Annotated in this window: 47 protein-coding genes (2 of these 47 only partly in view); 33 read left to right on the plus strand and 14 right to left on the minus strand. The window is 61.8% G+C overall.

The annotated features are described in order from the left end of the window. A protein-coding gene (locus ACSEXS_RS00230; protein WP_438431175.1) for an ATP-binding cassette domain-containing protein crosses the window boundary here: on the plus strand, positions 1-227 show its 3' end. 805 nt of this gene lie to the left of the window's left edge; the window shows 227 of its 1,032 coding nt (coding positions 806-1,032); its start codon lies off the left edge, out of view; the stop codon is at positions 225-227. Further along, entirely contained in the window at positions 224-1,036 is an 813-nt protein-coding gene (locus ACSEXS_RS00235) for an ABC transporter permease (protein ID WP_438431176.1), read from the plus strand. Before ACSEXS_RS00230 ends, ACSEXS_RS00235 begins: the two co-directional genes overlap by 4 nt. 233 nt (positions 1,037-1,269) lie before the next feature. On the opposite strand, the gene ACSEXS_RS00240 is transcribed toward ACSEXS_RS00235, so the two are convergent. Beyond that, positions 1,270-2,376: a threonine aldolase family protein gene (locus ACSEXS_RS00240; RefSeq protein ID WP_438431177.1), complete on the minus strand. Its 1,107-nt coding sequence runs from the start codon at positions 2,374-2,376 to the stop codon at positions 1,270-1,272. Between the two features lie 200 nt (positions 2,377-2,576). On the opposite strand from ACSEXS_RS00240, the gene ACSEXS_RS00245 reads away from it, so the two are divergent. From ACSEXS_RS00245 to ACSEXS_RS00255, 3 genes are read left to right on the plus strand one after another with little or no spacing between them, the layout of a single operon-like run. Next, entirely contained in the window at positions 2,577-3,416 is an 840-nt protein-coding gene (locus ACSEXS_RS00245; RefSeq protein ID WP_438431178.1) for a YdcF family protein, read from the plus strand. Between the two features lie 51 nt (positions 3,417-3,467). After that, entirely contained in the window at positions 3,468-4,100 is a 633-nt protein-coding gene (locus tag ACSEXS_RS00250; protein WP_438431179.1) for a guanylate kinase, read from the plus strand. A 39-nt stretch (positions 4,101-4,139) separates the two neighbouring features. Beyond that, positions 4,140-5,483 carry an MFS transporter gene (locus ACSEXS_RS00255; RefSeq protein ID WP_438431180.1) on the plus strand — a complete coding sequence of 448 codons (1,344 nt, stop codon included), beginning with the start codon at positions 4,140-4,142 and terminating at the stop codon, positions 5,481-5,483. Between the two features lie 134 nt (positions 5,484-5,617). On the opposite strand, the gene ACSEXS_RS00260 is transcribed toward ACSEXS_RS00255, so the two are convergent. After that, on the minus strand, positions 5,618-6,406 hold the full coding sequence (locus ACSEXS_RS00260; protein WP_438431181.1) for an AraC family transcriptional regulator: 789 nt from the start codon (positions 6,404-6,406) through the stop codon (positions 5,618-5,620). 132 nt (positions 6,407-6,538) lie between these two features. Here ACSEXS_RS00260 and ACSEXS_RS00265 point away from each other — a divergent pair, with 132 nt between their 5' ends. Further along, positions 6,539-7,885 carry a glycoside hydrolase family 30 protein gene (locus ACSEXS_RS00265; protein ID WP_438431182.1) on the plus strand — a complete coding sequence of 449 codons (1,347 nt, stop codon included), beginning with the start codon at positions 6,539-6,541 and terminating at the stop codon, positions 7,883-7,885. Between the two features lie 311 nt (positions 7,886-8,196). On the opposite strand, the gene ACSEXS_RS00270 is transcribed toward ACSEXS_RS00265, so the two are convergent. Further along, positions 8,197-9,396, minus strand: a complete 1,200-nt coding sequence (locus tag ACSEXS_RS00270; protein ID WP_438431183.1) for an ATP-binding response regulator — start codon at positions 9,394-9,396, stop codon at positions 8,197-8,199. A gap of 24 nt (positions 9,397-9,420) precedes the next feature. Beyond that, positions 9,421-12,900, minus strand: a complete 3,480-nt coding sequence (locus ACSEXS_RS00275; protein WP_438431184.1) for a response regulator — start codon at positions 12,898-12,900, stop codon at positions 9,421-9,423. A gap of 348 nt (positions 12,901-13,248) precedes the next feature. Between ACSEXS_RS00275 and ACSEXS_RS00280 the strand changes: the two genes are divergently transcribed. Beyond that, entirely contained in the window at positions 13,249-15,630 is a 2,382-nt protein-coding gene (locus tag ACSEXS_RS00280) for an ATP-dependent helicase (protein WP_438431185.1), read from the plus strand. Between the two features lie 96 nt (positions 15,631-15,726). Here the strand turns inward: ACSEXS_RS00280 and ACSEXS_RS00285 are convergent, their stop codons facing one another. The 5 genes from ACSEXS_RS00285 to kduI are packed head-to-tail and all read right to left on the minus strand — an operon-like array spanning position 15,727 to position 20,367. Continuing rightward, positions 15,727-16,011 (minus strand): hypothetical protein, encoded by a 285-nt coding sequence (locus tag ACSEXS_RS00285; protein WP_438431186.1) that lies wholly within the window; start codon positions 16,009-16,011, stop codon positions 15,727-15,729. Between the two features lie 4 nt (positions 16,012-16,015). Beyond that, positions 16,016-17,917 carry a heparinase II/III domain-containing protein gene (locus tag ACSEXS_RS00290; RefSeq protein ID WP_438431187.1) on the minus strand — a complete coding sequence of 634 codons (1,902 nt, stop codon included), beginning with the start codon at positions 17,915-17,917 and terminating at the stop codon, positions 16,016-16,018. 32 nt (positions 17,918-17,949) lie between these two features. Further along, positions 17,950-18,705: a 2-dehydro-3-deoxy-D-gluconate 5-dehydrogenase KduD gene (kduD, locus tag ACSEXS_RS00295; RefSeq protein WP_438431188.1), complete on the minus strand. Its 756-nt coding sequence runs from the start codon at positions 18,703-18,705 to the stop codon at positions 17,950-17,952. A 38-nt stretch (positions 18,706-18,743) separates the two neighbouring features. Further along, positions 18,744-19,499: a DeoR/GlpR family DNA-binding transcription regulator gene (locus tag ACSEXS_RS00300; RefSeq protein ID WP_438431189.1), complete on the minus strand. Its 756-nt coding sequence runs from the start codon at positions 19,497-19,499 to the stop codon at positions 18,744-18,746. Positions 19,500-19,533: 34 nt separating this feature from the next. Beyond that, positions 19,534-20,367 carry a 5-dehydro-4-deoxy-D-glucuronate isomerase gene (gene kduI / locus ACSEXS_RS00305; RefSeq protein ID WP_438431190.1) on the minus strand — a complete coding sequence of 278 codons (834 nt, stop codon included), beginning with the start codon at positions 20,365-20,367 and terminating at the stop codon, positions 19,534-19,536. Between the two features lie 127 nt (positions 20,368-20,494). On the opposite strand from kduI, the gene ACSEXS_RS00310 reads away from it, so the two are divergent. Next, positions 20,495-22,318, plus strand: a complete 1,824-nt coding sequence (locus ACSEXS_RS00310) for a hypothetical protein (protein WP_438431191.1) — start codon at positions 20,495-20,497, stop codon at positions 22,316-22,318. Positions 22,319-22,493: 175 nt separating this feature from the next. Next, the gene (locus ACSEXS_RS00315; protein ID WP_438431192.1) at positions 22,494-23,510 is read left to right on the plus strand and encodes a LacI family DNA-binding transcriptional regulator; all 1,017 of its coding nucleotides are present in this window, start codon (positions 22,494-22,496) and stop codon (positions 23,508-23,510) included. Positions 23,511-23,821: 311 nt separating this feature from the next. On the opposite strand, the gene ACSEXS_RS00320 is transcribed toward ACSEXS_RS00315, so the two are convergent. Further along, positions 23,822-24,772, minus strand: coding sequence for a sugar kinase (locus ACSEXS_RS00320; RefSeq protein ID WP_438431193.1), 951 nt, complete (start codon positions 24,770-24,772; stop codon positions 23,822-23,824). A 236-nt stretch (positions 24,773-25,008) separates the two neighbouring features. Here ACSEXS_RS00320 and ACSEXS_RS00325 point away from each other — a divergent pair, with 236 nt between their 5' ends. The 3 genes from ACSEXS_RS00325 (at position 25,009) to ACSEXS_RS00335 (ending at position 27,295) form a co-directional block, all read left to right on the plus strand. Next, positions 25,009-25,647: a bifunctional 2-keto-4-hydroxyglutarate aldolase/2-keto-3-deoxy-6-phosphogluconate aldolase gene (locus ACSEXS_RS00325; protein WP_438431194.1), complete on the plus strand. Its 639-nt coding sequence runs from the start codon at positions 25,009-25,011 to the stop codon at positions 25,645-25,647. A 246-nt stretch (positions 25,648-25,893) separates the two neighbouring features. Next, positions 25,894-26,337 (plus strand): aminoacyl-tRNA deacylase, encoded by a 444-nt coding sequence (locus ACSEXS_RS00330; RefSeq protein WP_438431195.1) that lies wholly within the window; start codon positions 25,894-25,896, stop codon positions 26,335-26,337. Positions 26,338-26,533: 196 nt separating this feature from the next. Beyond that, a complete protein-coding gene (locus ACSEXS_RS00335; RefSeq protein WP_438431196.1) occupies positions 26,534-27,295 on the plus strand; it encodes a MerR family transcriptional regulator in 762 nt (253 codons plus the stop codon). Between the two features lie 202 nt (positions 27,296-27,497). On the opposite strand, the gene ACSEXS_RS00340 is transcribed toward ACSEXS_RS00335, so the two are convergent. Continuing rightward, positions 27,498-27,722, minus strand: a complete 225-nt coding sequence (locus ACSEXS_RS00340; protein ID WP_438431197.1) for a ribbon-helix-helix domain-containing protein — start codon at positions 27,720-27,722, stop codon at positions 27,498-27,500. 323 nt (positions 27,723-28,045) lie between these two features. Here ACSEXS_RS00340 and ACSEXS_RS00345 point away from each other — a divergent pair, with 323 nt between their 5' ends. The 3 genes from ACSEXS_RS00345 (at position 28,046) to ACSEXS_RS00355 (ending at position 30,533) form a co-directional block, all read left to right on the plus strand. Further along, positions 28,046-29,080, plus strand: coding sequence for an NADH:flavin oxidoreductase/NADH oxidase (locus ACSEXS_RS00345; RefSeq protein ID WP_438431198.1), 1,035 nt, complete (start codon positions 28,046-28,048; stop codon positions 29,078-29,080). 1 nt (position 29,081) lies between these two features. Beyond that, positions 29,082-29,552 (plus strand): MarR family winged helix-turn-helix transcriptional regulator, encoded by a 471-nt coding sequence (locus ACSEXS_RS00350; RefSeq protein WP_438431199.1) that lies wholly within the window; start codon positions 29,082-29,084, stop codon positions 29,550-29,552. A gap of 369 nt (positions 29,553-29,921) precedes the next feature. Next, positions 29,922-30,533, plus strand: a complete 612-nt coding sequence (locus ACSEXS_RS00355; protein WP_438431200.1) for a hypothetical protein — start codon at positions 29,922-29,924, stop codon at positions 30,531-30,533. 127 nt (positions 30,534-30,660) lie between these two features. Here ACSEXS_RS00355 and ACSEXS_RS00360 read toward each other — a convergent pair whose 3' ends face one another. Then, positions 30,661-32,043, minus strand: coding sequence for an FAD-dependent oxidoreductase (locus tag ACSEXS_RS00360; RefSeq protein WP_438431201.1), 1,383 nt, complete (start codon positions 32,041-32,043; stop codon positions 30,661-30,663). A 314-nt stretch (positions 32,044-32,357) separates the two neighbouring features. Here ACSEXS_RS00360 and ACSEXS_RS00365 point away from each other — a divergent pair, with 314 nt between their 5' ends. Continuing rightward, positions 32,358-33,056: a futalosine hydrolase gene (locus tag ACSEXS_RS00365; RefSeq protein WP_438431202.1), complete on the plus strand. Its 699-nt coding sequence runs from the start codon at positions 32,358-32,360 to the stop codon at positions 33,054-33,056. After that, positions 33,053-33,883, plus strand: coding sequence for a 1,4-dihydroxy-6-naphtoate synthase (locus ACSEXS_RS00370; RefSeq protein WP_438431203.1), 831 nt, complete (start codon positions 33,053-33,055; stop codon positions 33,881-33,883). The genes ACSEXS_RS00365 and ACSEXS_RS00370 overlap by 4 nt, the downstream gene beginning before the upstream one ends. A gap of 233 nt (positions 33,884-34,116) precedes the next feature. Here ACSEXS_RS00370 and ACSEXS_RS00375 read toward each other — a convergent pair whose 3' ends face one another. After that, positions 34,117-35,007 carry a S8/S53 family peptidase gene (locus ACSEXS_RS00375; RefSeq protein ID WP_438431204.1) on the minus strand — a complete coding sequence of 297 codons (891 nt, stop codon included), beginning with the start codon at positions 35,005-35,007 and terminating at the stop codon, positions 34,117-34,119. Between the two features lie 124 nt (positions 35,008-35,131). On the opposite strand from ACSEXS_RS00375, the gene ACSEXS_RS00380 reads away from it, so the two are divergent. From ACSEXS_RS00380 to ACSEXS_RS00400, 5 genes are all read left to right on the plus strand, one after another. After that, complete coding sequence (locus ACSEXS_RS00380) at positions 35,132-36,190, plus strand: Gfo/Idh/MocA family protein (protein WP_438431205.1); 1,059 nt, start codon at positions 35,132-35,134, stop codon at positions 36,188-36,190. Positions 36,191-36,216: 26 nt separating this feature from the next. After that, positions 36,217-37,074 carry a sugar phosphate isomerase/epimerase family protein gene (locus ACSEXS_RS00385; protein WP_438431206.1) on the plus strand — a complete coding sequence of 286 codons (858 nt, stop codon included), beginning with the start codon at positions 36,217-36,219 and terminating at the stop codon, positions 37,072-37,074. Positions 37,075-37,105: 31 nt separating this feature from the next. Further along, on the plus strand, positions 37,106-37,981 hold the full coding sequence (locus ACSEXS_RS00390) for a sugar phosphate isomerase/epimerase family protein (RefSeq protein ID WP_438431207.1): 876 nt from the start codon (positions 37,106-37,108) through the stop codon (positions 37,979-37,981). Between the two features lie 103 nt (positions 37,982-38,084). After that, positions 38,085-39,017, plus strand: a complete 933-nt coding sequence (locus tag ACSEXS_RS00395; RefSeq protein ID WP_438431208.1) for a manganese-dependent inorganic pyrophosphatase — start codon at positions 38,085-38,087, stop codon at positions 39,015-39,017. Positions 39,018-39,187: 170 nt separating this feature from the next. Next, a complete protein-coding gene (locus ACSEXS_RS00400) occupies positions 39,188-40,216 on the plus strand; it encodes a LacI family DNA-binding transcriptional regulator (protein ID WP_438431209.1) in 1,029 nt (342 codons plus the stop codon). A gap of 87 nt (positions 40,217-40,303) precedes the next feature. Here ACSEXS_RS00400 and ACSEXS_RS00405 read toward each other — a convergent pair whose 3' ends face one another. Continuing rightward, positions 40,304-42,697: an ABC transporter ATP-binding protein/permease gene (locus tag ACSEXS_RS00405; RefSeq protein ID WP_438431210.1), complete on the minus strand. Its 2,394-nt coding sequence runs from the start codon at positions 42,695-42,697 to the stop codon at positions 40,304-40,306. 200 nt (positions 42,698-42,897) lie between these two features. On the opposite strand from ACSEXS_RS00405, the gene ACSEXS_RS00410 reads away from it, so the two are divergent. The 11 genes from ACSEXS_RS00410 to ACSEXS_RS00460 all read left to right on the plus strand — a co-directional run. Then, entirely contained in the window at positions 42,898-43,572 is a 675-nt protein-coding gene (locus ACSEXS_RS00410) for a response regulator transcription factor (protein WP_438431211.1), read from the plus strand. Next, positions 43,569-44,645 (plus strand): HAMP domain-containing sensor histidine kinase, encoded by a 1,077-nt coding sequence (locus ACSEXS_RS00415; RefSeq protein WP_438431212.1) that lies wholly within the window; start codon positions 43,569-43,571, stop codon positions 44,643-44,645. Before ACSEXS_RS00410 ends, ACSEXS_RS00415 begins: the two co-directional genes overlap by 4 nt. A gap of 172 nt (positions 44,646-44,817) precedes the next feature. Next, positions 44,818-45,849: a LacI family DNA-binding transcriptional regulator gene (locus tag ACSEXS_RS00420; RefSeq protein ID WP_438431213.1), complete on the plus strand. Its 1,032-nt coding sequence runs from the start codon at positions 44,818-44,820 to the stop codon at positions 45,847-45,849. A 593-nt stretch (positions 45,850-46,442) separates the two neighbouring features. Then, a complete protein-coding gene (locus tag ACSEXS_RS00425) occupies positions 46,443-47,813 on the plus strand; it encodes an ABC transporter substrate-binding protein (RefSeq protein ID WP_438431214.1) in 1,371 nt (456 codons plus the stop codon). 117 nt (positions 47,814-47,930) lie between these two features. Then, the gene (locus tag ACSEXS_RS00430; RefSeq protein WP_438431215.1) at positions 47,931-50,861 is read left to right on the plus strand and encodes an extracellular solute-binding protein; all 2,931 of its coding nucleotides are present in this window, start codon (positions 47,931-47,933) and stop codon (positions 50,859-50,861) included. Positions 50,862-50,972: 111 nt separating this feature from the next. After that, positions 50,973-51,845 (plus strand): carbohydrate ABC transporter permease, encoded by an 873-nt coding sequence (locus tag ACSEXS_RS00435; protein WP_438433049.1) that lies wholly within the window; start codon positions 50,973-50,975, stop codon positions 51,843-51,845. A gap of 3 nt (positions 51,846-51,848) precedes the next feature. After that, positions 51,849-52,721 carry a carbohydrate ABC transporter permease gene (locus tag ACSEXS_RS00440; RefSeq protein ID WP_438431216.1) on the plus strand — a complete coding sequence of 291 codons (873 nt, stop codon included), beginning with the start codon at positions 51,849-51,851 and terminating at the stop codon, positions 52,719-52,721. 18 nt (positions 52,722-52,739) lie between these two features. Next, positions 52,740-54,188, plus strand: coding sequence for a gluconolactonase (locus ACSEXS_RS00445; protein ID WP_438431217.1), 1,449 nt, complete (start codon positions 52,740-52,742; stop codon positions 54,186-54,188). Further along, positions 54,178-54,798 carry a YIP1 family protein gene (locus tag ACSEXS_RS00450; RefSeq protein ID WP_438431218.1) on the plus strand — a complete coding sequence of 207 codons (621 nt, stop codon included), beginning with the start codon at positions 54,178-54,180 and terminating at the stop codon, positions 54,796-54,798. The genes ACSEXS_RS00445 and ACSEXS_RS00450 overlap by 11 nt, the downstream gene beginning before the upstream one ends. Positions 54,799-54,813: 15 nt before the next feature. Continuing rightward, on the plus strand, positions 54,814-57,387 hold the full coding sequence (locus tag ACSEXS_RS00455) for a DUF5696 domain-containing protein (protein WP_438431219.1): 2,574 nt from the start codon (positions 54,814-54,816) through the stop codon (positions 57,385-57,387). After that, positions 57,384-57,538, plus strand: the start of a protein-coding gene (locus ACSEXS_RS00460; protein ID WP_438431220.1) for a carbohydrate ABC transporter permease. 742 nt of this gene lie beyond the right edge of the window; only the first 155 of its 897 coding nucleotides appear in the window; the start codon lies at positions 57,384-57,386; the stop codon falls past the right edge of the window. The genes ACSEXS_RS00455 and ACSEXS_RS00460 overlap by 4 nt, the downstream gene beginning before the upstream one ends.

Genomic DNA, 57,538 nt, shown 5'->3' on the forward strand with positions numbered 1-57,538 from the left:
CCGCCTTGTCTCCGGAGGCCGGCAGAATCGCCGCCCCGATGGGCGATGCCGATCGGGTCGCCGATCTTCTGATCGCGCTGCGGGAAGCGGGCATCCCGCTCGCCGGACTCAGCGTGCAGAAGCCGACGCTGGATGAGGTGTTCCTGACCCTCACCGGACACGGAGTGAAGGAAGAGGACTCCGAGGATACCGAGGAACCGGCATACCGAGAGGAGGCTGTGCGATGAGCAGCTCGATTCATGCCGCCGCTGCGCGGCCTTTGCGCAACCGTACGACCCTGCGCCAAGCGGTCCGCCACTCGCTGACGATGGCCTGGCGCGGGCTGCTCAAGATCCGCCGCACGCCGGAGCAATTGTTCGATGTCACGCTGCAGCCGATCCTGTTTACGCTGATGTTCACCTATATCTTCGGCGGTGCGATTTCCGGAAACGTCGGCAGTTATCTGCCGGTGATTATCCCCGGGATTCTCGTTCAGACGGTGATTACCACCTCCGTCGTAACAGGCGTTCAACTGCGCGAGGATATGGAAAAGGGCGTCTTCGACCGGTTCAAATCGCTGCCCATCGCGCGGGTGGCTCCTTTGGCCGGAGCCTTGCTCGCGGATACCGTCCGCTATACGATCGCCACGGTGCTCACCTTCGCCATGGGCTATCTCATGGGCTACCGCCCGGACGGCGGCTTGGGGCATGTCGCACTCGCCGCAGCATTGGTCATCGCCTGCTCCTGGGCGATCAGTTGGATCTTCGCTTTCTTCGGCGTCATTGCCCGCACGGCTTCCAGCGTTCAGGGGATCTCGATGATCGTGCTGTTCCCGCTCACTTTTCTCTCGAACGCCTTCGTGCCGGTAAACACCATGCCGCATTGGCTCCAATGGTTCGTGAAGGCCAACCCGATTTCCCACCTGGTCACGGCCGTCCGGGACCTGGTCAATTCCGGAACGGTCGGCAGCGATCTGGCCATCTCGCTGATCGGCGCCGCCGTCATCGTCGCGGTATTCGCTCCCATCACGGTCCGAGCATATATGCGCCGGACTTGAGCGGCCGAACGCTTAACGCCATTTATATAAAAAGCGCGTTTTTCCGAGAAAGGCCGACGCCTTCGCGGAAAACGCGCTTTTGGTTTATCCCGTTAATCATCGCCGGAGTTGGCCGATCCCGCGAACCCCCGTCTGTTCGGCCGCCGGCCGTCCGCGCAAACAGCGCTCAGCCGTCAGCCATCCGCGCAACCGGTGCTCAGCCGTCAGGCATCCGCGCAAACGGCGCTAGACCGTCAGCCGCGCCGGTCCGCAGCTTCCGACAGCCGCGCGTCGAGAACGGCAAACGCTTCGTCCAGGACTTCCCGGGGAACGTTCGCGCAGCGGTCGCCGATGCTGAATTCGAAGGAGCAGCCGGCTTCTCCCGTTTCCTTCAAGTAGGCGGTGAACGCCACGCCCGTCCGCTCCGCCGTCTCGACGAGCGCCGCTTCCGCCTCCGCCTTCGGGAGGCCGAAATGTACATGGAACATATTCGACACCGGCACGGCCGGCAGGGTCCGAACGGCCCGGCAGCCGTTAAAGCGGGCGGCCAGGTCAAGCGCCTCCCGGTAATAGCGTTCCATTCGGCCGATCCGCTCCCGGTAATAATGGCGGGCCGGGATGATGTACGGATAGAGCGCAAAAAGGTCGCCGCCGTGGCGCCGCTTCCAGATCTTCGATTCCTCGGTAAAGTCGGCCGGACCGGCGAGCATCGCTCCGGCGATCGCGCCGATGCCTTTGTAGAAGGAGACGTAGACGCTGTCGAACAGGCGGCATACCTCGGCGGCCGTGCGGCCGTAATACGGCAGCGCCTCAAACAGCCGGGCGCCGTCCAGGTGCAGCTTGATGCCGCGCTCCCGGCAGTGGGCGGAGATGACTTCCAATTCCTCGAACGGAGGAAGCTGCCCGCCGATCTCGCGCTGTGGCAGCTCCAGCAGCAGGCAAGCCACGGGGCCTTCGAGCGACTCAACGTCGGAGAGCGTGATCAGCCGGTCTGCGGAGGCGAGGAGCGTCGGCTCCAGATGGTGCAGCTCCTTTAATCCGTCTTGCTCGTGAATCTCCAAGTGGCAGAGAGGATGATAGGCGACCCGTTTCGTGCCGAGCCGGTCGGACCAGAGGCGCAGCGCAATCTGCTGCGCCATGGTGCCGCTGGGAAAAAACACGGCGGCTTCCTTGCCCAAAGCTTCGGCGATCTCCGTTTGAAAGTCCTCGATGACCGCTCCTTTGCCGTAGTTGTCCGAGAGGAGGCTGTCTTCCGTTTGGGCAAACGCTTCCTTTAACACTCCAATTTCCCGTTTGCCGTGTCCGGGTAGCGGGTAACGTGCGGCGGTAAAGGCATCCGCCAAGGCCGTGGGGGACGTCATCGTATCTCTCCTTTTCGGGTATGGGTCTTGGTGTCATTATAGCACGGGACAAAAGCGAGGGGGCCGATTAAACGGTTGAAAGAGAAGTGTCGGAGGTCCGCCCAAGCCAGGGATGGAAGTCTCCGGCTTGTTCTGGTAAGGTGATACTACTACCCGGTTATTCAAGAGAGATCGAAATAGAGAGATGGGAGATATCAACCATGAACATGAAGCGAGGCGCAAACGGGCGGAGAAGTCCCGGCGGACCCGGTCGGCAGGACGGCGGAAGCGGAAGGGGAAGCCGGATCGCCTTTATCGGCCTGCTGCTCATCGGCTTGCTCGGGATGGGAGATACGATCGTCCTCCTGACCCGTACCAACCTAAATGCGGGAACGCTGCTGCCGGGAGCGGTCGGGCTTGCGCTCGCCGTCTACGCCGTTCTGAAGCTGACGGCGTTTCGGGGCAGTCCGATTCTGGCCCATCGTCCGCTGCGCCGGACGCTAGCGGCCGGGCTCGCGTTGCTTGTGCTGTCGTTCGTTCTGGTGGAGTCGTTCATCCTGATCAATACCCGCTCCCAGGAGGAGGTTCGCACTGATTATGTGATCATCCTCGGAGCGGCGGTGAAGGGGGAGACGGTGTCCCCGCTTCTTCAGAAACGGCTGGATAAAGGCATCGAATACCTGAACCGGTTCCCGGAAGCCAAGGCGGTCGTCACCGGCGGGAAGGGCTTCGGCGAGGACATTACGGAAGCGGAGGCCATGCGAAGGTATCTGGTTTCGGCCGGCATCGGGCCGGAACGGATACTGCTCGAGGACAAGGCGACGAGCACGATGGAGAACTTCCAATTTTCCCGAGCTTTGCTGCCCGATATGGCCGGAGGCGGCAAGCCTCGGGTGATGATCGTCACGAGCGATTTTCATATGCTGCGGGCGAAGATGCTGGCGAGGCGAAACGGACTGACCGCTTACGGGATCACCTGCGGCACGCCGATCACGGTTCGGGTCAACAGCTATGCCCGGGAGTACCTCGCTTGGATCAAGTCCTATCTTCTGGACCGATAAAAGCAGTGATGAGCGGCATGTCCAACCATGGCGGGAAGGAGGGGTTCCGGTGTGAACGAAGCAAATTCGCCGACGATGATCGTCTTTCAGGGGCCGAGCGCCTCGGGAAAGACCACTTTGCAGGCCCGGCTGAACGCCCGCCGGATCGTAACCTGGACCTCGCGCTCGCCCAGGCCCGGAGAGAAGCACGGGGTCGATTATGTCTTCTCCACCCGGACGGAGATGGACGAGATGGAGCGGAGGGGTCTGTTTCTGGAAACCACCCTTTATCGGGGAGAACGTTATGGCACGACGCTCGATGCCATCCGGCAGGCGCTCGAAGCCGGCGAACTCACATCGATTATTCTCGATGCGCCCGGAGCGGCCAAGTTGAAGGCCCTCTATCCCAAACGGGTCCTGCTCGTCGGCGTGTACGCCGAGCGGGAGGATTGCCGCCGAAGGCTGGCGGAGAGAGAACTCGGGGAGGCGGATCGGCAGGCGCGGCTCTCCGGCTATGAGGAAGAAGTTCGAGCGCTGCGCCAGTGCGATCTCGCCGTCAACAATTCGGATGCTTGCGGCGGGTCGGCCTTGGCGCTTGTCGATTGCCTGCGGGCGGGGTTCGGAGCGTCGGCCGCAGGCTTGCGCGCCCGGCCCGGAGCGTCGGAGGCATCAAACGGAATGCCGGAGGCAGCCGAACCGGATTAAACGGCTGGCCCCATTCATTAGGAAAGGAATTCTTCGATTATGGCGTATCCCAAATGGTTTCGGCTGCTGTGGACGGGACAAAGCATTTCCAATCTGGCGGACAGCCTCTATATCTTGACGATCGTCACGGTGGTCTATGGGCTCACGGGGTCGGCGTTGTTCTCCTCGCTGATTCCCCTTGCCCGCGTGGCGGGGCAGCTTAGCTGCGGCCTGCTGGCTCCGCTTCTCCTGGACCGGTTCCGCCTTACCCCGCTGATCAAGCTCTCGCAGCTCTTGCAGGTGATCCTCTTCGGCGGCCTTGCGCTCTTCGCCCGGAATATGACGGAGGCGGGCATTCCCGTCGCGCTTGCGCTGGTTGCCCTGCTGTCGTTCACGGACGGGATCACCACCCCCGTCCGCAATTCGCTGATCCCGCTCTACGCCGGGAAAGAGGCGTTGCTGAAGGCGAACGGCCTGATGTCCACCACCGATCAGACGGTGCTGATGCTGGGCTGGGCCGGCGGCGGCGTAGTTGTCGCCTGGATCGGCAGCCAGGCGGCGATGGCGGGCATTCTCGGCCTGTACGCGATCTCGCTGGTGCTGACGCTGCTGCTCCGCGAGCCGGAGAGGCCGTCCGCCCCAGCCGAAGGCCCGCTCTTGTCCGACTCCCCGGCGACGGACGCTACGATCGTGGCGGCCGGGGACTCGGCGGCGGCGGAGCTTCCGGCGGAAGGGAAGGATGGCGGAACGGCGCGGCCCGCTTCCGGAGGCTGGGCCTCCATCCGCGAGGGCTGGCAAACCATTGCGCAGCATCCCACGCTCCGGCTCATCCTGACGATGGAGATCGTCGAGGGCTTGGTCGGCGCCTCCTGGATCGGCGCGCTCCTGCTCATCTACGTGAAGGAGCAGATCGGACAGGGCACCGAATGGTGGGGCTTCCTGAACGGCGGCTATTTCGCCGGAGCGATCCTCGGCGGCTTGCTGGTCGTGTCCCTGACCAAACGGCTGAACCGCAATCCCGCCGGATGGATCACCCTGGGGGCGGGAGTGATGGGGGTGCTGACCCTGTGCTTTGCCCATACGACCCTTCCTTGGCTGGCGCTCGCCATGACGGTCGTGATGGGACCGTTTCAGCAGGTGCGCGAGGTAACGCAGCGGACCGTCTTTCAGCAGGCTTGTCCGGAGCGGAAGCTGCCCAAGGTGATGAGCGCCGAGAATACGCTCAGCTACACGCTGTTCGGACTATCGGTGCTTCTGCTGTCCTGGCTGACGGACCGGCTGGGCATCGCCTTCGTCTATACGCTTACGGGGCTGTTCAGCCTCGCCGTGTGCCTGCTCGCCGGGCTAAACCGGGATAAGCTGCAGGTCCATCGTGCCGAGGAGAAGCCGCAGGCTCAGAGCTAGCCGCTCCGGAGAGCGCAAGCCAAGCCGTCCGCGGTCGGCTTCATCCCTTCGACCCTCATCCGAACGGTTGTGGGCTTCCCCCTTCCGGCGCGTCCCTCTCGATGCCTTCCTTCCGGTCCACCGCTGCGACGGCTCTACCCCCTCCGCCGATACTGGCCGGGGGCTACGCCGTAATGCTCGCGGAAGACGCGGTGGAAATACGTGTAGCTGCCGAAGCCGCACTCTTCGGCGATGACCTCCAGCGTCAGGTTAGTGCTGTCCATCAGCCGCAGGGCCATCGCCAGGCGGATTTGGCCGGCGTACTGCAGAATCGACAGGCCCTGCTGCTGCTTGAACAGATGGACGGCGCGGGTGACGCTGAGTCCCGCATGGGCGGCCACCTCCTCCAGCCGAAGCGGCCCCGCCGCATGCTCCTCGATGTAGCTCTTCATCCGCAGGGCGAGGAGAGCGGACGGGGAAGCGGAGACGGGCGACTCCGCCATGGCCCGGTCCAGCAGCAGGCAGAGCGCGGTGAACAGCGCCTCCAGAATGGCCGGGCTGCCGCCGTCCAGCCGCCGCTTTTCCAGGATGAGCTGCTGCCAAGCGCTCTGGATTCGGCCGTCGGCGGCGATGCGGGTCTTCTTCGGGCGGGGCTGCCGGTCCCACCAGTCGTCGACGCGGCTGCCCGTGCACATGACGTAATAATCCCCGCTCCGGCCGAGCGGGGATTCTTTTTCCCCGATGCGCAGATCGTAGACCTCTCCCGGACGGAAGAGCAGCAGATCGCCGGGCAGCACGCGGACGAGACGGCCGTCGATCAGAACCTCGGCCTCCCCCTCGGCCTGCAGGCGAATGACATACGTATCGAGCCCGCTGCGGAACAGATGGCGGAACGGCTGAACATGGCGCGAATACTCGCAGAGCTGAATGAAGACCCCTTCCATGGAGAACATCTCCCTTCCTTAAGTAATGGATGACCGGATCGTTGAGGTTTTCAACCATATCGTTTCTACAAGGAAAGCGCTTCTTCCTGCATAATGAGGGGGAAGCAAGAGACGAACAGGAGGCTGATTTCAATGGGCAGGGGCAACGTTCGCGTCATTCAAACTGCACAGGGCACGGAAGACCGGTTGACGGAAAAACCGGCGCTTTCCTTTGGGCCCGATCCCGAAGGGCGGGAGATGCAGGTGATCAACTTGTACGAGGATGTCGAATACCAGCGGATCGAAGGCTTCGGCGGGGCGCTGACGGAAGCCGCAGGCGTGACGCTCGCCAAGCTGGGGGAGGCCAACCGGCGGCGGGTGCTGGAGGCGTATTTTCATCCGGAGCGCGGAATTGGCTACACCTTGTGCCGCTCGCATATGCAAAGCTGCGATTTTTCGTTGGGCAACTACGCCTATGTGGAGGAAGAGGATACCGAACTGAAGAGCTTCTCGATCGCCCGCGACCGGGAGGCGGTTCTGCCGCTTATTCAAGGAGCGAAGGAGCTGGTCGGAAAAGGGTTCCGGCTGTTCTCGTCGCCCTGGAGCCCGCCCGCCTGGATGAAGACCAACGGGGAGATGAACCGCGGCGGCAAGCTAAAGCCGGAATACCGCGAAGCGTGGGCGCAGATGTTCGTGAAGTACATTCAGGCCTATGCCGAGGAGGGCATCGACATTTGGGCCGTCAGCGTCCAGAACGAAGCCAAGGCGGTGCAGACTTGGGATTCCTGCGTGTATACGGCCGAGGAAGAGAAGGATTTCGTCCGCGACCATCTGGGACCGGCGCTGGAGAAGGCGGGCTTCGGACACATCAAGATCCTGATCTGGGACCACAACAAGGAGCGGGTCTACGAGCGGGCGAAGGCCGCGTTCGAAGATTCGGAGGCGTCCAAGTACATCTGGGGCATCTGCTTCCACTGGTATTCGGGGGATCACTTCGAGGCGCTGTCGGCGGTCCAGCACCGTTTTCCGGATAAGGCGCTGTTCTTCAGCGAGGGCTGCCAGGAAGGCGGTGTTCAACTCGGCTCCTGGAAGACCGGCGAACGGTACGGGCACGATCTCCTGGGCAACCTGAACCACGGGACCTCCTGCTGGACCGACTGGAACATCCTGCTCGACGAGCAGGGCGGGCCGAATCACGTCGGCAACTACTGCGACGCTCCGATCATCGGCGATACCCTGCGGGATGAACTGGTATTCGAAAGCTCGTATTATTACATCGGCCATTTCAGCAAATACATCCGTTCCGGCGCGGTTCGCATCGGCAGCTCGCGCTACACGGACCGGCTGGAGGTTACCGCGTTCCGCAACCCCGACGGCACCTTGGCCGTGGTCGTGCTGAACCGCAGCGAGGAAGAACTGCCGTACGCGCTGCGTCTGCGGGGAGAACTGGCGGAGGGCGCCATTCCGGCGCATGCGATCCAGACGCTTCTGATCGGGTAGGCGAATCGGGGTAAAGGTTGAACCATGGGAAAAAGGGAGCCGGCGGCTCCCTTTTTTACGTTGGTGTAGGGTTTCAAGATAGCGGGGAATCGAGCGGACGGCGAACGGTGAACCGGACAGCCGAGAACCGGCAACCCGCAGCCGGCAGGCAATCCGACACCCCGCAACCCGCAATCCGCACAACCCGCAACCGGTAACCCGCAACCGGTAACCCGCAACCGGTAACCCGCAACCGGTAACCCGCAGCCGGACAATCGGCAACCCGGCATTACGCAACCCACCCGCAACCCGCAACCTGTCCGTCTCCGGCTTCACTCCTCCGGGCAGGCCTTCACCTGGATGGAAAAGGTGAACATGGTTCCGTCCTCGGGCTTGGAGGTCGCATGAATCGTACCGCCCATCAGTTCGACCAGCGTCTTGCAGATGGACAGCCCGAGTCCGGTTCCGCCGGTCTTCTTGGTCATGGAGGAATGGATCTGGGTGAAGGGCTGGAACAGATGGCCCATCTTGTCGGCCGGAATGCCGATCCCGGAATCCTCGATGATGAATTCCAGCTTCAAGCCTTCCTCCGATTCGTCCCGCTTGTAGACGTAGACCTTGACGCCCCCCGACTCGGTGAACTTAATGGCGTTGCCGATCAGGTTGTTCAGCACCTGGCGAAGCCGATCCGCGTCTCCGATGAGGCGCCGGGGAACCGTCGGGTCGATGAAGGTATCGAGGCTGAGCCCCCGCTGCCGGGCCAGCGCCCGGAACAGATCGACGGATTCGCCGAGGCAGAGGGGAAGGTCGAAGGGAGCGTGGTCCAGCTCCATTTTCCCGGCCTCCAGCTTGGAATAGTCGAGGATGTGGTTGATGACGGACAGCAGCCCGACGCCGCTCGTATGAATGATATCGGCGGCCTCCCGATTCTCCTCGTCGAGTCCCTCGGCCTCCTTCAGCATCTCCGACATGGCGAGGATGCCGTTCAGCGGCGTACGAATTTCATGCCCCATCATGGCGAGGAAGGAGGTCTTGATGCTGGAAGCGATCTCGGCGGTTTCCTTCAGGTCCTTCAGCACCCGGTTCGTTTCCTCCAGCTCCAGGGTCCGCGCTTCGAGCTGCAGCGTGCGCAGATGCAGATTCTTCTTCGCCTCGTAGAGGCGGACGAACGCTTCGATCTTGCTGCGGAGAATTTCCGGGTGGATCGGCTTGGTCATGTAGTCGATGGCGCCGGCCGAATACGCCATCATGTAATCCTCCAGCTCCGAGGTGAGAGAGGTGAGGAAGATGATCGGGATATCCTGCGATTTCTTGCGCATCTTGATCCGTTTGGCCGTCTCGAAGCCGTTCATATCCGGCATGATGACGTCCATGACAATGAGCGCCACTTCGTTTTCCAGCAGCAGCTTCAGGGCTTCCATGCCGGAGGACGCGCCGATCAGCTCGTAGGTGGTGCCCACGAGAAGTGCCTGAACGGACGTGAATTCGTCCGGCCGGTCGTCCACCAACAAGATTTTGATCGGATATTCCATCTCTTGTTTCCCCGCTCTCTGTGTCTATTTAATGAGCCAGGCCTTCAGCATCATCACCAACTGAGTGGTGTTGATCGGCTTGGGAATGTAATCCGAGGCTCCGGCCTGCAGGCACTTGAGCCGGTCCTCCTCCATGGCGCGGGCGGTCAGGGCGATGATGACCAGATTCTCATATTCCGTCTTGCTGCGGATTTGCCGCATGGTCTCGTATCCGTCCATCTCCGGCATCATGATGTCCATGAAGACCAATTCGACCCCTTCCAGCTCGTCCAGCATCCGCAGCGCTTCCCGGCCGTTCTGGGCGAAGTGGATCTCCATGTTATAGCCTTCCAGCACGCTCGAGAGGGCGAAGATATTGCGCATATCGTCGTCCACGAGCAGAATGCGCCGCCCTTCGAACGCCGCCTCGGGGTTATGCAGCTTCTCGATCAGCTTCTGCTTATCCGGCGGCAGGTCGGCGGTTATGCGGTGCAGGTAGAGGGCCGTCTCGTCGTACAGCCGCTCCATGGAGCGGACGTTCTTGATGACGATGCTCTCGGCGTAATGCTTCAGCCGCTGCTCGTCCTGCTTGCTGAGCTCCTTGCCGGTATAGATTATCACGGGCAGCGTCTGCAGCTTGCGGTTGGTCTTGATCTGCTCCAAGAGATCGAAGCCGGAGATATCGGAGAGGCCGAGGTCCAACACCATGCAGTCAAAATGCTCCAGCGTCAACTGCTCCAGCGCTTCCCGTCCGGTGGCGACGGCGGTGATGTGGACGTCCGGGTGGGCGATGAAGGCGACGAGGCCTTTGCGCAGATCCGGGTTGTCCTCGACGATGAGCAGGCTCTTCGTCTGACGGCGGATGTAGCTCTCGATCTGCAGGAAGGAGGTTTCCAGCTCCTGCGGATCCTTCGGCTTCTTCCAGAAGGAAAGCACGCCGAGCGACAGCGATTGCTGGTTGGTCTCTTCCGCCGAGATGACGTGCACGGGGATGTGGCGCAGCTCGGGCCGACTCTTCAGCCGGTTGATGATCGACCAGCCGTCGAGCACGGGCAGGTCCGTGTCGAGCAGGATGGCATCCGGCTTGTAGGCGTGGGCGAGGGCGAGCCCTTGGTCGCCCTGCAAGGCCACGATCGCCTTGAAGCCGCGGCTGCGGGCGAGCTGCAGCAGGAAGGCGGCAAAGTCCGCGGCCTCCTCGATGATGAGCAGCACCGTGTCTTCCGGGGACAGGCCGGCCCGGTCGTCCTCCATCTCCGAGAATTGCAGCAGCTTCGGATTGGCGATGGAGATGTCCGGCACGAAGGATTCCATGAAGGACGGTTTGTCCTTCGAGGCTTGCTCGGCGGCGGCGATGGAAGTGACGGCCGCCGGTTGCGGCGCGTCCGTCCGGGAAGCGGGCAGGATCAAGTGGAAGACGCTGCCCTGGCCGACGGTAGAATCCGCCTCGATCCGCCCTCCGAGCAGGCCGGCGAGCTCGCGGCTGATGGTGAGGCCGAGCCCGGTACCGCCGTATTTGCGGCTCGTGGTGCCATCCGCCTGCTGGAACGCTTCGAAGATGCTCTCGATCTGAGCGACGGGGATGCCGATTCCCGTATCCGTAACCGAGAAGACGACATCCTCCGCGGTGGCCGCCGTTTGCAGACCGGTCACGCCGTCTCCCCGGCGAATGTCGAGCAGCACGGAACCCCGTTCGGTAAACTTAAGGGCATTCGACAGCAGGTTGCGCAGCACCTGGCGCAGCCGGTGGCCGTCGGTGACCATGGCGTCCGGAACCTTGCGGTCGAGACGGATATCGAAGGCAAGCTCCTTCTTTTGCGCCTGCAGCTCGAAGGTTCGGAACAATTGGTCGGCTACCTCGCGCAGCTCCGTAGACTCGACGACAAACTGCATTTTGCCCGTCTCCAGCTTCGCCAAGTCCAGAATTTCATCAATGAGCTGGAGCAGATCCTTCCCTGCGGAGAAGATGGTGTGCACATACTCGAGCTGCTTGGCTTGCAGATTGCCTTCCTTGTTCTCGGCCAGAATCTGGGACAAGATCAGCAGGCTGTTGAGGGGAGTGCGCAGCTCGTGGGACACGTTGGCGAGAAACTCGGACTTGTGCTGGGCGGCCAAGTAGATCTCGTCGGCCTGGGCCTGAATCTCCAGCTTCTGGCGCTCGGTCAGCTCCATCTGCGCGTGCAGATTCCGGTTGGAAGCGGCCAGCTCTTCCGTCTGGGCTTGCAGCTCCTCCGCTTGGGCCTGGAGCTCGTCCCGCTGCCCCTGCAGCTCCTCGGCTTGGGCCTGAAGCTCGTCCCGCTGCCCCTGGAGCTCCTCGGCCTGCGCCGCAAGCTCGCTCGCCTGCTGCTCGATTTCCTGCTTCTGCCGGGTGGCCGTCTCGTACGACAGGCGCAGGTCCTCGGCTTGGGTCCGCAGCTCCTCGGCCTGCTGGAGCACCTCGTCCGCCTGCCGCTCGATCTCATCCTTCTGCCGGAGCGTCTGCTCCTTCTCCAGCCGCAGGCTCTCGTTCGAGGCGACAAGCAGACCGGCCTGCTCGCTGAGCTCCTCGGTCTGGACTCGCAGCTCTTCCGCCTGCGCCTCCAGTTCCTCGGTCTGCGCTTGCAACTCCTCGGTCTGCGCTTGCAGCTCCTCGGTCTGCGTCTCCAGCTCTTCCTTCTGGGAGAGGGTTTCCCGCAGCAGCTCGTCGATCCGGACCACGTCGGAGAGAGTGTTGAGCAGAACCCCGAAGTTGCGGCTGACTTGGTCGATAAGCCGGCGCTCCCGATCGTCCAGCGTCCGGAAGGAAGCCAGCTCCATCACGGCGACGACATCCTCTTCGTAGAAAATCGGGACGATCAAGAGATGGGAAGGCGCGGCTTCCCCGAGTCCCGAACGGATTTGAATATATCCTTTGGGCAGCTCGTCCAGTTCGAGGGGCTGCTTATCGAAGGCGCACTGGCCGACCAAACCATGTCCCACGGCGATGGGTTCGCGGGCTTCGAGCTTCTCCTCGTGAGCGTAACCGGCGGCAAAATGCAGTCGGTCGTCCCGCTTGATGTACAGGATGCCGTAATGGGCTTTGACCGCCCCCGCCAGCTTGCTCATGAAGATGGCGGCGGCCGTTTCCACCTTCACCGATCCCTGCAGCACGATGGCCATCTCCGAGACCTGGCGGTTGATCCAGACCTGTTCCTCCGCCGCTTGGCGCAGCTCGGATTCCTGCTCCGCCTTAAGTCGCATCTGCGCAGCCAGCTCGTGATAGGAGCGGGCGAGCCCGTGAAATTCATCCCCGGCGTCTTGGGCAAGATCCGCCGTCGTTTCGCCCGACTCCATGCTCCTCGCGATGGAGGACAACTGACTGAGCCCCAGCCCGAAGGCGCGAAGGGTCCGCGAAGCAAGCGCGAATACCGCGATAATTCCGATCAGGCAGAACGTCAGCAGCATGAAGAGCGGAACACCCCGCGTAAAAGCCAGGGCGGTTGCCGCGATTCCGGCAAACCCCGCTCCAGCGGCAGCTGCGCCCCACCGAACTCTCGATTGTATGGTCATCCGTTCACCTTATTCTTGATAGATTCTTGATCGTTTCAAAGACGCTTTATTATACCGTGAATGAACGGACAAAGACATGGCAAAGCCGCCAATTCCGATCTTTTCCGTTCAAAGTTGTAGGATTTAAACTCATTCGTGGCTTATTCGTGACAGCGAGGCATGGGCTGATGGGGTCGGGGGCTGGAAGAGCGGCCGAGAGGACAAAAAACGGATCGGATCGGCGTGCAAAAGGGAGGTAGTCGGATGCCTCTTGGCTTGACGCAGCAAGGCTTTCGAGGGTATGGTATCCTAGCAAACGGCCTCCCCGGCAGGAGGGGGCCGATCGGAGCGGCAGAAGGGGTAGGGAAGATGAAGGAACGCGAATTTTTCGGCGAGATGAGGAAAAAAGGGGTCTCGCTGAGTCCGGTTCAGGAGGAGGCGGTCCGGCGGACCGAGGGGCCGGTGCTGCTGCTGGCGGTTCCCGGCTCGGGCAAAACCACTACGGTCATTTCCCGCATCGGGTATTTGATGCAGGTGAAGGGCTGCGATCCGAAGCGGATCAAAGCGGTGACGTTCAGCCGGGCGGCCGCCGAGGACATGAAGGAGCGGTTCGCCAAGTGGTTTCCCGACCTGCCGAAGCCGGGCTTCTCCACCCTGCACAGCCTGGCGTTTGAAGTGGCGCGCGAGGATTTTCGTCGGAGGGGAATGGCCTTTCGGGTGCTGGAAGGAACCCGGGAGGACGAAGGCGGGGAAGGAGCGGTGCTGCACGAAGGCCGCGAAGGGGAAGCGCCCGCCGCCGGAGAGCTGCTCTCCAAGCGGCGGATTCTGCGGCAGCTCTACAAAACCGCCGCTGGAGAACTCCCGGCGGAGGACCGGCTGGATGAGCTCGCGACCTGGATCGGCTGCATGAAGAACGGGCTCGTCCCGGAGAGCGAGTGGAGCCGCCGCGAGGCGGGCCTGCCCCATGCGGCTCAGGTGCTGCGGGCGTTCGAGCGGTTCAAGGCCGATTACCCGGGCGGGCGGCTCGTCGATTACGACGACATGCTGACCCTCGCGAACGAAGCGCTGGAGCGCGATACCCGCCTGCTGCGGCGGTATCAGGACCGCTACGATTACCTGCTGACCGACGAGAGTCAGGACAACTCGCTCGTCCAGCACGCCATCGTGGAGAAGCTGGCCCGCCGGCACCGAAATCTGTGCGTGGTGGCCGACGACGACCAGAGCATCTACGGCTGGCGCGGAGCCGAGCCGGGCTATCTGCTCGAGTTTCGTCGGGTTTATCCCGACGCCGCTCTTCTCTATATGGAGCATAACTTTCGGTCGTCGCAGGAAATCGTCCGGACGGCGAACGAATTCATCAAGCGCAACCGCAACCGGTATGCCAAGAATATGACCACGCCGAACCCGGGCCGGGAGCCGATCCGTTTCCGCTCGTTCGCCGAGTATGCCGAGCAGGCGAAGCAGCTCGTCGGGGAAATCCGGCAGGCGCCGGATCTGGCCGAGGTGGCGATCCTGTATCGGAACAACCACTCGGCATCCGCCCTGATCAACCGGTTGGACCGGGCGGGGATTCCGTTCCGCGTGAAGGACCGGGACGAGCACGAGCTCCATCACTGGGTGGTCGAGGACATCCTGAATTTCATGCGGCTGACGTTTACGGAGAGGCGGCCGGAGATTCTGGAGAAGGTTCATCTGAAAATGAACGGGTACATCAGCCGGCAGCAGATGGCGGAGGTTCGGGAACGGGCGAACGGCGAGCCGGTGTTCGACTGCCTGCTGAACCTGCCCTCTCTCCAGGACTATCAAATCCGTCCGATAACGGAGGCGAGGGACACCCTGCGCGCGCTCAAAGGGAGTCCGCCGCTCGCCGCGATCCGTACGATCCGCTCGGAGCTCGGCTACGACAAGGCGCTGGACAAGCAGTGCGCCCGGCTCGGAGCGGGCGGGGATTACCTGTTCGACCTGCTGGACACGCTGGAGGATATCGCCGAGCCGCTCTTGTCGATGGAGGAATTCGCCGAGCGCATCGCCTACCTGCGGACGCGGCTTGCCAAGCCCGGCCCGCGCAAGGATCAGCCCGCTGTCACCCTATCCACCTTCCACTCCGCGAAGGGGCTGGAATTCGACCGCGTCTACCTGATCGACCTTGTCGAGGGGGTCTTTCCCTCGGAGGACGACGCCGATCCGGGGCGGATGGAGGAAGCTGTCCGCCTGTTCTACGTCGGCATGACCCGCGCCCGCGAGCGGCTGGAGCTGATGGCTTACCGCAGCCGGGGCAAGAAGAAGCTCAAGGAATCCCGGTTCATGCGGGCGGTCCGCGAGCTGACGGGCGGAGCGGAAGGCGGAGCGCCGCGCAAGGCGGGCCAGGCGGCGGGCGGGCAGACGACCCGCCCAAATTCTGGACGTCCGGGCGGGCAGCGGTCACCGGCGGCGATGCCGACCGGTACGCGGCCAGGCGGAGCGCGAACGGCTGGGACCCAGGCGGCCAAGCCGTTCGCGGCAGGTCCGCCGGCGCGCCCGTCAGCGGTACCGCAAGCGCGGCCGCCCGCAATGCTGCGCCCCGAGGGCCAGCGCCTGCTTGCGCAGCTGAGCGTCGGAGCGCGCGTCAAGCACCAACTCGTCGGAATCGGCGAAGTGGGCGAGGTAAGCGGAGACACCATCCTGATCCGTTTCGGCTCGGAGGCCCGGAAGTTCTCCCTGCCGGTCTGCCTGGAGATGGGACTGCTCGAGCCGCTTCCCGGACCGGCCTGAGCCATCCGGTGAAGTTGGCGTGCGGCTGAAGCTTCCGTCAAGACGGCCAAGCGGTTCAGCTGATTCCCGCGCCGCTTCGTTGGCGGAGGGGCTCCATTAGGCAATGGAAAAAGCAGGAAATGCCGCAACGGACTTGGTCGTCCGCTGCATCGCATTTCCTGCTTTTTTGTGTCCGCCGAAGCCGGTTATTGCCAATAGAAGGGACCGCAGCCCTTCAGGCGGGCTCGCCGTCCACCAGCCCGGCTCGGCGGCAACGTAGACGCCGCCGTTCGCGGCGTGGGGAAAGCTCGCTCCGATCCGCCCGGCGTTGCGGAGGGTCTTCGCAAGCGACCGCTCCCACGCTTCCTCGACCCATGCGGGGCAATCCTGCGGATGATTCATCGCTTCATCGTCCTCCGTTGTCTAATTTCGCCTCTAATTCCGTCTCTAACACCGCTGCATTCGCTTCGCAGAACCGGAAGCGGAACTCCGCTTCCCGCGCTTGCGCCGATGGGGCAGCGTGGAAGTCGAGGGTATACCAGAGCTGGTCCCGCCCGCCGTGGCCGCGATGGGTGCGCTCCGCGACCTCGGGAACGAATGCCGCCGGGTCGAACCGAATCTCGACCGCAAGCCGGCCCCCGTCGATCAAAAGATAGCGGCCGCGGCCCGCCGGTACCGGCCGAATCCAGGTGACGAAGCGCTCCGTCACCGCAAGCGGCTCCTCGCCGTCCGGCTGGAACCGGTCGTTCACGGCGAGCTGCGGCAGATCGCCTTTGCTCCAGACGAACCGACGGGTGAACGACCGAACCGTTCCGGCGGGGTAAGCGGCGGCCAGCTCCAGGACCAGCCGGTCCTCGCCGTTGTCCGGCCCGACCGACGCTTCCAGCACCCGGGCGATGGATTCGGGCCCGGCTGCTTGCAGCCGCCCGTTCAGGATCGGCACGGAATGGCCCTGGGAGCCCGTGCAGGCGATCTCATACCGGGTGGGACCGAAATACGACTTGGTGTATTCGCCGGAGCCGAGATCGGCCAGGAAGGGCCGCCCTTCGCCCGCGAGCAGGAAGTGGCCGAGGTCATTGTGGTTGTGCGACTCGTCGTTATGGCCGCCCTTGGCGGCGAAGCCGCAGATCCCGAGCGGCGAGGCGGCCCGGGAGACGAGCCACTGCGCGTCCTCCAGGTAGAAGCCGGCGGGCGGCCAATCCGCCCCCGCCGCCGAGCGGTCGCGCCAGAACAGGTTGCGGAAGGCATGCGCCCAGCGGTTGCAGTGATCCTCGCGGAAATCGGCGCGCAGGGAGTCGGGCGGCGCTTGCACCCCGGGATACTCGGCCGCCAGATAGCGGGAGAGCCCCAGATGCGCCCGGACATGCGCGTGGCTGTCGGAGAAATTGGCCACGGCGGAGCCGCTCAGGTAGATCTTCTGCTGGAATTCGGCGATCCGGGCAATCTTCTCCGCCCGGAACAGGTCCCGGCTTCCGCCGCTGCGCCTGCGCAGAAGATCGGCATAGAAGGTGAAATAACCGAAGCCGTAATTCCAATACCCGATTCCTTCCCGGCAGGCTCCGTCGTCGCCGAAGCTGCCCAGGTACGTATCCATGCAGCCTTCGACCTTCTTCAGAATGGCGTCAAGCTCGTCCCCGTCCTCCAGGAGCAGCAGGGCGGCGGAGCCGATCGAGCCGCCGCAGACGGAAGACCAGTTGTTCTCCATGCTCTCCCAATGGTAAGGGCCATGGGTCAGGAAGGGAACGAACAGCCGCTCCCGGACGAGATGCTGCATATAGCTGCGAACGAGCGGCGGCAGCCGGTCGCCGAAGAGCACCAACAGCTCGGCGAACGTGAAGCCCGTTTCGGCGGAGAACAGATCGATCGCATGCAGCGGACGCTCTTCGTTTACATGCGCGGGCACACACCAGGTCACCTCGCCGCAGATCGCCCAAAGCACCTCGATCAGCTTGGCGGCGTAGTCCTCCCGCTCCGGCTGCCACAGGGCGAGCAGGGCGAAAATATTGAGCATTCTCCGCCGCTCGAAATACGCCTGCTCGTATTCCAGCCGCGTGCCGTGCCGGTAGAGGTGGATGAACAGCGAGTAGCCGAGCTCGGGGATCGGCGCATGCCGAAGCCGATCCGCCTCGGACAAGATTTCCTGCCGGTCCAAGCGGAAGGCGTCCGAGGCGCCGAAGCTCGTCCAGAAGGCCTTCCAACCCTCCTCTGTGGCATAAAGCTCCCGGCTAGGGGAGACCATCCGCTTAGCTCCTTCGTTCAGACGGGCCCGTGCTTCCTGCTCAGGCCCGTTATTCCGATTCGTTTCCATGCACGTACCTCTTTTCCGCGGCGATTCGGGAATCAGCGGCCCATCCAGCCGCCGTCGACGCACAGGATATGGCCGTTCAGGTAATCGGAAGCGGCGGAGGCGAGGAAGACGGCCGGTCCCTTGACGTCCTCGGACGTGCCCCAGCGGCCGGCCGGGATGCGTTCGGTTATCGAATCGGTACGCTTCGCATCCTCGCGGATGGGCGCGGTGTTGTCGGTCGTCATGTAGCCGGGGGCGATGGCGTTGACGTTGATTCCGGAGCCTGCCCATTCGTTGGCGAACGCCTTGGTCAGCCCGGCTACGCCGTGCTTGCTCGCCGTATAGCCCGGAACGTTGATCCCGCCCTGGAAGGAGAGCATCGAGCAGATGTTGATGATCTTGCCCGAGCCGCGCTCCAGCATGTGCCGGGCGGCGATCTGCGACAGCAGGAACACCGTGTTCAGGTTCAGGTTGATGACGTCGAACCAGTCCTGCTCGCTGTGGTCCTTGGCCGGGCTGCGGCGGATGATGCCGGCGTTGTTGACGAGGATGTCGATATGGCCGGTCAGCTTCAGGGCTTCGTCGAAGGCCGCCTGCAGCTTGCTGTGATCGCCGAGGTCGACCTCGATGCCGGACGCCTTCACGCCGTAGGCCTCGGCTTGGCGCACGGTTTCCTGGCTGTCGGTCAGAGAGGCGGAGACGATATCGGCTCCGGCTTCGGCGAGACCGAGCGCGATGCCTTGGCCGAGACCCCGGGCCGAGCCGGTGACAAGGGCGGTTTTGCCTTGCAGACTAAAGAGAGTAGACATGGAAAAGCTCCTTTGCAGGGGAATGGGAGTCAGGCGCATCAGCCGCAGTCGATGGAGATGCCCGCCCGGCGGAAGGCTTCTGCGGTTTCCGCAGGGAGACCCCGGTCGGTAATCAGCCCGTCCACCTCCGCCAGCGTGGCGAAGGTGCGCAGGGCGGTGCTGCCGAATTTGTGGTGATCGACGGCGGCGTAGACCTTGCGGGCGGTTCGAACCAGCGCCTGCTTGTAATCGAGCGAATCGCCGGTATAGACGGACAGGCCGTGCTCCAAGTGAACGGCGGTCGCCGAGACGAATGCCTTTCCGATGTTCAGCCGGGAGATGTAGTCCACGGCCTCGGGGCCGGCCAGCACGTTGCGCACGCGGTAGCCGCCGGGAACGACGAGGCGGATGCGATCCTTCGGAGTGAGCTCGCTAATGATGTAGAGGTCGTTGGTGATGACGGTGAGAGGCGCGTTGTCCAAGGCCCGGGCGATGGCGAGCGTCGTGCTGCCGCCGTCCAGCGCCAGGATGTCGTCCGGCTCCATGTAGCGGAGCGCCCGCGCGGCGATCTCGGTTTTTTCCGCCGAGTTGGTGGCAAGCGGTTCCGTGTCGGAGAGGATTCCGAATTGGTCGCTCTGGGCCAGCACCGCCCCGCCGTGTACGCGGACGAGAAGCCCTTGCTCCTCCAGCCGGGTCAGATCCTCGCGGATCGTCTTGCCGGTTACGCCGAGCCGTTCGCTCAGCTCGTTCACCGTCACTTCTTTTTGGTTCAACAGGACTTCCATAATCAGCTCATGCCGCCGGATCGGATTCATCGCGCACCCTCTCATTTCAAAAACGAAGTTTTTCTTATTTTAGCGTCTTCATGGGAACCGGGTCCATATCGTCGTAGCGGATGTTGTCGCCGGCCATGCTCCAGATGAACGTATAGGAACTCGTGCCGACGCCGCTGTGGATCGACCAGCTGGGGGAGATGACGGCCTGCTCGTTGCGCAGCATCAGGTGGCGGGTCTCGCTCGGCTCGCCCATGAGGTGGACGACCAGGGCATCCTCCGGCAGATCAAAATAAAAATAGGCCTCCATCCGGCGGGGATGCACATGCGCGGGCATCGTGTTCCACATGTTGCCGGGCTTGAGCTGCGTGAGGCCCATGACGAGCTGGCAGCTCTGGACGCCGTTCGCGTGGATGAGCCGGTGGATCGAGCGCTCGTTCGAGTTCTTGATGTCGCCCAGCTCGGCGGACTCGGATTCGGCGAGCGTCGTCTTGACTGTAGGATACTCCTTGTGCGCGGGAGCGGAATTGAGGTAAAACTTCGCCGGATGCGCCGGATCGGCGCTCTTGAAGCGAACGTCCTTCGTGCCCTTGCCGACATACAGGCATTCTTTGGCGCCAAGCTCATAGGAGACGCCGTCCGCCACGATCGTGCCGGGGCCGCCGACGTTGATGACGCCGAGCTCGCGGCGCTCGAGAAAATAACCGACGCCGAGCTCCTTCAGGTCGGCAGCCAGCTCCACTTCGCCTTGCACCGGCATAGCGCCGCCGACGATCATCCGGTCCTCATGCGTCAGAACCAGCTTCAGCTCGTCGGCTGCGAAGAGAACGGGAATGTGAAATTCGCGATAAATCCGTTCGCTGTCAAACTGCTTAACGTCGGTCGGATGAGAGGCAAACCTGCGTTCCATGGTACCAATCTCCTTTGAATTGTGATAAGTTCGTATACGTACATGGTAAACTTTTTGTGTTCGTTTATCAAGTTTAAATGAACAAATATGGTTCATTTACGTTCAAATATAGAGGGGGATGAGGAAAATGGGACATGCTTGGGGGGAGCAAACGGCGGAGGAGCGCCGTCGGCTGCTGATTCGGCGAATCGCAGAGCAGGCGTATGCCCAGCCGCTGCTGGAGGGCGGGCTGTGGTTCTACGGCGACATTCGCAACAATTTCTATTATGCGTCCTACCTGTTTGCCGCCGCCGTCGACGAGACGCTGCCGGTCTCGTTCGACCGGCGGACGGCCGCGGCGCGGGCGCAGGCGGTGCTGCTGGAGGTGCTTGCCCTGCAGAATACCGTGCCGGGGACTCCGCTCTATGGGCATTGGCCGCTCGGATTGGCGCCGGCTCCGCGCGAGGCGAAGCCGCATGAGCTGCCGGCGGAGCTCATGGGCAGCCTGCTCGCCGTGTTCCGCCGCCGGTACGGCGAGCGGTTGGACAGCATGGCGGCGGTTCGGCTCGACGCCGCGCTCGGCCACGTCTACCGGGGAGGCTTCTACCGCAAGCCGCTCGCGCGGTACCACCATCACGAGGCCAAGTATACGGCGGCGAAGCTGATCTTCGGTCTGCTGTTCGACGACCGGGAGCTCCTGGCGGACGGCCGGGACTGCGTAAAGCGAACGCTGGCGCATCTTCGGGCGAACGGAATGGAGGAATACGGCGGCCTGCCGTGGTTCTGGCACTGGGTGCAGGCGTTTGCGGCCGCGCTGGAATTCGCGGCGGAGGCGGAAGGAGAGGAGAGGACCGCCTCCGGTCTGCGGGCGCTGCTCGATGAGCTGTGGCGCATCCGCGCCGATTGGTACCTCGGCGGCGCGTGGGTGGGCGCGCATTCGCGGGGCTGGCCGCACGACGTTCCCCGCGACGTCAATGTGCTGCACGACTACGTCCAGTTCGGCGGCTTCCCGCTGCCGGAGGAGCTTCCCCGGACGGAGTACGCCGGCCTGCTGTTCTATCCGGCCCCGCCGTCTGCGGTGAAGACGGCGCTCGACCGTAGCGAACCGACGGAGCTCCGGAAGCGGATCGTTCCGGTGACGTCGGCGGAGCCGTGGCATTCCTACGGGTATATTCGGGCCGAATATGCCGCGGGCGGGCTGTGGGAGCGGGTCGAGGAATTCGACAACGAGCAGCTCCGCTGGGCCTTCACCCTGCCTGTGCGAGCGGACGGAAGTGTGAATCGCCTCTATTTCTTCCATCCGGGCCGCGGGTATGCGGACGGCGACCCGCGCCATCAGAGCGGACGGATGGCGGTGCTGTACGATCGAAGCGTAGTCGCGGCGTGGTTTCCCGGTCCAGATGCGAGGGACGCCGCAGACTTCGCCGTCGGCGTGCTGCCGGCGGGAAGCTGGCTGGAGCGGCCGAACGCTCTGTATGGGCGCTGCGATGAAGCCCTGTTCGCGGTCTACCTGTCGGGTCCCTATACCATAACGGAACGGGACGGCTGGCGGGAGGTACGGCTGGCCCCGCTTCCCGGCGGCGTTGTGGTTGAGGCGTTGGCGGTTCGGGAGGCGGGAAAGCGAGGCATCGCCGATCTGGAAGCATTCGCCGCGGCAATGGAGGTACGGCGGCCGGTCTTTGCCGGCGGTTCTGTTGCGGACGGAGAGGCGACTGCGGCCGCGGCGAATGGGAGCGGGGGAAGTTCCGGTCCGGCGGGCCCTGCGCGGGAGAACGGAGCGGTTGGCACTTTCGACCCGGCGGCCGCGTCGGATGCGGACGGTGAAGCGGGCCATTCCTCCGCAGTTATCCGCTACCGGAGTCTGCAGGGAGGCGAAGTCGCCCTGCTTCGTCCGAGCGGATCGGAGGGTTCGGCGAGCTGGGAGGCGCACCGCGACGGAGCGCGGATGACGCTCGACGATTACGAGGGGTAAGGCAGGGGGGAACCGGTTGGGGGCATGCCGTTGCCGCCTGCGGAAATCGGGCAGACTGCGTTTCGAACGAGCGGCGAATCTGCCTGCTGGCCCCTTTACTAAATGTTCGCTATACTTTTAGCAAACCCTCAGCAGCCGCCCGATGGGGCGGCGGAAAGATACGGAAGCCTAAACGATGAAAAAGCCAACCATCGACGACGTCGCCAGGCAGGCGGGCGTGTCCAAGAGCACGGTATCGCAATTCCTGAACCGGCGGTACGAATTCATGAGCGAGGCGACGCGCAAGCGGATCGCCGACGTGGTGGCGGAGCTCGGCTACAAGCCGAGCAGCATCGCCCGCAGCTTGAAGCAGAACCGCACCCATACGATCGGCGTGGTCGTCGCCGACATCCGGTACACCTTGTCGATCGAATGCATCCGCGCCATCGAGAGCGAGCTGGCGCGGTTCGGCAACCGGGTGATGATCTGCAACGCCGACGAGAACCCCGACCAGGAGAGCCTGCACATCGAGGCGCTCCTGGAGCGCAAGGTGGACGGGCTCATCCTGTTTCCGACCGGACACCGCAGCACGGTGTATGCGCGGCTCGCCGAATGGGGGGGGCCGCATGTGTTCCTCGACCGGCTGGTCGCCGGAGTCGTCGCCCCGAGCCTGCTGCTCGATAACGAACTGGCCGCGAGGCTGGCGGTCGAGGAGTTCGCCCGCCGGGGACACACCCGCATCGGCCTGTTGTCGCTGCCGCTCGGGCCGGAGGCGATCACGCCGCGCAAGGAGCGGCTCGCCGGCTACCGCCGGGCGATGGAGGAAGCCGGGCTTCCGGTGCGGCCCGAATGGATCGGCAGTGCGCCGATGGAGGGCATCGGCGCGGAGCTCGCCCGGATGCTCGCCTTGCCGGAGCCGCCCAGCGCGATGCTCGCCGCGAACGACATCGCGCTCGCCGAGCTGTTGAAGGCGGCCAACCGGATGGGCCTCCGCATTCCGCAGGAGCTGTCCGTCATCGGCATCGACGATGCGGAGTTCGCCCGCATCTACAATCCGGTCATCACGACCATTCGCCAATCCGCTTACGCGATGGGCAAGCAGGCGGTGAAGCTGATCCTCGCAAGCCTTGAGGAGGAACCGGCGGTTCCCGTCACCTACCGCTATCCGCCCGAGCTGGTCGAAGGCGAGTCGGTGAGCGAGCCGCAGAGGTGAAAAATCCGCCCAACGCATCCTCCTCCATCAAAAAGCTTCAGGAGGGGGCGAAGGGCGGATTGGAAGAAGCTGCGCGGCTGCAGCCGCCGACAGACAGAGGGGTAACGGGAAGTCCGGCGGACAGAAGGTTATCGGAAAGTCTGATTGGACAGAGGGTTAACGGAAAGTCCGGTTGGACAGAGAGCCAATGGACCGCCCGGCGCACAGAAGCCAATGGACAGGCGGTTGACGGAAAGGCGGCAGCGGAAAAACGGCCGGCGTTCAGTCGCCGGCCGTTCTTTCGGCTTCAAGGAATCGCTGGGCGAGCCGGTTCAGGACCGGCCGGCGAGGAAGCGCTCCAGCTCGTCCCGGGTCGGCAGCCCGTCCATGTCGCCGGGCGACATGACCGCGAGCGCCCCGAGGGCATTGCCGCGCCGGACGGAGGCGGCCAGGCCGAGGCCCTCCAGCATGCCGCTGATCACCCCAGCGGCGAAGGCGTCGCCCGCTCCGACGGTGTCGACGACCTCGTCGACCTTGAAGCCCGGAACGAAGCCCGCTTCCTCGCGGCTCTTGTAGTAAGCGCCTTCCGGTCCGGTCTTAACGGCTACGAATTGGACGCCGCGATCCAGGTAGAAATCGGCGATCCTCTCGGGATCGTCGCTGCCGGTGAGAAGCTTGCCTTCGCCCACGCCGGGGAAGAACCAGTCGCTGCGGGCGGCCAGCTCGTTGATCGTGCGCACCATCGTCTCCCGGTCCGGCCACAGAACAGGGCGGAGGTTGGGGTCGAAGGACACGGTTCTGCCCTGCTTGCGCATGAATTCCATGGCGCGGAAGGAGAATTCCCTCATCGAGTCGGACAGGGCGGCGGAGATGCTGGTGGCGTGCAGATGCCGCGCCCCCGCGAAATAGGCTTCGTCGAAATCGGCTGGACCGAGCGTGGAAGCGGCAGAATTTTTGCGGAAATACTCCACCTTCGGGTCGCCGCTCAGCACCTTCGATTTCATCAGGATGCCGGTGGGGCGGTCCGGGCTGACGGACATGCGGGAGGTATCGAGGCCTTCCCGCTCCTGGGTCCTGCGGATGAACGCGCCGAGGTTGTCGTTGCCGAGCTTGGTGACGTAACCGGTGGGATGGCCGAGCCGGCTGAGGCCGATCGCCACGTTGCTTTCGGCTCCGGCGAGGGCCCGGGTGAACGACTCCACCTCCGAGAGCTCGCCCGGTTCGTTTGCGATAAACATCGCCATCGGCTCCCCGAAGGTCACCGCGGCCAATGCCTTGGACATCATGCACTCCTCCTTCAATGCAAACGGCTTCGCGCGGAAGCCGCGATTAAGTTGAACGTATCACATAAACCGGTTTTGTTCAATATCTGTCTTTTCTCCAACGATGCTGTACCCCGTTCGAAAAGAAAGCATTGACTTGCTTGAGGAAATCCGGGTACTATCGAAGCGAAGCCGAAATAGAAAGTTTACTAAACTTGATCATAATCATAGATCGATTCCGACAGGAGGAAGCAAACATGAAGAAGCTGAAGGTTCTGCAAAGCTTGACGACGAACGGCGTGGTAGCCGTCATCCGGGCCGACAATCCCGACGACGCCTGCCGGATGTCCGCCGCTTGCATCGAGGGCGGCTTGACGAACATCGAGGTCGCCTTTACCACCCCGGGGGCGGACGAAGCGATTCGCCGTTTGGCCGCCGAGTACGGCGACCGGGCGCTGATCGGCGCCGGGACGGTGCTCGATCCCGTCACCGCCCGGATCGCCATCCTGGGCGGTTCCGAGTTTGTCGTCAGCCCTTCGTTCGACGAAGAGACGGCCAAGCTCTGCAACCTCTATGCCATCCCGTATATGCCGGGAGTGCTCACGCTGGGCGAGATCAAGGAGGCGCTCAAGCTCGGCGTCGACGTGCTCAAGCTGTTCCCGGGCAGCGCCTTCGGCCCGGACTTCGTAAAGGCGGTGAAAGGCCCGATGCCGTACATCAGCATCATGCCGACCGGCGGAGTGGACCTGAACAACATGGAGCAGTGGCTGAAGGCGGGCTGCATCGCCGTCGGCATCGGCGGCAACCTGACCGCCCCGGCCAAAGAGGGCCGCTACGACGAGATTACCCGGCTGGCCGCCCAGTATGTGGCGAAGTTCAAGGAAATTCGGGGATAAATCGATCCATCCGGCAAACGGAAAGAACGGGGAGCGGCCGCGCCAAGCGGTCGGCTCCCCTTTTGTATGAGGCTGGGTATGAGCCGATTCGCGTCGGAGGCGAAAGCTTGGAGTGTTCCAGCCGTTCCTCCACGACCATCAGGGCAGTATGACATCCCGCACGGGAAGCCGGCCGGGAATGGGGTATAGTGGGAAGAAAATGAAGCCTGTCTTCGCCGGAAGGCAGGCGGCAGGGGGAGAATACCCGTGAAGAATATCGCCGAAATTTTGGATGCCCATCAAGTCGAATACGAGATCATTCGCCACGAAATTCCGATCGAGACGGCCCGGCAAGGCGCCGAGTACCTAGGGATCGAAATCGGGCGGACCGCCCCGACGCTCATTGTCAAGACGGACAAAGGGTATTATGCGCTCCTGCTTTCGGGCGACCGGGGGCGGGTGCAGTTGGAGCAGCTGAAGCCGCTCCTGCAGGCGGAGCAAGTCAAGCTGGCGAAGCCCCGCGAGGTCGAGCAAGCGGTCGGCTGTTCCATCGGCTGCGTGCCGCTGCTGAATCCCGGTCTTCCCACGGTATTCGACCGGGGGCTGCTGCGGTTTCCCCATATTTACGGAGGAACGGGCAGGCCGGGGGAAACGCTGAAGATTCGGCCTCAGGACGCGGAGCGGCTGAACACGGTCGCGGCTTATCTTTGAACGGGCCGCAATCGGCGGACGGATGGCAGACGAAGTTGTCCAACCCTGCCTGATCCGGCTCCGACGCGAAGCGAATTAGCGGCTTACCAGAACGGGGCCCGGGAGGGATGATATTTTTCTCGTTGAAAAGTCAAAATAGCCGCTTGACCTTCACGCAACGGAAAGGTTTATGCTCAGGATGTCGGAGGTGCTACAGGTGGAATATACGATCCAAAAGCTGGCGCGGATGGCCGGGGTCAGCACGAGAACCCTGCGCTATTACGACGAATTCGGGCTCCTCAAGCCGGCGAGGATGAATTCGTCGGGGTACCGGATCTACGGGTCCCGGGAAGTGGATCTGCTGCAGCAGATTTTATTTTACCGGGAGCTGGGGCTGGACCTGGATTCCATCCGCACGCTGGTGCATTCCCCATCCTTTGACGCGAAGGCGGCTCTGGAGCAGCACCGGGCCTTGCTGATCGCGCGAAGGCGGCAGCTCGACGAATTGATCGCCAACGTCGAGAAGACCTTGGCCGCGGCGGAAGGGAGCATAGCGATGAAGGACAGCGAGAAGTTCGCCGGCTTCAAGGAGCGGGCACTGGATGAAAACGAACGCAACTACGGAGACGAGGTTCGCGCCCGTTACGGAAACGAAGCCTACGAAGCGTCGAAACAGCAGTGGATGGGCATGACGGAGGAGCAGTACGCCGAGCTGAGGCAGGTAGAGGAAGACATGTTCGCCGCGCTGGAGGCCGGAATGGCGGAGGGCGATGCGGCGGGCGCGGAAGCGCAGAAGGCGGCCGGCCTGCACCGGCGGTGGCTTGCGTTCCACTGGGGGTCGTATTCGCCGGAGGCCCATGCCGGAGTAGCGCGGATGTATGTCGACGACGAGCGGTTTCAAGCTTACTACGACAAGAGAAAGCCCGGTATGGCCGCCTTTCTGCGGGATGCCGTGCTCGTCTACACCTCGAAGCTATAAAAGGGGTTGGCAGCGCCGGGAGGTCATCCCGGCGCTGTTCGATCTTCAGCATACGGTCCGGCGTAGCTGTCGATTGCCTTTGTTGGGCCGAGCCGAAATGGAATTTTTATTTTCCCTCGAACATCGTGTTCAGCTCACCGAATATTGCGCTCAATGCTTTCTTGAAACGGCTCCTGCAATGACCTCCCGTTCTTCAGGATGGTTACAAGAGATCACTTTCCTTTAAGTAGTCTTCGATCACTTCCCGCAAGATTTCCGATATGGAATAGTTGCCTCCATCGCATCGCCGATCGATCTCGTCCCAGCATCGTTTAGGCAGAGTAAGCGAGATTTTACGTGTTACTCCAATGGGCTTCCGTCCGGCATTCGGCCGGGTACCCCCTCTTTTCTCGAGCGGTTTGGCATTTCCTTGTTCCGGCAGACTCATTTTTATCACCCAAGGTGATTCTTTCACAGGAATTTTTACCGGTCAATTCTTGCTACCTTAATCAAACATAACGAAGGAGAAAATCGGCCATCGGGCCGAAAGTTAAGGGGGGTGCAGGGTGGGGACGGGGAGGGAAACCTAGAGCCTGCTCGGACTGGCTGATTCGGTGACGCGTTGGGCAAACGGATAGGGTCGGGGATTAGCGGGGATTGCGGCGAGGATTGCGGTAAAAAGGGATAGGGGATTCGCCGCTTGTGTTCCCAGGCAGGGAGCGCTATAATACATGCATGCGCATGCATATTAGAGATGGAGGAGAGAAAACCATGCTGGATTTGTTTACGCCTTACACGCTCAAAGGGCTGGAGCTGAAGAACCGGGTGGTCATGCCGCCGATGTGCCAATACTCGGTTCCGGCAAAGGACGGCGTCGCCACCGAATGGCATTACCTGCATTACGTCAGCCGCGCCGTGGGCGGTACCGGTCTCATCATCATCGAGATGACCGACGTTGAGCCCGACGGCCGGATCTCCGATTACGACCTCGGCCTCTGGTCCGACGAGCAGATCGCCCCGCTTGCCCGGATCGTCGAGGCCTGCCATGCCTACGGCGCGAAGGTCGGCATTCAGATCGGCCACGCCGGCCGCAAGGCGGAAGACGCTCCGGTGCCGGTCGCTCCGTCGCCGATCGCGTTCAGCGACAAGTACAAGACGCCGCGCGAGCTGACCACCGAAGAGGTGAAGGCGATGGTCGAGAAGTACCGCCTCGCCGTTCGCCGGGCCGTTGAGGCCGGCTTCGACACCATTGAGCTGCATGGAGCGCACGGCTACCTGATCCATCAGTTCCATTCTCCGTTGACCAACCGGCGCACGGACGAATACGGCCGGGACCGCACCCTCTTCGGAGCGGAAGTTATCCGCGCGGCCAAGGAAGAAATCCCAGCCGACATGCCGCTTATTCTGCGCATCTCCGCCCAGGAGTATGTCGAGGGCGGATACGGCATCGAAGAAGCGATCGAATTCTCCAAGGTCTATCGGGAAGCGGGCGTCGACCTGTTCCACGTCAGCTCCGGCGGCGAAGGCCCGATCGGCGCGGCGGGACGGCCCGGCACGCATGTCGGCTACCAGGTGCCCCTCGCGCGCAAGCTGAAGGAAGCGCTCGGCGTTCCGGTCATCGCCGTCGGCCGGCTGGACGATCCGGCGGTCGCCGATTCGGTCATCGGAAACGAAGACGCCGATCTCGCAGCCGTCGGCCGCGGCATGCTGAAGGACCCCTACTGGGCGTTGACCGCCGCCGAGGCGCTCCATAAAATGATTGAAATCCCCAAGCCGTACGAACGGGGCTTTGCCGTCAGGAGGTAACATGGAACCGAGAACGAACGGGCTCATGGAAGGCTGGCTGGCCTTGTCCCAGCTGCAGATGGGCGTGGCGGCCAAGCTGGAGCAGGAGCTTCTAAGCCGCCACAACTGGTCTCTGAACGACTTCTACCTGCTCTACTTCCTGTCCGTCGCTCCGGGCAAGAAGCTGCGCTTGCAGCAGCTCGAGGCGATGTTGGGCCTCAGCCAGAGCGCCGTGTCCCGATTGGTCAGCCGGTTCGAGGCGAGGGGCTGCGGGGCGCTGCGCCGCCACGTCTGCGAGGAAGATCGCCGCAGCGTCTATACGGCTCTGACGGAGCTGGGCGGGAAGAAGGTGGAGGAAGCCCGCGCCACCTTCCTCCGCGTGCTCGGCGAAGAGCTGTCCGAAGAAGCGCTCGTTCGGGCCGTGGCGCTGCTGAGGCCGGAAGGAGCGTCGACGCAAGGAAATGCGTCTTCCTCCGGTAACGCGGAAGACTAAACGGAGCCTACTCCTTCATCCCCTTCAAGCCAAATGGTCCGGACCGCCCTCCTCATGGAAGGAGGCAGACGGTCCGGACCACGGCTGAAGGGGATTTTTGCTGCCCCCTTCATCTGGCCGGAGGGCACACGCTTGACGGATCAAACCCGGAATCCCCTCAATGCTTGCGGATCGGCCCATTCCTAAAAGGCGGCTCCGGCCATCGCTCCTGATGGAGAGATTATCCATCAAAAGTAGGGCGTTATCCCTATGCATGTCAAGACTATTATGAACGGTCTGGAGGCCCGGGCCGTTCGGAAGATTCGGAAGGATTGCGCCTCCGCAAGGCGAATGGGTTTAGAACGAAGAATGAGGAGGCGGATAAAAGAGATGACAGCGGCCCGCTATTACATCGGCGGCTCCTCCTGCGCCGGCAAATCGACGCTGGCGCGGCGGTTCGCCGAACGGCAGGACCTTCCCCTGTACAGCTGCGACGAAGAATTCGGGCAGCGGCTGAGCCGGATCGACCCCGTTCGGCATCCCCATCTGCATCGAGTTAAGAACTGGAGTCCGGGCGAGATGTTCGGCAGCCTGGAAGTGGACGAACTCCTGGAGCTGTATCTTGGCGTGTTCCGGGAAGACCTGGAGCTGGTGCTCGCCGACGTGGCGGAGCGGTATGCCGGACCGGCGGTGGTCGAGGGCAATCAACTGCTGCCGGAGCTGCTGCTTCCCCGGCTAATGCCGTCGGACCGCGCGGCTTGGATCGTGCCGAGCGAGAGCTTTCAGCGGAACCTGTACGCCCGGCGGGAATGGGTTCCGGCGATACTGGCCGACGCGCCCGATCCCGGGGAAGCGTTCGAGCGCTGGATGCAGCGGGACACCCGCTTCGCCGAGGGGGTAGCCCGGCAGGCAGAGCAGCTCGGCGCGCCCGTCCTGCGGGTAGACGGTACGCTCGCCTGGGACGCGTGTGCGCGCTGGCTGGAGCGCCGGCTGTTGACTTGAGCCGGCAAGGGCCGGCGCTCTGCTTAAGACAGGCTGCGTTTTTCCCGATTGAAAAAGCCCGATTATCTCCGGATGCATGGTTCGCATCCCGGGATATCGGGCTTTTGACGCCTCAGCGGCAAAGGCTTCAGACTTCCTGAAGCTGGCGCGGAGCAGGCTCCTTGGCCGGAACGGCTTCCTTGGGCAGCGCCTGGAGGGCGACCGCGTTCAGGTAGTTCCACGGCTTGTTGTAATGCGGCTGGAAGAAGAAGTCGACGAAGGCGAGCTGGTCGACCGTCATCCGGTTCTGGATGCAGACGGACAGCGTATTGATCGATGCCGTCAGGTCAACCTGCGACATCAGCTGCGCGCCCAGCAGGCGGCGGGTGCCGCGGTCGTACACCACCTTAAGCAACACTTCCTCGGAGGTGGGCATGAACTCCGGCCGATAGTGATCCCGGTAGAGGGAAGACGCGGCGTCGAGGCCCTCTTCGCGCGCCGCCTCCTCGGTGAGGCCGGTGGCGGCGATGTTGTCCCGGTAGATCTTGATGCCCGAGGTTCCCTGGGTTCCCGGATGAGGGATGGAGGGGCCCATCAGGTTGCGGGCGACGAGCGTTCCCATCCGAACCGCGTTCGTGGCGAGCGGAATATAAGCCGCCTTGCCGGTCGGATTGTAAGAAACCGCACAGCTATCTCCGGCGGCGAACACATCGGGCGCCGAGGTGCGCATGTACTCGTCCACGACGATGGCCCCATTGTCCAGCATCTCGAGCTGATCCCGGAACAGCTCCGTGTTCGGGCGGAAGCCGATGCACAGAATGACCAGGTCGCTCTCGTAGGTTCCATGTTCCGTGCGAACGGCGGAAACCCGTCCGTGCTCGCCGGCAAAGCCGACGACCTTCTCTCCGAGCGCCAGCCGGATGCCCTCGGCGGCGAGCGACTGCTCGATCCGCGAGGTGAATTCCCCGTCGAGGTACTTGCTCAGAATGCGGGGCTCGGCGTCGATCAAGGTGACCTCCTTGCCCTTCAACCGGAAGGCCTCGACCAGTTCGACGCCGATGTAGCCGGCCCCGATGACGGTGATCCGCCGGGCGGATTCGGCTTTCTCGATGATTGTGCCGGCGTGGCCGAAGTTCTTGGAGAGCAGCACGTTCTCCAGCCCGATGCCGTCGAGGCGGGGCACGACCGGCCAGGAGCCGGTGGTCACGATCAGCTTGTCGTAGGTATCTTCAAATTCTTCGCCGGTGGCGAGATTGCGCACGGAGAGCTTCTTGGCCCGCGTATCCACGTGGGTGACTTCGTGGCGCATGCGGGTGTCGACGCCGAGCTCGGCGAGCTTCTCCGGCGAGGAATAGAACAGGCCTTGCGGATCTTGGACGACGCCGCCTACGTACAGGGCGATGCCGCAGGACAGGAAGGAGATGTTGTCGTTGCGCTCATAGACGGTAATCCGGGCTTCGGGATAAAGCTGGGCGGCATTGACGATGGCGGCGGTTCCGGCGTGGGTGCAGCCGATGACGACGATTTTCATGAAAATCCCTCCTGTGGATGTATTTAATCGAATTAATTGTGATGTTTTTCACAGCTCTTCTGATGTCTATTATATTGTGACTTTTCTCACAATGCAACCCGAATGATGCATCCAATTCTTTCCGGATGGCGTTTTTCTTTAAGGATGGCTCAGTCGGGGCCGCTTTATCCGTTAAGAACAGAACGAGGCGAAGGGGCGAACCGCTCGATAAAAGAACGGGCTGCCCCTTGGCCTCATTTGATTTTGGCCCGGACGGGCTATACACTTCTTAGAGAAGAGGAAAAGGAAACCGCAACCGAGGGGAGGGAACGCCGATGGAGGAATCGGTTCAGGCCGCCGGCCGAGTGCTGGTCATGGTAGCTGTAGAAGCCGAGCGGGAGGCGCTCGCCGGACTCGCCGGCGCAGACGGACGGTTCGACGTCCGGCTCTGCGGCGTCGGCCCCGTTGCGGCGGCCGCCCGGACCGCCGCCGCGCTGGCCGCCGCCGGCCCCGGCGCGTACGCGCTCGTCCTAAGCGCCGGCATCGGCGGCGGCTTTGCCGACCGCGCCTTGCCCGGCAGCCTGGTCGTGGCGACGGAGGCGGCCGCTCCGGAGCTCGGGGCGGAGACGCCGGGCGAGGCGTCCGCAGGCGGCGGCTTCCTGCCGCTGGAGGAGCTCGGCTTCGGCGCGAGCCGCTATCCGGCGGAGCCGACGCTGGCGGCGCGGCTCGCCGCCGCGCTTACGGCCGCCGGACTAGCGGTGACGGCCGGGCCGGTGCTGACCGTCTCCACCGTCACGGGTACGGCGGAGACGGCCAAGAAGCGCGGCCGCCGGACGCCCGCTCCGGCAGCGGAAGGAATGGAGGGCTTCGGCGTGGCGGAAGCGGCCGGTCTGTTCGGCCTGCCCTTCCTCGAGCTCCGGGCCATATCGAATGCCGTCGGCCCCCGCGACCGGGGGGCCTGGAAGATGAAGGAGGCATTCGCCGCGCTTCGGGCGGCGGTGCCGGTTATTCGGGAGGTGCTGATTCGGGGATGAAGATTGCTTTTTCACCGTGTCCCAACGATACATTTGTGTTTCATGCCTGGGTGCACGGGCGGGTGGCCGGGGCTCCGGCGCTTGACGTCACCTATGCCGACATCGACGTGACCAACGGCCTGGCCATCGGCGGCGCCGGGACGGAGGTGCTGAAGGTCTCTTATGCCGCACTGCCGTGGATGCTGGAGCAATACGCGCTCCTGCCCTGCGGCGGGGCGCTCGGCCGTGGCTGCGGGCCGCTCGTGCTGACGCGGGACGGCTCCTCCGACCCCGCTTTTCTCGCCGGTAAGCGGGTGGCCGTGCCGAGCGACCGCTCGACCGCCTATCTGCTGTTCCGGCTGTGGGCGGACAGCCATGTCCCGGGCGGCGTCGGCGAGGTTATCGTCCTGCCGTTCGACCGGATCATGCCCGCCGTGCGGGACGGCGAGATCGACGCGGGGCTTGTGATTCACGAAGCCCGGTTCACCTATCCCGCCTATGGACTGACGCTGCTGGCCGACCTTGGCGCATGGTGGGAGCTCGACACCGGCCTGCCCATTCCGCTCGGGGCGATTGTCGCCCGGCGGTCCTTGGACCGGGAGGCGATCGCCGGTTGGGTGCGGGAATCGGTCCGCTACGCGTGGAGCCATCCCCTGGAATCGCGGGCGTATGTGCTGAGCCACGCCCAGGAGATGGACCCGCAGGTCGCGGAGGCGCACATCAAGCTGTACGTCAACGAGTTCACCGAGGAGCTTGGCGCAGAGGGCCGGAACGCCGTCCGCAGCCTGCTCCAGCGCGCCGCCGAGCGGGAATGGGTGCCGCCATTCGACCCCGCTCTGCTCGACTAGATAGTCTCGATGCGCTGCCGAGCGGGAGTGGGTGCCGGACCTTGACCCGGCTCTGCTCGATTAGATAGGTCCGGTGTCCGCAACGCGCCGCCGAGCGCGAAGGGGTGCCACTCCTAGACCCGCGCTGCTCGAATAGCGCCCGCGCCGTTATCGCAGGGAGAGGTAAGCGGAAGAGGCGCGTCTCCGGGTTCGACATTCGCCGCCCGCGAGGGTTCCGTCCATTCGCAGAAGATTCAGCGGCGGAGGCGGGTTTCCAGGAGGCGCTCCACCGCTTCGCCTGCATCGACCACCCGCGGGCATGGGTTCAGGTCGTACCAATGCTCGCCCCGGTCGGTGATCGCATAGCTCGCGGCTTGCAGCTTTTCTTTTATGGCTTGCGGAGTCAGGGCAGGGTCCAGGCTCTTCAGCAGCGCGCAGATGCCGGCCAGCACTGGGGAGGTAGAGGAGACCGAGAAGAAGGGAACGTCATTTCCGCTCCGCGGATGCTCGCCCCTATCCATCATTTCCTGATAGCGTTCCTGCATGGACGGAAACAGAACGCTGTAATCGTAATGCAAGAGATTGAGATCCGGCTCGCGCGTGAAGCCGGAGACGTCCGGGAACGGCATACAAGGATACGGCCACAGATTCAACGGATGATCGTTGTGGATGAAGGTGGTGAGGAGACCGCGGGCATGCGCGCGCTCTACCGCTTGGTCGACTTCCGTGCGGAGCGGCTGAGGAATTTGTCCATGGGAGTAGGTGAGGATGTCGAGACCGTTGGCGCAGGCCCAATCGATGGCGGCAGCCAGCTGGCGGGAGCGCAGGCGATCCCGTTCCTCGTCGGTATCTCCCTCGTAACTGACGGCGTTCAAGGCATAGATTCGGCAGGCGGGGGCAATCTCGCGGAGCGTGTCCGCCATCCAGCGGCCGTGGCCCGTGTGTTCGTAGAGATGTTCGGGGTGTTCGGTGAAATTCACGGCGTCGGCATACAGGTCCTTTGCGGATGAGGCACCGAACAGCCAGTCGATGATGCCGATTTTGATACCGCTTCCAAGACTGAAGGCATGAGCCTTCTTCAGCCGATGTACAGTAAAATAAGTATCGCGGGAATTCGCATTCGTGAAGGTGAAGAGGTCTGCCATGGTATCGCTCCCTAGTAAATGGTTAAATTCAACAAGCTCCATCTTATCCGGATTTCGCTAGAATAGCTAGAACAACTAGAACCGAGAACCCTCATTTCGATTACCGAAAGAAGGAGATGCAGGTATGGGCAAATGGAACATCGGCCTCATCGGAGCGGGTTCGATATCGGAGGCGCATCTGGATGCGTACCGTGCCGATCCTCGGGCAGCGCTTGCGGCCGTCTGCGACCTCAATAGGGACCGGGCGGCGGCGAAGGCGCGAAAATACGGAGCGGCGGCGGTATATACCGATTACGCAGAGCTGCTCGCGGACGAACGGATCGATGCGGTGAGCGTCTGCACCTGGAACGAATCGCATGCGCGGATCGCCGAAGCGGCGCTTCGGGCGGGCAAGCATGTGCTGCTGGAAAAGCCGCTTTCCCGCACCGTCGAGGAGGCGCTGCGGCTGCAGGAGGCCGTCCGGGAGACGGGCAGGACGCTGCAGGTGGGCTTCGTCCGCCGTTACGACCCGAACGCGCGCATGCTGTACCGGTTCGTGGAGAGCGGAGAGCTCGGCGATATCTATTACGCCAAGGCCTCTACGCTCCGCCGAATCGGCAATCCGGGCGGCTGGTTCGCCGACATCGGCCGTTCGGGCGGCGGGCCGCTGATCGATATCGGCGTGCATGTGCTGGATTTGTGCTGGTACTTCATGGGCCGGCCGAAGGTGAAATCCGTCAGCGGCCAGACCTACCGCATGCTGGGAAACCGTTCGAACGTGCAGAATCTCTCGTACTACCGGGCCGCCGATTACGAAGCGTCGCAGAACAGTGTGGAAGACCTCGCGGCGGCATTCATCCGCTTCGACAACGGCGCTTCCCTGATGCTCGACGTGAGCTATTCGCTTCATCTTCGCGAGGACGAACGGAAGGTGCAATTGTTCGGCACCCGAGGCGGGATCGAGATCGATCCCGAGGTTTGCCTCGTGCAGGAGCGGCACGACACCGTGCTGAATGTACGGCCCCAGGTGGACCATCCCGGCTTTGATTTCGGCCGGGCGTTTGGCGCGGAGATCGCGCACTTCCTGGATTGCCTCGACCAGGGTACGCGGCCGATCAGCCCGGTGGAGGACGGTGTCGAGGTCATGAGAATGCTCCGGGGCCTTTATGAGTCGGCGGAGAAGGGCGAGGAGATCCGCTTCTGACGGATGATCAAGGAGGAGAGATCGCGATGAAAATCGGCGTCAGCACGTACAGCTTCTTCCCGGCCTTGCAGGCGGGCGAGATCACGGTGGAAGAGATCATCGAGTGGACGGCCGAGCATGGGGGAGAACACGTGGAGATCGTGCCGCTGGGCTTTACGCTCACCGGCTATCCCGAGCGAATAGAAGCCGTTCGGGCAAAAGCCGCAGCCTGCGGCATCGTGCTGTCCAATTATGCGGTTGGGGCGGAGCTGCTGCAGCCCGACGAGGCGGCGTATGAAGCGGAAATCCGCCGCATCCAGGCCGAGGTGGATACGGCCGCCCGGCTGGGGGTGCGGTTCATGCGCCATGACGCCGCCATGCCGGAGGGCGACCGCTCCATCGGCCGGTTTCTCGCCGAGCTGCCGCGCTTGACGGAGGCATGCCGCCGGATCGCGGACTACGCGGCGCCGCTCGGCATCACGACGAGCGTAGAGAACCACGGCTATTACCTCCAGGCGAGCGACCGGGTGCAGGCGCTGGTCCGGGCGGTGGACCGGCCGAACTTCCGCACCACGCTCGATGTCGGCAACTTCGTCTGCGTCGACGAGGACCCGCTCGCCGCCGTGAAGAACAATCTGCCGTACGCGTCGATGGTGCACGTCAAGGACTTCTACATCCGCCCGGCAGACCGCGACCCGGGCCGCGGCTGGTTCCGCTCGGCTGCGGGCCGGTATCTCCGCGGCGCGATCGCGGGGCAGGGCGATCTGCCGCTGCCCGAGCTCCTTCGCACCGTGAAGGAATCGGGCTACGACGGCTTCCTGTCCCTGGAATTCGAGGGCATGGAGGATTGCCGGCTCGGTGCGGAGATCGGCCTCGAGAACGTCAAACGGCTCATCGAAGCCTAAGGCAAAATTCGACCTAAAGGAGAAGAGGCTTATGGGCATTCCCAATAAGATCGGCGTGATCGTCGACAGCTTTCAGGCGGGGCTTCGCGGCGGCTTGCAGAAGGCCAGGGAGGTCGGCGCGGACGGCGTACAGATTTACGCCGTCTCGGGCGAGATGGACCCGGCGAACCTGAGCGCCTCCGCCCGCAAGGAGCTGCGCGGCTACATCGCCTCGCTCGGACTGGAGATCTCCGCGCTGGTCGGGGACCTCGGCGGCCACGGGTTCCAGGACCGGGCCGAGAACCCTTGGAAGATCGAGAAGTCGAAGCGCATTCTCGATCTCGCCGTCGAGCTCGGCACCAAGGTGGTGACAACCCACATCGGCATCGTTCCCGAAGACCGGAACGGCGCCGTCTACGCCGAGATGCAGCGGGCCTGCGAGGAGCTGAGCACCTACGCCAGCAGCCTGGGAGCGTATTTCGCCATCGAGACCGGTCCGGAGCCGGCGGCCCATCTGCGGGAATTCCTCGATACCCTCAGCACCAACGGGCTGTCGGTCAACTTCGATCCGGCCAACATGGTCATGGTGACCGGAGACGATCCCGTACGCGGCGTCCAGACGCTGAAGGAGTATATCGTGCATACCCATGCCAAGGACGGCATCCGTCTCCGCGCGGTCGATCCCCGCGAGGTGTACGGCGCGCTCGGCTACGAGAAGATGGACCACGCCGCAATTGCCGGCATGGCGGAGCACGGTCCGAGCTTCCGCGAGGTGCCGCTGGGCGAAGGGCAGGTCGATTGGCCGGCTTACCTTCAGGCGCTTCAGGACATCGGCTACACCGGCTACCTGACCATCGAACGCGAGGTGGGGAGCCGGCCCGAGGAAGATATCGCCGGGGCCGTCCGCTTTCTGCGCGGGTTCCGGTGAAGGGTTCCAGTAGACCGGGCGGAAATCCCGGGATGAAATTCCCGCGGCCAAACGGTATAATCGTGTATAGGATAAACCACTACCACCCATAAGGAGTCGGATCATGGAGAAAACCTTGATATTCGGACACAAAAATCCCGATACGGACAGCATCTGCTCGGCTCTCGCTTACGCCGACCTGAAGACGCAGCTCGGCGCCGACGTCGAAGCCGTGCGGCTGGGCGGCGTGAACGGCGAAACGCAATTTGCCCTCGATTATTTCGGCGTGGAAGCTCCCCGCCTGATCGAGTCCGTCGAAGGCGCGGCGAACGGGGTCATCCTCGTCGACCACAACGAGCGTCAGCAGAGCGCGAACGGCATCGAGACCGTTCAGGTGAAGGAAGTCATCGACCATCACCGCATTTCCAATTTCGAGACGAGCGGCCCGCTGTATTATCGCGCCGAGCCGGTCGGCTGCACGGCGACGATCTTGTACAAGCTGTACAAAGAAAAAGGCGTGGCCGTCCCCGCCAAGATCGCCGGCCTTATGCTTTCCGCCATTCTTTCGGATTCGCTGCTGTTTAAATCCCCGACCTTCACCGAGGAAGACCGCGCCGCCGCTCTGGAGCTCGCTTCCATTGCCGGTGTCGAGGCCGAGGTTTACGGCCTTCAGATGCTCAAGGCCGGCGCCGATCTGAGCAAGAAGACCATCGCCGAGCTGCTCTCCCAGGATGGCAAGGAATTCAAGATGGGTTCCAGCAAAGTGGAGATCGCCCAGGTGAACGCGGTCGACACCAACGACGTTCTGTCCCGGCAGGATGAACTGGAAGCCGCCATCCGGCAGACGATCGATGCCAAGGGCCTCGATCTGTTCATCTTCGTGGTGACCGATATTCTCCAGAACGACTCGGTGGCGCTTGCGCTGGGCAAGGCGGCTTCCGCCGTCGAGGCCGCCTACGGCGTTAAGCTGGAGAACAACCGGGCCTTGCTGAAAGGCGTTGTCTCCCGCAAGCTGCAGGTCGTGCCGGTTCTGACCGACGTGCTCGCCAAGGCTTAAGAACGGCAAACGAACCTACGCATTCCGCGGGTTCCGCGGAAGCGGACGGCGGCATTTTCCGGATGACCCGGGGATGCCGCCGTCTTTATTGTGAAACCTGCGGGCGTATGTTACTATTTTTTTGTTAGGCTGGAAAACGGATTCAGATTGCACGGGTTAGGATGAGAGCCATGAAGAATAAAGTAACCATTCAGCAGATTGCCGATCTAACGGGCATGTCCAAATTTGCCGTCTCGCGGGCCTTATCCGGGAAACCGGGTGTAAGCGCGTCAACCCGGGAGATGATTGTCCGGATGGCGGGGCAGCTCGGCTATTTCAAACAGAAGGACCGCGTTCCGCTCGCGTTGGCTCGTCCCGAAACGGGAGAGCCCGTCGCTTCGGGCGAAGGCGAGCCGCTACAGGGGACGATTCTGGTGCTGTTCCAGAGCGTCCGTTATCAGAACCGTTCTTCCGTGTATTGGGGACCGATCTTCGACGGGGTCTCCGCCCGGCTCAACGAATGCAACCTGAATGTGATGACCCTGACCGAGCCGTCGGGGGACACGATCTTTCAACTGCTGAATCCGGTAGCCCTGAAGGGCATCATTACCCTCGGTATGGTATCGACCCAGATTCTGCTGGATATCAAGCGGCTCGGCATTCCGGTGCTGATGATCGACCACGTCGATCCCGCGCTGCCTTGCGATACCATCTATACCGACAATTTCACCTCCATGCGGGAGCTGGTCGTCAAGCTGATCAGCCAGGGACGCAGGCGATTCCAATTCGTCGGGGATATTTACTACGCCCACAGCTTCCAGGAACGGTGGCTGGCCTTCCGTTCCGCTCTGGAGGAATACGGGCTGCCGCATGAGCAGAATCCCGAGCTTATCAGCAAGGAGGACCTCTATAAGGTCATTCCCCGCTTCCTGCAGGAGGAGGCTCTGCCGGAGGTCTTCGTCTGCGTCAACGACATCACGGCGACGGTTGTGCTCAATGCGTGCAGCGAGCTGGGGATCTCCATTCCCGCCCAGGTGGGCGTCACCGGCTTCGACAACAATTACCCGGACACGCTGCCGCCGCTCACGACCGTCCATGTCGACAAGGAGCTGCTCGGCAGGCGGGCGGTGGACAAGCTGCTGTGGCGGATCCAGAATCCCCATTCGCAGATCGAGAAAACACTGATCTACGCGGAGCCGATCTTTCGGGAATCCGTATGAGACCCAAAAACAGGCGGTTCCATCCGGCAAGAGCGCCGGGTGGAACCGCCTGTTTGTTTAACGGCCGTTCGGTAGGAGCGTATTCGGTTACTCGGTGCGTAGGGCGACGACCGGGTCCTTCTTCGCGGCGAATTTGGCCGGGATGAATCCGCCCAGAATGGTCAGCGTCACGCTGATCAGCACGAGCAGAATCGCGTGCAGCGGGTTGAGCTGGGCCACGTGATTCAGATCGGTCAGGTTCTTCAGGATCACGTTGACCGGCAGCGTCAGCAGGTAGGCGATGCCGATGCCAAGCAGGCCGGAGAGCGAGCCGATGATGAACGTCTCGGCGTTGAACACGCGCGTGATGTCCTTCTTGCGCGCCCCGAGCGCGCGCAGCACGCCGATTTCCTTGGTGCGCTCCAGCACCGAGATGTACGTGATGATGCCGATCATGATCAGCGAGACGACGAGCGAGATGGATGCGAAGGCCACCAGCACCATCGTGATGCCGTCCATGATGCCGCTCGAGAGCTTGGTGACGATGGCAGCCATGTCGGTATAGATGATCTTGTCCTTGGTCTCCTTGCCGTCGTTCCATTTATCGAGGTAAGCGTTGATCTTCTCCTTGGCGTCGAAGTCCTTCGGATAGAGCGAGACCGAACCCGGAATCGAGACCGCGCCGAGCGAGGCGAGCGCGTCCTCCTTGGTCAGCGCTTCAGCCGGATCGGTAGACGAGGCTGCATTGCCGGTCATGGCGGCGGGGCCGCCGCCGAACGAAGCCCGGTCGGTGAGCTGCGAGAACGGCTTGCCGCTCAGCACGTTCACCTTGTCTTCCTTCTCCTGGGCCTTGACGATGGCCGAGGTCTTGGCCGTCTCGATGAACTGGACCGCAAGCTGGTCGGAGTAGGCGATCCCCGGCGACATCGTCGACATCGGCGAGTCCTGCTGCTTGCGAAGGATGCCGGAAATCTTCAAGGTAACGGCGTCGCCGCTCTGGTACAGCTTGCCGAGGTCGGAGGCGCCGCCGTTCACCTGGAACCTCGTTCCGTCTCCGGTCGCCTTGTAATAGGCATCGTTGCCGATCAGCTTGAATTCGCGGCCGACGATGTCGTCGAACTTGATGCCGGAGGCCTTGAAGTCGAGGCCGAGGGCTTCCAGCGCCTTGACATTCAGGCGGTTGTATTCGTCGACGACCAGCACCAGGTCGTTCGGGCCTTGCGGGAAACCGCCGGCGAGCAGGTCGTAATAGGATTCCAGGTAGCTGCTCACGCTGCCGCCCGGCTTACTCGGATACGACGTGAAATTCAGTGCGCCCGTGTTCAATGCGACGGCGGCGTCGCCGTCCTTGCGGAGAATGTTCATGCTGACCTGGCGGCTGTAGGCGACGCCGTCGAGCAGAGCCGGGTCGATGCCGTCCAGGTAGCTCAGGTAATCGGCCGTCAGCTTGTTCGTGTGCAGAATCGTGTTGGCCGACGGGTCGTAGGGAAAGACTTCCTTGGCGGCGGTAAACTCGGTCAACCCTTTGGTCCCATCGCGGTCCTCCCGGGACGGAGCGCTCGACAGGTCGAGGGCGGCGGATGTCTGGCTGATCGTCACCGGAAAATTGGAGAGCGCGCCCGATTCGTAGCTGCTGATCTGCTTGTCGAAGCCATTGGAGAGCGACAGGATAAGGGCGATGCCGATGATGCCGATGCTGGAGGCGAAAGCGGTGAGCGCCGTCCGCCACTTCTTGGTGGCGATGTTCTTGCCGGACAGCTTCAGGGCGGTGAAGAAGCTCATGGCGGTCTTTTTCAGCTTGTAGTCGCTTTTGGCCGCTTCCACCGCAGGCGGGTTGGTATCGGAAATCACGTTGCCGTCGCGGAACTGCACGATGCGGTCGGCGTAGGCCTCCGCCAGCTCCGGGTTATGGGTGACCATGATGACGAGCTTATCCTTGGCGATCTCCTTGATCAGCTCCATGATCTGTTCGCTCGTCGCCGTATCGAGCGCACCCGTCGGCTCGTCCGCCAGAATGATGTCCGGGTCGTTGGCCAGCGCCCGGGCGATGGCGACGCGCTGCATCTGGCCGCCGGAGAGCTGGTTGGGTTTTTTGTGCAGGTGATCCTTCAGCCCGACCTTCTCCAGCACCTCGACGGCCTTCTTGTGCTTGACGGAGGCGGGGACGCCGCTCAGGGTCATGCCCATTTCCACGTTGTCGGTGATGCTGAGGTGGGAGATCAGGTTATAGCTTTGAAAAATAAAGCCGACGCTGTTGTTGCGGTAAGCGTCCCAATCGGCGTCCTTGAAGTTCTTCGTCGAGGCGCCGTTGATGACGAGGTCGCCGCTGTCGTACTGGTCGAGTCCGCCGATGACATTCAGACAGGTCGTTTTCCCCGAGCCGCTGGGGCCGAGAATCGCTACGAACTCGCTTTCCCGGAAGGACAGGCTGACACTGTTCAGCGCCGTCTGGGTAAAGTTCCCCGTGGTATAGCTTTTGGAGATGTTGGTTAACTGCAGCATGGAATGCTCTCACCCTCTTGTCTAGTTTGCCGCTATCGGCAATGGCTATAGAATAGCACAGCAATATGAACGGAACATAAACTTTTTGCGGAAAAGACGTCGCTTCTCGCGGAAGACTGCGGGCGCCTATCGGGCAGGCCCCGGTTTATGTTCCGTTCATCTTGGCCGGTTATAATGGGGAGGAAAGGAAGTGCATCGCCATGATTTCGGTGCTGGTCGCCGAGGACAACGAACAACTGCGCCGCCTCATGGGGACGGTGCTGGAGAAGAACGGCTACCGCCCGGTGCCGGCGGCGGACGGCGAGGAAGCGTTGGAGCTTTTGGAGAAGCAGCACATCGACCTGGTGATTGCCGACATCATGATGCCGAACATGGACGGCTATGAATTGACCCGCAGGCTCCGGGAAGCGGGCCATGACTGCCCGATTCTCATGGTCACGGCCCGCGACAGCTTCGCCGACAAGGAGCGCGGCTTCCGCGCCGGAACGGACGATTATATGGTCAAGCTGATCGACGTGGGCGAGATGATTCTGCGGGTCGGGGCGCTGCTCCGCCGCGCCAAGATCGAGAGCGAACGGCGGCTCGCGATGGGCGGGCTCGTCCTCGATTACGACTCGATTACGGTGTACCGGGGAGAGGAGGGTACGGCGCTGCCGCAGAAGGAGTTCTACCTGCTGTACAAGCTTCTCTCGTATCCGAACAAAATCTTCACCCGGCTGCAGCTCATGGACGAGATCTGGGGCATGGATTCGGAGACCGATCCGCGGACGGTGGATGTGCACATCAACCGGCTTCGCGAGCGGTTCAAGGATAGTCCCGAGTTCGAGATCGTGACCGTGCGCGGGCTGGGCTACAAGGCGGTGAAGAGCGGATGAGCGGAGCAGCGGACGACAAAAACCGCCGCAAGGCGAAATGGCCGGGCAACCTCTGGGGAACGCTCGTCCTGTTTGTTTTCCTCATCATGCTGGCATCCGCTTTCCTGATGTCCATCCTCACCTTCCTTGTCTTCCGATTCGGTTGGGCGGGAGAGGGGCATTCGAACGTCCTCCTGCTGACGATCATGGTCCTGATTACCAGCATTCTGATCGGCACCGCGATGACGGCGGTCACGGGCCGCAAGCTGCTCGCGCCGATCACGAGCCTGAGCGGAGCGGCGCAGGAGGTGGCGAAAGGCAATTTCGCCGTCCGCCTGCCGTATGAGCATCACCCCGTCCGCGAACTCGGGACGATGGCGGTGAACTTTAACCGAATGGCGCAGGAGCTGGGCGGCATCGAAACGCTGCGCAGCGATTTTGTCGTCAACGTTTCGCATGAGTTCAAGACGCCGATCGCGGCCATCGAAGGGTATGCCTCGCTGCTGCTGGACCCGGACCTGCCGGAGACGGAGCGGCAGGAATACAGCCGGCTCATCATGGAAAGCACGAAGCAGCTGTCTTCGCTGACCAGCAATGTCCTCAAGCTGTCGAAGCTGGAGAACCAAGAGTTCGTTCCGGCGAAGACGGAATACGACCTCGACGAGCAGATCCGCGAGGCACTGCTGCTCCTGGAGCCGCTGTGGAGCGGCAAGGAGCTGCGGCTGGAGATCGCGCTCGATTCCGTCCGTTATCGCGGCGACGAGGAGCTGCTCATGCAGGTGTGGCTGAATCTGCTCTCGAATGCGATCAAATTCACCGAGCCGGGCGGGGAAATTGCCGTCTCGCTCGTCCGCGCCGCTGACCGGGCGGTCGTGCGGATCGCCGACTCGGGCATCGGCATGCCGCAGGAGGTGCAGCGGCGGATCTATGAGCGCTTCTACCAGGCCGACCGTTCGCGCTCCCGCGAAGGCAACGGGCTGGGCCTGGCCCTGGTGCGCCGCATCGTCGAGCTGTGCGAGGGCGACATCGGCGTGGAGAGTGTCCCCGGGGAGGGCACGGTCTTCACCGTGTCCGTACCCATTCAACGAGCCTGAGGTTACCCCTAACTTTGGAGCCGCCGCCAATCAAATTCGGATGAACCACCAGTTTAAGTGCATAACGTTATGTTGTAGAATAACAATAAGACGAACTTTGTTTTATTCTTTAGGGCGAGGCGACGGAACAAGTTCGGCGGATCGAAAATCGGGCATAAATAGGATGATGGAGATGCGAGGCAAAGTAACCATTCAGCAAATTGCCGATCTGACGGGCGTGTCCAAGTTTGCCGTTTCCCGCGCCCTGTCCGGCAAATCGGGAGTGAGCAGCCAGACCCGGGAGATGATTCTGCGGGCTGCCGGCCAGCTCGGGTATTTCAAGGCTCAGCCGCTCCCGCTCGAGTCGGAGCGAAAGCAGCCGGAGGCGGGCGGAGGAGCCGGAACCATTCTGGTGCTGTTCCCCAACATCCGGTACCAAAACATGGATTCGCTTTATTGGGGACCGCTCTTCGACGGAATCTCGACGCGGCTGAACCAGATGGGCCGCGACATCCTCACGCTCACCGAGCCTTCGGGAGACCACCTGTTTACGCTGCTCAACCCGGAGGCGATCCAAGGCATCGTGACGGTCGGTTCCATCTCCACGCCGATTCTCCTCGACATCAAGCGGCTGAATATTCCGGTTGTGATGGTCGACCATCTGGACCCCGCCTTCCACTGCGACATGGTGTTTACCGACAACCTGGCCTCCATGAAGGAACTGATGGTCAAGCTGATCAGCAAGGGCTACAAATCCTTTCAGTTCGTGGGCAACATCCGCGATGCCCAGAGCTATTACGAGCGGTGGATCGCTTACCGCGCCACGCTCGAGGAGTTCCACCTGCCCCAGGAGCAGATTCCCGGGCTCATCAGCCTGGACATGGAGATGATTCACGAGACGCTGTCCGTCATCCTGCAGGGCCATCCGCTCCCCGAGGTGCTGGTCTGCGTCAACGACTCAACGGCTATGTACGCGATGGAAGCGCTGCGGCGGGTAGGAATCGACGTCCCGGGACGCATTGCCGTCACGGGCTTCGACAACACCTGCGACGATCAGCCGATCCTCGCGACCGTGAACGTCAACGAAGAGCTGCTCGGCAGGCGGGCGGTGGATCTGCTGCTTTGGCGGATTCAAAACCGCAGCACCGCTTACGAGAAGCTTTTGATTCAAGCGGACGTCTTTGTCCGCGAAGCGTATGCCCTGGTTCGGGAATCGGTCTCCTAACCGGTCCCTCACCAGCCCACCAGACTCGCCCTTCGGCGGGTCTGTTTTTTTGCTGTCAGCGGACCAAGGGTACGGCCAACCGGGCAACGGCTTCGGTTAGGGAGAGAGGTCGGGAGGACGGAGAACGGAACGGGAGAGATCGACAAAGCGGCTATGGCGAGGGCTGTGGATAGGAAAAGGAATAGAGAAACGCAATTGGCTAAGGAAAGAGAATCGGGTTTTATGTTTGTTAGGTTTCCAAGAGTTGGCTGGGAAGAAGGCAAAAAGGCTCGCTAAGGGATCATTTCCAATGGAAGCGGATTAATTCGATAAAATTGCAAATATATGGCGAATATATTGCCCATAGGAAAAACTATTTGTTTTGGATAACGCTTTCTTTCGCACTAACAGTCATAAAAAAGATAAAAGTTAATAAATCAATATTGACGGGATAAAGTGATGATGTTATTATTTTTTATGTAAAACAAAACAAACGTCATAACAAAGAGTCGTGCTTGTTGGTTTTGTTTTTACGCCGGTTGCTTGCGCCTGTCGTTACGCAATTGGGGTCATGCTTCACAGTCTCATTCCACATTATTATGGGAGGTTTATCAATGAAAAAGATGAAAGTGCTTACAATCATGCTTGCAGGCATGATGCTTTCTCTGTCCGCCTGCGGCGGCGGAGGCAAGGATGCCGCTTCGCCCAGTGCATCCCCTTCTGAAAACGCTGCCAGCCCCAGTGAAAGCGCTTCGGCCGCTCCTTCGGCTTCGGCCGCTCCGACGGCTGCTCCGGACCTCGGCGGACGCGTGATCAAGGTATCCGCTTGGTGGGACCTGAAGCCGGCCGGCAACACGGCCGGAGAAAAAGCCCGTCTGGCCAAGATCGCCGAAGTGGAAAAGAAGTACAACTGCAAATTCGAGTTCGTCAACGTTCCGTTTGATCAATACATGAACAAATTCACCACGACGGTACTGGCGGGCGCTCCCTTCGCCGACATCGTGCAGATGGAATACAAATCCGCTCTTCCCGCTATCCAGAAGGGCCAACTGCTCCCCTTGAGCGAGTTCACGACTCCGGACGAGAACATCAACACCACCCAGGACCAGCAGATGAAATACCCGGCCATTGCCGGCGGCGAATATGCCTTCGACAATCCGGTTACGACCTCGACCGGTCTGGGCTACAACCGCGACCTGTTCAAGAAGCTCGGCCTTGCCGATCCGCAGGAGCTGTACAACAAGGGCGAATGGAACTGGGACAAGTTCCTGGAACTCGCCAAGCAGGCCACGAAGGACACCAACAACGACGGCAAGACGGACGTTTACGGCTTCGCCGGCTGGTCGGTTGATCTGCTGAAGCACTTGACGGCAGCCAACGGCGGTATGGTCGTTGACTCCACGAACAAGAAGGAAGGCCTGTCCGACGCCAAGACGATCGCAGCGGCCGAATTCGTCAACAAGCTGTACAATGTGGACAAAGTCGTCAAGGTCAAGACCGGCAACAAGATGGACTGGAACGAAACCAACACCTTCAAAGACGGCGACGTAGCGATGTTCACCTCCTACGAATGGAACCTCGGCGACGTGAAGTTCGATTACGGCATCGTGCCGTTCCCGCTGGGAGCGTCGGGCTCGAAGGAGCTCACCTATGCCAACACCGCCGCAGCCGCGAAGTTCATTCCGAAGGGCGTTAAGGATGCCGACATCGTCTACCGCGCCTATGAAGAAACGTTCGACATTCCGCCCACGGAAGAATACCCGGGGCAGGATTACCTGGAAGGCATCTTCAAGCATCAGGAAGACATCGATATGATCCGCGAGCACATCTCCGGAACGGGCATGATCACGCTGGATGATTCCTACACGAACTATCCGACCTACGCCTTCCTGGAAGACATCATCGTGAAGAACGCTTCTGTAACCGCTACCGCAGAGAAGTACAAACAGCAGGCTCAGGCTGCCATCGACAAGCTGGGTCAATAAAAACCAAGGGTATGACCACAATGGGGATGTCGAGGAGACTTCCCCATTGTGATTCCACGCCCGGCAAAATTCACTCCTGCTGCGGGAACAGCGCGGTTTAAGTGAGGGGGACAAACAGTGATCGGGAAACAGCGGCTTGCCCATTTATCGAAGAAAGTGCTGGTCGCCGGATTGGCACTGGCGCTTGCGCTGCCTTCCAGCGGGCAGCTTCTTTATGCGGATTCATCGAATGAAGCGCCGGCGACGCAAGTCGCGAATGCCGATGAACCGGCAGCGGCTTCGACCGAAACCTCGTACCAGGATTATTTGAAGCAGCACAGCGACGCAGCGAGACCGGAACGGGAAATTGTGCTTGAAGCGAGCGAGACCAGCAAGGTCGAAGGATCCGACTTTAAGACAATGGAAAATTATGAGGGCCAGGCGGGCACCTCTCTCTATACCGGGGAGACGGGTACGGCGGAATGGACCTTCCAAGTGGAGGAAGCCGGTCTTTATAACATATCCGCCCTCTATTACCCCGTGGAAGGAAAAAGCTCGACTATCGAGCGTTCGCTCTTGATCGACGGAACGACGCCGTTCGAGCAGGCCAAGTACCTGCAGTTCGACCGGATCTGGGACAACGAGAAGGACACGATCGAGCAGGATAACCAAGGCAACGATCTGCGCCCCCGTCAGGTGGAAAAACCGGCCTGGCAGGAAGGCCTATTTAAAGATTCCGACGGGTATGAAGTGGAACCGTTCTTGTTCTATTTTTCACAAGGAACGCACACGCTGTCGCTCGTCTCGACGAGAGAGCCGATGGCGATTTCGTACGTCAAGCTGTACCGGTCGGCCGAGACGCTGTCGTATGAAGAGACGCTGAAGCGGGCGAAGGCGGACGGCATGAAGGAAACGAGCGGCTACGAGCTGGTGATTCCGGCGGAGAGCGCCATCGCCAAGTCTTCGCCGACGCTGTATCCGATGAGCGAGCGCGCCAGCTCCGCCGTCAGTCCCTACAGCGCCTCCAAGGTGAAGATCAACACCATCGGCGGCTACAACTGGCGCCTGCCGGGCCAATGGATCGAATGGGTTATTGATGTGCCGGAGACCGGCCTGTATAACCTGACGTTCAAATCGCAGCAGAACTTCATCCGCGGGATCTACGCCACGCGGAAGCTGACGATCGACGGCAAGATTCCCTTCGAAGAGATGAAGAAGGTCGCCTTCCCTTACAAGAGCGGCTACCGGCTCGATCCGATGGGCAAAGACGAGCCTTATCTGTTCGCGCTGGAGAAAGGCAAGCATGTGCTGCGGCTGGAAGCCACGCTCGGCGATTTTGCGCCGCTGATCGATGAAGTCAAGACCAGCCTGCTGAACCTGAACGCCATGTACCGCAAGATTCTGATGATTACCGGCTCCACGCCGGACGAAGTGCGCGATTATCAGCTCGAGAAGCAGATTCCCGATCTCCTGACCGTCTTCGAGACCGAGCGGGACCGTCTGGCCGGAATCGCCTCGAAGCTGCGGGCGCTGTCCGGCCAGACCGGCGACCAGGATGCGCTGTTGAAGACGATGAAGTCGCAGCTCGACGAGATGCTCGAAAAACCGGACACGATCCCGCGCCGGCTGGCCGCGTTCAAGGCCAATGCCGGCGGGCTCGGCACCTGGCTGCAGCAGGCCCGCGAGATGCCGCTGGAGCTCGACAGTCTCTACCTGACCTCTCCGAACAAGAAGGTGCCGAAGAACGGGATGGGCTTCTTCTCGAAGGTCAAGCACGAAGTAAGCACGTTTATGTATTCGTTCTTTATCGACTATAACGAGATCGGCAACGTGGCCGAGAAGGGCAGCGAGAACCGGTCGATCACCGTCTGGATCGGCAGCGGCCGCGACCAGGCCAACACGATGAAGGCGATGATCGACGAATCGTTCACGCCGAAGACCGGCATCAGCGTCAACCTCAAGCTGGTCAACATGGGCACGCTGCTGCCGGCCACGCTCGCCGGCAAGGGACCCGATGTGGCCATGCAGATCGGCAACGATCTGCCGGTCAACTACGCGATGCGCAACGCGGCGGCCAACCTTACCCAGTTCTCCGATTTCGCCGAGGTGTCGAAGCGGTTCCGCGACAGCGCCATGGTACCGTATTCCTACGGAGGCGGAGTTTTCGCTCTGCCGGAAACGCAGACCTTCAACATGCTGTTCTACCGCAAGGACGTCCTGCAGGAGCTGGGAATGAAGATTCCCGAGACCTGGGACGATGTGGCGAATCTCCTTGCCGTCCTGAACAAGAATCACATGGACTTCGGCCTGCCCGTCGTGGCCCAGGCGCCGAACCAATACACCAACATCGTTCCCAACTCGATGCTTGGCACCCTCTTGTATCAGAAGGGCGGCCAGTTCTACACCGAAGGCGGCCAGGCGTCCGCGCTCGACTCCAAGGTGGGCATCGAAGCGTTCAAGCAATGGACCGAATATTACACCGACTATAAGCTGGAGCGCGAATATGACTTCGCCAACCGCTTCCGTACCGGTCAGATGCCGATCGGCATCGGCGACTATACGATCTACAACCAGCTCGTCGTCTTCGCCCCGGAAATCCGCGGCCTGTGGGGCTTCGCGCCGATTCCCGGCACCGTTCAGCAGGACGGCACGATCAACCGCGAGACGCCGGCGACCGGCAGCGGCGTCCTGATGCTGCAGCAGGCGAAGGACAAGGAAGCCGCTTGGGAGTTCATGAAGTGGTGGACCAGCGAGGATGCGCAGACGCTGTTCGGCCGCGAGATGGAAGGGCTCATGGGCGCGGCTGCCCGTTACCCGACGGCCAACATCGCGGCGCTCGACCGGCTGCCGTGGCCGATCGAAGACTACAAGAACCTGAAGGCCCAGTTCGAGTACGTGCGGGGAGTTCCCGAAGTGCCCGGCGGCTACTTCACCGGCCGTCACCTGTTCAACGCCTTCTATAAGACGGTTATCGGCAACAAGGAAGCCCGGGAAACACTGATGGACTACGTGCAATACATCAATGACGAAATCCGCAACAAGCGGAAAGAATTCAACATTACGCCGTAAGGAGGGGTTCCGGTGACCGAACCAACCAGCATTCAACCCAGCGCGGGCGGCGCGCCCGTCCGACGGCGTTCTCTCGGAGCCCGCGCCTGGTGGAGCCTGAAGCTCAAGGAAATGAAGGCAAGCAAGCATTCTTACGCGCTGATGGCGCCGTACATGATTCTCTTCTCGGTTTTTACGGTGCTCCCGGTCATTATCTCGATTATTCTCAGCTTCACTTACTTTAACATGCTGGAATTTCCCCGGTTCGTCGGCTGGCAGAACTACACCCGCCTGTTCCTGGAGGACGACATCTTCCTGATCGCCGTCAAGAACACGCTGCTGCTCGCCGCGATCACGGGACCGGCCAGCTACATCGCCTGCTTCGTGTTTGCCTGGATCATCAACGAGCTGTCCCCGAAGCTTCGGGCGCTTATGACGTTGATCTTTTATGCCCCTTCCATTTCGGGCAATGTATTCTTCATCTGGTTAATGATTTTCTCCGGCGACCGGTACGGGATCGCGAACGGCTTCCTGGTCAAATGGGGCTTTATCCTCGAGCCGATCCAGTGGCTGAAGACCGAGGGCTACATTCTGCCGATCATTATCATCGTTCAGCTGTGGCTCAGTCTCGGGACCGGCTTCCTGACCTTCATCGCCGGCCTGCAGACCGTCGACCGGACGCTCTACGAAGCCGGTGCAGTGGACGGCGTAAAGAACCGCTGGCAGGAGCTGTGGTACATCACCCTGCCGTCGATGCGGCCGCAGCTTATGTTCGGCGCCGTCATCCAGCTCACGTCGTCGTTTGCCATCGCGGATGTCTCGATTCAGCTCGCCGGCTTCCCCAGCATCAACTATGCCGGGGAGACAATCGTCACTCACCTGATCGACTTCGGCACGACCCGCTTTGAGATGGGGTATGCGTCGGCGATCGCTACCGTGCTGTTCCTGCTGATGGTAGGAACCAACATCCTCGTCCAAAAACTTCTGCGCAAGGTAGGTGAGTAGCGAATGAGCAGCCTGTCGCTCAGACTTCGCCCGAAAAAACGGGTGAACCGGTCCTTCATGGGCAGCTTGTCCCTTTTTCTCCTGCTGCTCGTCTTCGGTTCGTTCATGATTCTGCCGCTCGTGTACGCGATCAACAACGCGTTCAAGCCGCTGGACGAGATTTTCCTCTTCCCGCCGCGGATGTTCGTGCGCAACCCCACCTTCAATAACTTTTCCGACCTGGTGAACCTGCTCAGCCAGTCGTGGGTGCCGTTCTCGCGCTACATTTTCAACACCGTCTTCATCACCGGCATGGGCATCGTCGGCCACGTGATTCTCGCTTCGGCCGCCGCCTATCCGCTGGCGAAGCATCATTTTCCCGGCAAGGCGATCCTGTTCCAGGTCGTCGTGCTCTCGCTGATGTTTACTCCGGCCGTCACGGCCACCCCGAACTACATGATCATGTCCTGGCTCGGGATGGTCGACACGTACTGGGCCGTCATCGTTCCGGCGTTCGCCTATTCGCTCGGGCTGTACCTCATGAAGCAGTTCATGGAGCAGATTCCCGATGCCATTCTGGAAGCCGCCAAGATCGACGGGGCGAGCGAATACCGGATCTTCTGGACGGTCGTTATGCCGAACGTCAAACCGGCCTGGCTGACGCTGATCATCCTCCTGTTCCAGATGCTCTGGGGCAGCGACGGCAACGGCTTCATCCAGAGCGAGCAGCTCAAGACGCTGCACTTCGCGGCGAACCAGATCATCCAGGGCGGGATCGCCCGTGCGGGAGCGGGAGCGGCCGTCGCTCTCATCCTGATGAGCGTGCCGATCACCTTGTTCATTTTCTCGCAGAGCCAGATCATCGAGACGATGGCCACTTCCGGCATGAAAGAATAGGAGGGAACGCAGTTGGCTATGAAAAAATGGCTTCTCACCGTCGCGGCCGCTTCCCTGCTGTTCTCGGGATCGGCCTCGGCAAAAGCAGCTTCATCGGCTCCCTATCAGAGCTACAATTACACCTATTGGATGGATGCGGCCCCGGCCCCGGCGGCGTACCTTCCGGCGAAGGCCGTTACCGGCAAGGATCTCGGCATCGGCGATTTCGTCGAGCCGACGGACCTGTACACCACGGAGACCGGCCTCACCTATATCCTCGACAGCGGCAACGCCCGCGTGGTGGCGGTTGACGCGGGCTTCAAGTTCGTGAAGGAGATCAAATCCTTCGATAACGCAGGCAAGCCCGACACGTTCAAGAACCCGTCCGGCCTGTTCGTCGACAAGGACGGCGACATCTACATCGCCGATACCGACAATGCCCGGGTGGTCGTGCTCGACCCGAACGGCAAGCTGGTGAAGCTCGTCCAGAGTCCGAAATCGGATATCCTGGCTGCGGACTTCAAATTTGTGCCGCTCAAGGTGAGCGTCGATAAGGCAAAGCGCGTCTACGTGGTCGCCCAAGGGGTCTACGAGGGCATCATGCAGTTCGACGAGAAGGGCGAATTCCTCGGCTATGCCGGCACCATCAAGGTGCGGCGCGACTACAGCGACTACATCTGGCGGCTCTTGTCCACCAAGGCCCAGAAGGCGCAGATGACCCTGTTCATCCCGACGGAATTTTCCAACCTGGATATGGACGCCAAGGGGTTTGTCTACGCCACGAACATCGACCCCGGGTCGGATCAGCCGATCAAGCGGCTGAACCCCTCGGGCGCGGACGTCCTGAAGCGTTATGGCTACTTCCCGGTTAGAGGGGATATTTATTACCGGATGTCGGTAGGTCCCTCGAAGTTTATCGACATCAAGGTGCTGGGCGACGGCATGTACGCGGCGCTCGACTCGACCCAAGGGCGGGTCTTCACCTACAACGAGGAAGGGGATCTGCTCTATATTTTCGGCGAGAAGGGCAATCAGCTCGGGACGTTCAAGACGCCGGTGGCGATCGAGAAATCGGGCGATAACCTGGTCGTGCTCGACCGTGCCAAGGCCAACCTCGTCGTCTTCCAGCCGACCGTCTTCGGCAAGACCGTCAACGAAGCGGTCCGCCATCATTATGAAGGCGACGACAGCGAAGCGGTGGCAAAATGGCAGGAAGTGCTGAAGCTGAACGCCAACTACGACATCGCCTACATCGGCATCGGCAAAGCGAAGCTGATGGAGAAGGACAACAAAGAAGCTATCCGCTACTTCAAGCTTGGCATGGACCGCAAAAACTACTCCGTCGCCTATAAACGGTATCGGACAGAGGTGCTGAAGGAGCATTTCGGAACCTACATGACGGTCATCTTCGTGCTGATCGCCGCATATTTGATTTTCCGCATCGCGCTGAAATGGAAACGAAGGAGGTGGGCGGGGCATGAAGCGTGATTTTCTATCCTTTCCGCTGCATCTGATCGTGCATCCGTTCGACGGCTATTGGGATATGAAGTACGAGCAGAAGGGCAAGCTGCGGGTCGCCGTGACGCTGATCTTCCTAGCCTTTCTCGCGATCGTCGTCCAGAAGCAGTACGCCGGATTTCTGGTCAATTTCAACGACCCGCGCCAGCTGAACAACCTGAACGAGCTGATTTACTTCGTATTCCCGTTCTTCCTGTGGTGCATATCCAATTGGGCGGTCACCACGCTGATGGAAGGGGAGGGCAAGTTCAAGGAAATCGTGATGGCCTCCTCGTACGCGCTCGTGCCGATCATTCTGGTGTACTTCCCGATGACCTTCCTGAGCCGCTTCATGGCCCAAGAAGAGACGTCCTTCTACCATCTGTTCAATACGGTCGCAGCCATCTGGTTCGTCCTGCTGCTGTTCGTAGGCATCATGACCGTGCACCAATACACGGCGAGCAAGACCATCCTCACGATGATCCTATCGCTCATCGTCATGGTCATCATCGTCTTCCTCGGCTCGCTGGTATTCAGCATGCTGCTGCAGATCTATGAATTCATCGCCAATGTGTACCGAGAACTCATCTTCCGAACGTAAAGGAGGCCGCACCCTGTGACCAAGCGGAAAATCGGATATCTGGTGCTGGCCTGTGCCTTCATCCTCGTCATCGCCGGTATCTTCTACTTCAACAACCATGGAGCCCCCGCCGTATCGGCGGCGGACTATCAGCAGGATTCCTCGCAGCTCGAGGCGGGCGGCGAGCTCGCCGCCCTGCCGGATTCCACCCCCGGTGTGCCGGGCATGAACCTGATCGCCGAAGACGGCAGCCTGGGCCTGTATTTCCATCCCGAGACGACGGAGGTCGCCGTACGGGATAAGAAGACCGGCCAGATTTGGTACAGCAATCCGGCGGACCGGGACGGCGACGCGATTGCCTCTGCCTTCGAGAAGGAGATGCTGGCCTCGCAGCTGAGCGTCTCCTTCCGGGATACCACCGGGGCGCTGGACAGCTACGGCAACTTCACCCAGAGCATCAGCAAGAAGCAGTTCAAAGTAGAGGGCATCAAGAACGGCGTGCGCATCACCTACACGCTGGGCGACATGTCGCTCGGCATCGACGCTCTGCCGAAATACATCGATAAGGCGCGTCTGAAAGAGAAAGTGCTGTCCAAGCTGGACGCATCGCTAGCCAAGTACGTTTCCGCCCGCTATTATCCGAGCGAAAGCGATCCCAATGTGCTGGAGCGGCTGGACGAACAGATCAAGAAGCAGCTCGTGCTCGATAAGATGCTCGGCGCTTTCACCAAAGCGGGCTACAGCGAAGCCGATCTGGCCGAGGACAATGCGGCCCACGGAGCAGGCGGCAAGGCAGGCGCCGACAAGCCGAAGTTCGTCATCCCGCTGGAATACCGGCTGGACGGCGGCTCGCTGACCGCCACCATTCCGATGGGCCATGTCGAGGAGACGGCCAGCTACCGCATCCGCAGCATCGACCTGCTGCCTTACTTCGGCGCTGCCGGTGTGAAAGGGGACGGCTATATGTTCGTTCCGGACGGAACGGGCAGCCTGATCAACCTCAACAACGGCAAGATCAAGGAAGAGCAGTATGTGCAGCGGGTATACGGCGACGATCCCAACGACAACAGCCGCAACCGCGGCCAAGTGATCCAAAGCGCCCGAATGCCGGTATTTGGCCTGAAGAACGGCCCGGCCGCCTGGTTTGCCGTCATCGAGAAGGGCGACGGCCTCGCCAGCATCGCCGCCGACGTAAGCGGCAAGCAGAACTCCTTCAACCACGCTTACAGTACGTACGCGGTGCGCGGCGAGGATGAGCTGGAGCTATATACCGGCGCGACGATTCAACAAATCGACCTGCTTGCCGACAAGCTGTTCAAGGGCGACATCACCGTCCGCTACAGCTTCCTTCAAGGCGAGGATGCCAGCTATTCCGGCATGGCGCGGCTCTATCAGAACAAGCTGGTCACCGACCAGAAGCTGAAGCCGCTTCAGGCCCAAAACGGCCTGCCTTTCTACCTGGACATTCTCGGCACCATCGACAAGCGCACGTCGTTCCTCGGCGTTCCTTATCACACCATCGAATCGATGACGACCTTTGACCAAGCCGGGGAGATTGCCGACCGGCTCAAGCAGGACGGCGTCTCGGACCTGCAGATGCGTTACCTCGGCTGGTTCAACAAGGGCGTGCAGCACAAGACGCCGACCGGCGTGAAGGTGGACGGCGACAACGGCGGCAAGAAGGACCTGCTCCGCCTCGCCGAGAAGCTGGAGGCCATGGGCGGCAAGCTGTATCCGGACGTAGCCTTCCAGCAGGTGTTCCACGATGACGGCGGCTTCGCGCCTTCGTCCGACGCAGCCCGCTTCGTCACCCGCGATGTCGCCAAGCTGTCTCCGTACGATCGGGCCATGAACCGCATGGACGACTATTATGGAAGCTATTATCTGCTGTCCCCGGCGAAGCTGCCGTCCTTCGTGGAGGATTTCACCAAATCCTACGGTCGTCTGAAGCTCGACGGCCTGTCGCTGCGCGACCTCGGCAGCACGCTGATCGCCGACTACCGGAACAGCCGGCTCATCTTCCGCGAGACGGCGAAGAACATCGTGAACGACGAGCTCGGCAAGCTTCAGAAATCCTATCCGAACCTGTTGGTGTCGGGAGCGAACTCGTACGCTTGGGGCTACAGCCAGAACCTTACCGACGTGCCCACGTCCACCAGCGCCTTCAATCTGGCGGATGAAGAGGTTCCGTTCTACCAGATGGTGATCCACGGCTTCGCCGCCTATTCGGGCCAGGCTATGAACCTGGCGGACGAACAGGATCTGAACCAGGAGCTGCTCCATGCGATCGAACTGGGTACGGCGCCGCACTTCCTCTGGTCTTATGAGGATTCGTCCGAGTTGAAATCGACCCATTATAACGACGCGTTCTCGTCCAAGTACGAAAATTGGTACGACCAGGCTCTGGGCCTGTACAAGAAAGCCGATCAGGTGCTCGGCAAGCTGCAGCAAAGCAAAATGATCGAGCATACCCGCCTGCAAGACGGCGTCGTCGAAGTCAAGTACGATAACGGAACGTCCATCTTCGTGAACTATACCGATGCGCCGGTAACGGCGAATGGAGTCCAGGTGAACGCTCACGATTACGCGGTAGGCGGTGATAGCAAGTGAAAATGAGACTGACCCTGACACGCAAACGCTCGCTGCTCGGAATCCTGTTCATCTCTCCGTGGCTGATCGGTTTCCTCTTCCTGTTTCTGAAGCCGCTGGTGGAATCCATCCGGTTCAGCTTCAACAAGCTGGTTATTGAGCCGACCGGCTT

This window comes from Gorillibacterium terrae, from assembly GCF_051594785.1.
Taxonomy (GTDB): Bacteria; Bacillota; Bacilli; order Paenibacillales; family NBRC-103111; genus Gorillibacterium.

Bases quoted from the DNA above. Each gene is read 5' to 3' on its own strand.
- kduD (WP_438431188.1), bottom strand. From the start codon at position 18,705: ATGTCTACTCTCTTTAGTCTGCAAGGCAAAACCGCCCTTGTCACCGGC.
- ACSEXS_RS00350 (WP_438431199.1), top strand. From the start codon at position 29,082: ATGGAACCGAGAACGAACGGGCTCATGGAAGGCTGGCTGGCCTTGTCC.
- ACSEXS_RS00395 (WP_438431208.1), top strand. From the start codon at position 38,085: ATGGAGAAAACCTTGATATTCGGACACAAAAATCCCGATACGGACAGC.
- ACSEXS_RS00390 (WP_438431207.1), top strand. From the start codon at position 37,106: ATGGGCATTCCCAATAAGATCGGCGTGATCGTCGACAGCTTTCAGGCG.
- ACSEXS_RS00450 (WP_438431218.1), top strand. From the start codon at position 54,178: ATGAAGCGTGATTTTCTATCCTTTCCGCTGCATCTGATCGTGCATCCG.
- ACSEXS_RS00310 (WP_438431191.1), top strand. From the start codon at position 20,495: ATGGGACATGCTTGGGGGGAGCAAACGGCGGAGGAGCGCCGTCGGCTG.
- ACSEXS_RS00300 (WP_438431189.1), bottom strand. From the start codon at position 19,499: ATGAATCCGATCCGGCGGCATGAGCTGATTATGGAAGTCCTGTTGAAC.
- ACSEXS_RS00320 (WP_438431193.1), bottom strand. From the start codon at position 24,772: ATGTCCAAGGCATTGGCCGCGGTGACCTTCGGGGAGCCGATGGCGATG.
- ACSEXS_RS00285 (WP_438431186.1), bottom strand. From the start codon at position 16,011: ATGAATCATCCGCAGGATTGCCCCGCATGGGTCGAGGAAGCGTGGGAG.
- ACSEXS_RS00315 (WP_438431192.1), top strand. From the start codon at position 22,494: ATGAAAAAGCCAACCATCGACGACGTCGCCAGGCAGGCGGGCGTGTCC.
- kduI (WP_438431190.1), bottom strand. From the start codon at position 20,367: ATGGAACGCAGGTTTGCCTCTCATCCGACCGACGTTAAGCAGTTTGAC.
- ACSEXS_RS00340 (WP_438431197.1), bottom strand. From the start codon at position 27,722: ATGAGTCTGCCGGAACAAGGAAATGCCAAACCGCTCGAGAAAAGAGGG.
- ACSEXS_RS00275 (WP_438431184.1), bottom strand. From the start codon at position 12,900: ATGACCATACAATCGAGAGTTCGGTGGGGCGCAGCTGCCGCTGGAGCG.
- ACSEXS_RS00445 (WP_438431217.1), top strand. From the start codon at position 52,740: ATGAAAAAATGGCTTCTCACCGTCGCGGCCGCTTCCCTGCTGTTCTCG.
- ACSEXS_RS00420 (WP_438431213.1), top strand. From the start codon at position 44,818: ATGCGAGGCAAAGTAACCATTCAGCAAATTGCCGATCTGACGGGCGTG.
- ACSEXS_RS00400 (WP_438431209.1), top strand. From the start codon at position 39,188: ATGAAGAATAAAGTAACCATTCAGCAGATTGCCGATCTAACGGGCATG.
- ACSEXS_RS00365 (WP_438431202.1), top strand. From the start codon at position 32,358: ATGGAGGAATCGGTTCAGGCCGCCGGCCGAGTGCTGGTCATGGTAGCT.
- ACSEXS_RS00435 (WP_438433049.1), top strand. From the start codon at position 50,973: ATGAAGGCAAGCAAGCATTCTTACGCGCTGATGGCGCCGTACATGATT.
- ACSEXS_RS00440 (WP_438431216.1), top strand. From the start codon at position 51,849: ATGAGCAGCCTGTCGCTCAGACTTCGCCCGAAAAAACGGGTGAACCGG.
- ACSEXS_RS00425 (WP_438431214.1), top strand. From the start codon at position 46,443: ATGAAAAAGATGAAAGTGCTTACAATCATGCTTGCAGGCATGATGCTT.
- ACSEXS_RS00370 (WP_438431203.1), top strand. From the start codon at position 33,053: ATGAAGATTGCTTTTTCACCGTGTCCCAACGATACATTTGTGTTTCAT.
- ACSEXS_RS00385 (WP_438431206.1), top strand. From the start codon at position 36,217: ATGAAAATCGGCGTCAGCACGTACAGCTTCTTCCCGGCCTTGCAGGCG.
- ACSEXS_RS00345 (WP_438431198.1), top strand. From the start codon at position 28,046: ATGCTGGATTTGTTTACGCCTTACACGCTCAAAGGGCTGGAGCTGAAG.
- ACSEXS_RS00280 (WP_438431185.1), top strand. From the start codon at position 13,249: ATGAAGGAACGCGAATTTTTCGGCGAGATGAGGAAAAAAGGGGTCTCG.
- ACSEXS_RS00355 (WP_438431200.1), top strand. From the start codon at position 29,922: ATGACAGCGGCCCGCTATTACATCGGCGGCTCCTCCTGCGCCGGCAAA.
- ACSEXS_RS00325 (WP_438431194.1), top strand. From the start codon at position 25,009: ATGAAGAAGCTGAAGGTTCTGCAAAGCTTGACGACGAACGGCGTGGTA.
- ACSEXS_RS00415 (WP_438431212.1), top strand. From the start codon at position 43,569: ATGAGCGGAGCAGCGGACGACAAAAACCGCCGCAAGGCGAAATGGCCG.
- ACSEXS_RS00255 (WP_438431180.1), top strand. From the start codon at position 4,140: ATGGCGTATCCCAAATGGTTTCGGCTGCTGTGGACGGGACAAAGCATT.
- ACSEXS_RS00380 (WP_438431205.1), top strand. From the start codon at position 35,132: ATGGGCAAATGGAACATCGGCCTCATCGGAGCGGGTTCGATATCGGAG.
- ACSEXS_RS00245 (WP_438431178.1), top strand. From the start codon at position 2,577: ATGAACATGAAGCGAGGCGCAAACGGGCGGAGAAGTCCCGGCGGACCC.
- ACSEXS_RS00405 (WP_438431210.1), bottom strand. From the start codon at position 42,697: ATGCTGCAGTTAACCAACATCTCCAAAAGCTATACCACGGGGAACTTT.
- ACSEXS_RS00290 (WP_438431187.1), bottom strand. From the start codon at position 17,917: ATGGAAACGAATCGGAATAACGGGCCTGAGCAGGAAGCACGGGCCCGT.
- ACSEXS_RS00270 (WP_438431183.1), bottom strand. From the start codon at position 9,396: ATGGAATATCCGATCAAAATCTTGTTGGTGGACGACCGGCCGGACGAA.
- ACSEXS_RS00235 (WP_438431176.1), top strand. From the start codon at position 224: ATGAGCAGCTCGATTCATGCCGCCGCTGCGCGGCCTTTGCGCAACCGT.
- ACSEXS_RS00260 (WP_438431181.1), bottom strand. From the start codon at position 6,406: ATGGAAGGGGTCTTCATTCAGCTCTGCGAGTATTCGCGCCATGTTCAG.
- ACSEXS_RS00410 (WP_438431211.1), top strand. From the start codon at position 42,898: ATGATTTCGGTGCTGGTCGCCGAGGACAACGAACAACTGCGCCGCCTC.
- ACSEXS_RS00375 (WP_438431204.1), bottom strand. From the start codon at position 35,007: ATGGCAGACCTCTTCACCTTCACGAATGCGAATTCCCGCGATACTTAT.
- ACSEXS_RS00360 (WP_438431201.1), bottom strand. From the start codon at position 32,043: ATGAAAATCGTCGTCATCGGCTGCACCCACGCCGGAACCGCCGCCATC.
- ACSEXS_RS00265 (WP_438431182.1), top strand. From the start codon at position 6,539: ATGGGCAGGGGCAACGTTCGCGTCATTCAAACTGCACAGGGCACGGAA.
- ACSEXS_RS00240 (WP_438431177.1), bottom strand. From the start codon at position 2,376: ATGACGTCCCCCACGGCCTTGGCGGATGCCTTTACCGCCGCACGTTAC.